Source organism: Bacteroides sp., from assembly GCF_030151085.1.
Taxonomy (GTDB): domain Bacteria; phylum Bacteroidota; class Bacteroidia; order Bacteroidales; family Bacteroidaceae; genus Bacteroides.
Genome location: NZ_JASLER010000046.1, coordinates 1 through 49,116 on the forward strand (window position 1 = coordinate 1; position 49,116 = coordinate 49,116).

Consider the following 49,116-nt stretch of genomic DNA (forward strand, 5'->3'; position numbering starts at 1 on the left):
CACGCAGGTGGTTTCAATCTCCGTTTCTTCAAAGAAAGGACGCAGGTAGTTTTTCAGGCTCTCGGCACGTTGGGTAGCCAACTTTTCGTTTTGCTCAAAGCTGCCTTCGGGGGAGCTGTAACCGGTGATTTCGATGCTACAGATACTTATCAATGGATCGTTAAGGGTTCGTGTGATATAGCTGTGCAGACTATTGATTTCATTGATATTGTTCGAAAAGTCGTAGAGGACGAAAGATTTGTTTAAGGGATAACTAAGATGTCCCTCAAGTTGCGTTGATTGCTGTGCAAATGCAATACCAGAACAATGTAGCATTGCCCATACTAAAATAACACTACTATTCAATAGTAGTTTATTGAGTTTACCCATGATGTTTTTTGTTCGTTTGCTATTAACTATCCTACACTTATCAATATCAATTGATGTTTATAAAATAGTTTTTGCAAAAGTATGGAAAGTTTAACGATATAAAAGATTGGATTCGTAGCCTATATATCACTGTAATATAGCCGATATATCACTATTATGTAGCCAACATGTCACATATCAGCATTTAATCGGTCACTGTAGCATTGAAAGAAATTGTAATTGAGAGCTTTAGATATACGCAAAAGTAAATCGGTGTCAATACTTTCACGCTTGAATATCTTATAAATATTCGTTCTGTCGCAATACAATTTCCTGCCAAGCCAAGCGGCGGATCGCTCTTGCCGCTGTAATTCTTCTTCGATTAAATGTCCGATGTGAATCATAGTGCTGTATAAAAAAAGGCGGAACCATTCGACCTATTCTGCTCCTAGGTACCGCCAAGCACCACGTATGTAAATAAGTACGAACAGTCCACGCCCAACAGCGTGAACCTTCACTTACTTATCCTCACATACATCAATTGGCGGTTTCAGAAGCAGAGAATAAGAGCTAAAGCTCAATATCTTAATAAGTATAAGAATGGAAACGCTTTCCCTATTGTTTATTAATTATATTCATTTAGTAAAATACAGCATGTTACAACTCTTGACGCATTATATTTATAATAAGACAAGGCGCATATTCTACTTCGTATTTAAATTGTTTTTATATGTTTATATATTAGAGTAACGTACAAATATACATCTAAAAATCAGAAAAACAATAATATTCTCAAAACAGGAGTCTTTACTACTCCTCTTATAGCGCTTTCCAGAACTTCTGAAAATCTCTGTATCTGCCATAGCATACCAGCTGGTCATCAGCTTGTATCTTGGCATTGTCCGGCAACTCATTCTTTACCTCATGCTCTAGAACAGAGATACCTACACAGTTCTTCAATAGTTCAGCACGTTTCAAGGCAATCAGTTTCAAACCGAATTCCTGATCCAGATTCAGTTCATTGACAAAGTAGCCCACAAACTTATCCGGAACTGTAAATTTGATTATATAATAGCTGGAATCAACCCGGAAAGTTTCTATATTGCTACCGAACTCCAAAAGGTGAACCAACCCACGCGCCGCATCTTCTTCGGGCGTAAGAATACGTTCTAATTCAAAAGCCTCAAGCACCGAACGATGCACAGCATCAATAGCGCGAGCATAAATGTGTTCCACCTTCTTCTGCTTCAGCAAAGCCACCACACGAATAGATGCACCGAAGTTTTCGCCGATAGCTACTACTACTACATCAACGGAATTCAGAGGAAGAACAGACAGAGCCTGATCGTCCGTAGCATCAATAACAAAGGCAGTAGCAACCTTATCTTTTAATCCGTCTACACGAGCAGCACTCACATCGGCACCTATCACTTCATGCCCCAGTGCCGATAATTCTTCAGCAAGTGCATGACCGTAATTTCCTAAACCGATAATAATATATTTCATATTTTATTCTTTTTGTATACCTACACAGCATAAGCTACCACAAAGATAGTTAGTTTATAATAATCTCACCACTTGGATACTGATATTTCGTCAGTTTCTTCTGTTTGATAATACCAAGCATTAATGTTATCAAGCCTACGCGTCCTATAAACATCAATGAAGAAACCAACAGCTTACTGCTATCATGCAATAACGTGGTAGCATTCAAGCTGGAACCTACCGTGCTCAATGCCGATACACATTCAAAAGTGATGGTCATAATCGTCATTTTAGGCTCTATAATACTAATGACAAAAATATATAGGAACAATACGCCGAAAGACATCACTACCGTAGCATTCGCACGGCGGATTGAGTCGTGTGACAATTCGCGTCCAAATACTTCCACCCGTTCCGTACCACGTACAACGGCCACCAAATTGAGCACCACTACAGCAAATGCATTAACTTTCACACCACCGGCGGTAGATTGGGCAGCACCTCCTACCCACATCAAGAACAAGTAAATCAACAACGATTGTACACTCAGACCTGCCAGATTCACACTGGAGAAACCTGCCGTACGGGGGCATGTAGCATTAAAAAATGCTTGTGTCCACTTATCGGCAACCGGCATTCCTGCAAAAGAAGCGTTCCACTCAAATATGGCAATACCTATCGTACCAAACAGCAAAAGCAAGAATGTTACAATCAGTACAATGCGGGTATTCAAGTTATATAAATGATAAAAACTCCGTCTCCCCCAATTCCAGGTACGCAGAAACTTCCATAGTCGCTTTATGTAAAAGAGGACTATATCTTTAAAATTCACAAGAATCGGAAAACCGATACCTCCCAGGATAATCAGCAGAGAAATATAAATATAGAACGGATTATGTCCGGTCATCACCAACGGGTTACCCAAGTTTCCGGGCAAAGTAGAGAATCCGGCATTACAAAAAGCAGATATAGCATGGAAAGCAGAAAAAGCAAGTTCTTCCTGAAAATCCATACCCATAGTCCCATGTATATCGCTCCAAATAGCTAGCATCCCCGCTCCTTCTATCGCCAACGTGAATACAAGGATATATACCAAAGTGGAGAGCAACGAGTTCAAAGAATTAGAGCTAACCATATCACGCACCACCAACTGATTATACAACGATGTATTTCCCATAAAGAACATCGCAAAGAAACTGGTCAAGGTCATGACTCCTAAACCTCCAATCTGAATCAGAAGGATAATCACTACAAATCCTGCCGGAGTAAAAGTAGAAGCCACATCTACCGAAGTGAGCCCTGTGACACACACCGCACTCGTTGAAATAAACAGCGAATCAACCCATGAAATACCATCTACAGTACATCGTGGAAGCATCAGTAATCCCGTACCTATAAGTATAATGAATAAAAAACTTACCGCCAGTATTAACGAAGGATTTGTTCGCCTTCCCAACATTCGTACCAATCCATTGGAAAGATTCAAGAAAGAGAACAATAACAATAAAATCATGTGATAGCTCTTTCCATGCAGAAAAGTCCAGAATTGTAATACTGCTCCCTCCTCATCCGGACGATGGAAAATGAGAGGAATTATAGTTAGATAAAGTAAGGCAGTCAATACCCAGGTCAGTTTGCTGAATTTACGCCGGGTGTCTTTATATTCCAGTAAAAGGCGTAAGGTTACATCGGTTAGAAAGACGATCCACACCCCACGATACAGATGATGAAGTTGTTGTACTTCCACCTCCGAAATAGTAAATCCATGTTCATAGACTACACCAACAATCAAAAGTATAGAAGCCAAATAAGTTATAGAAGTCATCACCCCTAATATCATCTTTGTATAGGGATGAATCCATTTATTTTGATATAAAAGAAATTTATGATAGATTTTCATGAAGTCATAGTTTAACGAAACTTGGCAAACTTAGACAATTCTGCCTTCATATACAAAAAACAAAGAGAAAAAGAAATTGATTTAAAAATAATGGCTACATTTGGGCTTTGAATTATTAATTATTTTAACCACTATGAGCAACAAAACTAAAAGATTCATTCTTCCGGAAGAGGAGATTCCACAGTATTGGTACAACATACAGGCAGATATGGTAAACAAACCAATGCCACCGCTTCATCCCGGTACCAAACAACCATTGAAAGCAGAAGACCTGTATCCTATATTTGCCGAAGAACTTTGTCGTCAGGAATTAAACCAGACCGATGCCTGGATTGAAATCCCGGAGGAAGTACGCGAAATGTATAAATACTACCGCAGTACTCCCCTAGTACGTGCGTATGGATTGGAAAAAGCACTGGGAACCCCGGCGCATATCTACTTCAAGAATGAGAGTGTCAGTCCGATGGGTTCGCACAAGCTGAACTCAGCTATTCCGCAAGCTTATTACTGCAAAAAGGAAGGTGTAACCAATGTTACTACCGAAACCGGTGCCGGACAATGGGGTGCTTCCCTCGCATACGCTGCACGTTTATTCGGACTGGAAGCAGCCGTTTATCAGGTAAAAATCAGCTATGAGCAGAAGCCTTACCGCCGTAGTATTATGCAGACTTTCGGTGCGCAGGTTACTCCATCTCCTTCCATGTCAACCCGTGCCGGAAAAGATATTCTGACTGCTCATCCCAACCATCAAGGTTCATTGGGTACAGCTATTTCCGAGGCTATCGAATTAGCACAAAACACTCCTAATTGTAAATATACACTTGGTTCAGTATTGAGCCACGTTACCCTGCACCAAACGGTTATCGGTCTGGAAGCTGAAAAGCAAATGGCTATGACAGGTGAATATCCTGATATGGTAATCGGCTGTTTTGGCGGTGGTTCTAACTTCGGTGGTATCTCGTTCCCATTCATGCGCCACAATATCCTCGAAGGCAAGAAAACCCGCTTTATTGCTGCCGAACCGGCTTCTTGTCCGAAATTGACTCGTGGTAAATTCCAATATGACTTTGGTGATGAAGCTGGTTATACTCCCTTGTTGCCGATGTTTACCTTAGGGCACAATTTTGCTCCTGCCAATATTCATGCAGGCGGATTGCGTTATCATGGGGCAGGTGTCATCGTTTCCCAATTGTTGAAAGACGGATTGATGGAAGCTATGGACATCAAGCAACTCGAATCTTTTGAAGCAGGTTGCCTGTTTGCACAAGTGGAAGGTATCATTCCTGCACCGGAGTCTTGCCACGCTATTGCAGCTGCCGTCCGCGAAGCAAACAAATGCAAGGAAACCGGTGAAGAAAAAGTAATCTTGTTCAATCTATCCGGTCATGGTTTGATCGATATGACATCCTACGATAAATACCTCTCCGGCGATTTAGTAAATTACGAACTTACCGATGAAGATATTCAAAAGAATCTGGATGAAATAGGTCAGTTGGGTTAATAGATATTCGCCATACTGACAAGCGGTTCATAGAGTTTCTCTATATCCTGCGAATCCATTTCAATTTGTACTTGGTCCCCTGGAATCAGACGTGTTCCTTTGGGGACCAAATTCTTTCCATCACGGTGTACATTAATAATGATGCAGCGCTCGGGAAGTAAAAGTTCATCGACCATTTTTCCATCCAGATAAGAATCCGTCATTATTTCCACAGAGAGCGTATAGCGCTTTTCTTCTTTAAAGTCGGGGGCATGTATCATATCTTCATACAGAGCAACATTAAACGGACGCATTTGGAGAAGCTCTGTAAAATAATATGTCAGCCCACCCACAACGACCGAAGGATAAAACACTTCGAAGTGTCCTGTGATTTCCGTAATCAACACAATGGCAGTAAGTGGTGTACGCTCGATGGCTACCAAGAAAGCGGACATGCAAACCAGCATCACATAACTTATGTTCTCGTAACTGATAATGCCATAATGCACTCCTATCAATCCGATAACCCGCCCCAGCAAACCGCCTGTAACCAATGTAGGAATAAAGTTGCCACCCGGTAATCCCGACGAAATCGAAAAGACTGAGAATCCAAAATGCAGAAATAGCATAGCTACCACCCACATAAGATCTGTGCTTCCATTTTGCGCCTGCCCCAACAGAAATTGCTCACCCCCACCGGTCAGGTTAACCTGCATCAGTGAAATGGAATAAGCTACCAACAACAAATATAGCAATTTAATGTATACAGGAGTGGTTGCCTTACTATACGCACGCTTAAAAGATATCAGTATGGACGAATAAAACTTTCCACAAACAGAAATGATAACTGCCAGAATGAGAAAATATTTCATCTGGACAAAAAACGTGATTATCGGCTCGGTAACTTCTATCAGATGATAAGGATTAACAGGAAAGACCAAACTAGCCACAGCTCCCGCTACAACCCCTGCCAATAAAGTAGTAATAGCTGTTTTGGGAGCGTCAAAACGTTCTATAGATTCTATAACGATAAGCGAAGAAGCCAAAGGCGCAGAGAAAGCGGCCGCAAGCCCTGCTCCTGCCCCTGCAGCCAGCAATTGTTTCTGTTCACCTTTCAAAACACGCGTCCACCGTGCAACCAGACTGCCCACGTATGACCCGATTTGTACCGAAGGTCCTTCACGTCCTAGTGACAATCCGGTAAAGACCGCAAGAATACCTCCTACGAACTTGGATATCAATTCAATAAAAGAATGATTGTAAGTGATGCGCCCGTTAATGGCGCCACGTGTCTGGGGAATACCTCCACCACTGATTAGAGGCATCTTCTTTACCATCCATGCCACGAAAATCAAGATTCCCCAAAACAAAAGAAATAAGAGAATGTGCCAGTACCACGCCGGACGAGAAGCAAAAAACTCTTCGCGCACATGCAGCAAATAGTAGAGAAGGTAATGATAGGGCACAGCAACCAATCCTGTCAGCAACCCAACAATCATACTGACAAAATATAGCCGGGCATCTACGAGTTTCAGTTTCCATATATGCCAGTCGCGGACTGTCTTCCAACCCTTAATTTTTGCCCAAAGATTTTTTGCTTTATCCCATAACTCCATAATAAAACAACTCCCATTACTTGCGTTTTACAACAACAAGAAACAGGAGTTGTTTTACACAGAAGCATTATTTACCAAAATCTGTTCTTTGCAGGATTATATTCAAATCCTACAGTCTTCAATTTTCGTACAATGTCTTCTTTTTCTACATTCATATCCTCGCACAAAGCATCGAGCGAAGGATAAAAATCGCGTAGTTTCATGTTGATGAAGCTGTATAGCATCATCGGCTCTTCGGGTAATTTCATCGTTATAATCTTTTTAAATTAAACTAATACCGGGCGCAAAATTACAATAAAAAATGAAAAGAATGCATATTTATGGCTTGAATATGTGCTTTGTTTACGCAAACGATTGTATAGCGGGGTTTAGGGGTTCTCCGTCTTTTCTATCTTCAATGCCACTTTTTCTATAATTTTGCTAAGTTCTGCTTCCAGTGGTATAACGTTGAAATCTTCCCAGAAACTTTCATCGTACTTGAAGTCGGTATCGGCAAGTATGGTATGAGTGGGTAGTCTTTCGGAACGGGGAAAACGGGTTACGTTTTTATCATCAATCCTACAGGTTACCATTTCAAACCAAGTATGCAAAACCGGATTGCTAGCCAGAACGCGCTTTCTCTTCATTTTGAAATAGATATCTCCACGAATATGATGAATATAGTAGGTTCCGTTCCATGGCTTATAAGAAACGGTATAGTTTATTTTTTGTGTAGTCAATCTGATCTTATGCGCCTGGCGGAGGACAAAAAGCCGGGTTGCCGATTTTACATATTTAGGATGGACTTCAAATCGTGCCTGCAATAATGCACTATTTTCGGAATCGATATAAAGTTCACCCCGAAATAACGGTTCTTTCACGCCTTGTTTCTGCTCGAAATAAACGACATTCGCGGTCCGGTTATCTACAGAAACAATATCACCGGATGTATAAGTATACAGTTCACCACTGGTATCAAGTTGCAGAAAATCCGGGATATCTTTTATAATATCCAATTGCAGGCAAGCCTCAACTCCCGACCTGAATTTGGCTATCAGGCTGTCTGTTTTCTCACGGTTATTGATCCTGCTCATTTTAAGTAACTTCACCTGATCGTTGGCATCAGGTTCCATAGCCGAGTTTTTATAAACCTTGAATACAGCTTCAGTCAGGCTTTGAAATTTATTCTTCAGTTGAACGCCTTCTCTATAGAAAGTAGTCAGAAAAACGGGAACAGAGGAATAATTCTTATTTCTATATTCCATCATTTCACGAATCAACTTCTTGGGTTCTACTAGACGGATAAGTACCTCTTGCAGAGGTATTACTCTGGGTTCAAGACTGAGGGTATTGTTACGCCCTTCCAATGCAGATGCTTCAATGCTTTGACCTACGTATCCCAAGTGGGAGAATGCAAGTACGGCATTCTTCAAAGAATCGGGCAGATGTAACCTAAACTCTCCGTTTTGATTCGTAATGTTGCCAAGGGATGTACCTTGTACTATGACCGATGCGTTGGCAATAGGTTCCGCTGTTTCCTTATCCAGTAGATTACCGATTATAGTAGAATACACCGGCTGGGAAGGTGCGGTTGCCCAGCCCCTAGCCAATGTTTTCTCTCCAGTGCGCGTTATTAATATATGATTACCTAATACCTTTAAATCTAAATTCCTGTTACCGGTTATTTCAAAAATAGCCTGCCGCACTGTACAGCTCTTTTTCCTGATATTTACTTCAGAATCGTTGTTTATCAAATTACTGTCATAAATAAACAGATAACCGGATTGCTCTGATACCTTTCCCAATAAAGAGTAAACAGTTCCCCTTGTCCTGGGCAACTGAATGATGCGTTCCAGCACATCCCCTCCATCTGCTTTCACATTGCCGACAATGAGAAGCAACTGGAATAGAAGTATGTAGAAACGGCTTAGTCTCATAAAAACCTCCTTACGTTTTCAGATTCATCATTCAGATAATATCAGCTTATTACCCTCCCGGGCACATTTCAGATTGAAAGTCCAGCAAATAAGTTCGGCTACCGATTCCGGCGAGTTATCGGAGAATTCAACGGTTAACCGCTTTTTGCCTAAGGCCGGAGAAAGCGTCTCAATCTGTCGACCGGACGATTCCATATTCACTACCCGTAACACATCTTCCAGACATTCATCCTTGAAACGTATATTTTTAGTATAGCGGTCGAAATGACCGGAATACTTTGTTGTACTAATTTGCAGCCCATCATTTTGTAAGATGACGGTTTCGCCGGCTCCGACATACAAAGTTTGATTTCCTTGTTTCAGGGATACTTTCACTTTACCCCTCAATACGGACAAACTAAAAGGATTCTTCTCATTGCTACGGACATCAAAAGCTGTTCCCAACACTTCCACCCGCACTTTCTCCGTATCGATCAGGAAAGTTTGTTCCGGCCTTTTAGCGACATCAAAGAAGGCTTCACCTTGCAGATTCACTTCCCGTCGGTCGGTATCAAAATGTTCCGGATATTGTAATGTGCTTGCTTGTGCCAAATACACGACGGAACCATCTTCGAGGGTTTTAACCAAAGTTGCCGCCTCCTGATTTTCCTGGGTTACGAAGTTACGGGTATCTACATCCGGTGGCGACGTCCTCCAAAGTGTGAGAGCAAAAACGACTCCCACTATCATAGCGGCAGCGACCGCACCCCACCCAAGAATGTATCTACGTGGCTTACGCTTCTTGGTTTCGGCCAGCAGATTATCTTTCTCAAAACGGGCATATAGTCGTTCCCACACTTCGTCTGTCTTTGTTTTCTTTTTAATTTCCATTATCTTGATTGAATATAATTATCTATTTCAACTCGCAAAGTACGGAGTACTTTTGTCATTTCCGCTTCCACTGTTTTCACGGATAAGGAAAGTGCCAAAGCTATTTCTGCATATTTCATGCCTTGCATGCGATGCATAATGAAGATACGCCGCCTACGGTCGGGCAACTTGTTGAGAGCCTGCTGAACAAGTGTCTGAAGTTCTTTGTACTCCATCTGCCAATGCGGGTCTATAGAGGCTTCCGATTCTTTGGCTGTCTGTACAGATGTCTGGTAGCGCTCCTTCACCTCTTGATGCTCACAATATTGGATGGCTTCATTCCGTACTGCCCGGTACAAATAGCTTTTGACGGATTGCAATATCTGTAGTTGTTCCCTATTTTTCCATAAGGTATAAAATAGCTCTTCAACAATCTCTTCGGCCGACTCCGTATCTCCTGTAATACCCGCGGCATACCAGCAAAGAGGGGAATAATAACGGCGGAAGACTTCTTCAAACGCCTTTATATCGCCCTCTTTAATTTTAGCAAGTATCATTAGCTCGTTCAGCATACTCTACAGGTTTTAGGATTGCTCCAAATATATAAAAACTATCTGAGAGTTAGCGTGATTGCTTCTTCAATTTATCGACTGCATGCTCTAACGACTCGGTAGGCTCAATGATATTGTAGCTCTTCCAGAAATCTTCATTCCAATATTCGTCTACCAAGTCATAAAAGACCTGTTTCTGTTTGAAGGCATTCTTATTGGATATATTGGAGAATGCATGCTCCTTCCGGTCGGTTACCACCATTTCGGAGTAAGCGGTATAGCTGGATGAAAACAGTTTCTTTTTCCAGTCGCACTTAAAGCGGATCACATTTTGGATATAATTCAGATAGGTCTTTGAATCCTGCTGCTTGTAAGTAACCAGGTAGGACACTTCCTGCGGGCGAAATCTCAATCCGAGAGGTTTCTTATGCAGGATAGCTTCCACAGCTTTCACCCGGTTTGCCATATCCAAAGAGAAATCGGCACGAGTGAAAGTCAGTCTTTCACGGTCAATATAAAGTTTGCCGATAAACAGGGCATACATCAGGTTGACCCGAGGACGGAAGCTTATGACGTATTGCATACGGTTGTCTAGGTTTACAGGCTCTTCCATACGGAATTCATAGTAATTCAGATTATCCATGCTCAGCAATGCATCGCCATTTTTCACAATGTCCAAGTAAAGAGACAGGTTCGGACCACCTACTACTTTTACTGCTAATGTATCACCACCCTTTTGACTCAGGAGGCGACGACCTTTCTGCAACTGTACCTTATCTTGTTCAGTATCGCGCCTATCGTAAGAGGTTTTGTACACATCCATAACGGCTTCTGATACACTAATGTAACGACGACGTTTCTGCACGGTTTCACGATAAAAGGCAGTCAGCATATTCTCACTGGAGGCATAGTTTACGGGGATTTTCTTAATAGCTTCTTCTACGATAGTACGCGGATTATTGCCATAGATTACAATTTCATTGAGAAGATTGGGAGCGGGAATCATCCAGATCGTTAAATCTTCGCGTTTGCCAAGCTCATCAAGAGATAAATGGGTGTTGAGGTAACCGATGTGGGAGACTTCTACCCCCCGAAAAGCTTCGGCTTCGGTTACTTTCAGTGAAAATGTACCATCGGCGTTAGTAACTGTACCGATATTGGTGCCGACAATGGATACATTCACGTTTTCCAATTTCTTCCGGCTATCCTTGTTTTTTACGATACCGGTTATGATGAGGTCGTTCACAGCAGCATCCTGTGCCTGCAACGGGGTGATATCTAAACATAAGAATGTGAATAAACACCCAAGCGTAAATCCTATCAAGTTTTTCATAAGGCATGGTTTTTAAAGGGTTTCTATTATTAAGAGCGGTAAGGAAAAGAAAACCCTATGAAATCGGGAAGAAAAATGGAAAAAATAATTCAAAAACCACCCAAGAACATAATGTAAAATTTTATCACATTTCGATCAAGATGCTCAAAAATGTAAAACTCATATCCGACCACGCAAAAACACTCCTCAGAAGCACTTCTCGACGGGGTTATCTCACATAACGACAGAGGTCACCTCACATAACGACAGAGACTACCTCATATAACGACAGAGGCAGCCTCACATAACGACAGAGGGTGCCTCTGTCAAGGTAGCAAATCCTACAATCCGAAATCGTTGTGATATTTCAAACAGATTATATAATTCATAACCTAACAGAAAGGAATTAGCGTCCTACTTCTTAGTTGCAGTTTTCGCTTGTCCTTGCTTCTTTCTTCTCCAAAAGTCGCCATTAGCTTTGCTACCCCGATAGGCTTTATTTTCTTTGGCCTTCTCTTTTATCTCTTCGGTTTTCGTAGCCTGCGCTTGTGAACCGGCTTGGGTGACAAAAGGATGATTTTTAATAACGGGGATCTGGAGACCGATGAGTTTCTGAATATCTTTCAGATAAGGAAGTTCTTCGGATTCACAGAAAGAAATGGCTATTCCTTCATGTCCGGCACGTCCTGTACGCCCGATACGGTGAACGTATGTTTCGGGAATATTGGGAAGTTCGTAGTTGATAACATGCGAAAGCTGGTCGACATCAATACCGCGGGCAGCAATGTCTGTAGCTATGAGTACACGCAATGCATGAGCCTTGAAAGCGGTCAAAGCACGTTGGCGGGCATTCTGTGACTTATTGCCATGGATGGCCTCGGCCGGAATACCGTTCTTATTGAGTATTTTCGTAATCTTATCAGCTCCATGCTTGGTACGGGTAAAAATAAGTACCGACTCAATATCCGGCGCCTTCAGCAAATGCAACAGTAAATCTTTCTTTTCGGCCTTCTCTACAAAGTAAACAGATTGCTGGATGGTTTCTACAGTCGATGAAGCCGGAGTTACTTCTACTTTACGGGGTTTGAAAAGTATGGTATTGGCCAGTTTCTCTATTTCGGGAGGCATGGTGGCGGAGAATAAGAGCGTTTGGCGCTTCTCCGGGATAAGTTTCAATACACGTTTTATGTCGTGTACAAAGCCCATATCAAGCATTCGGTCAGCCTCATCGAGAACGAAATATTCCAGGCCTTTCAGAGAGATAAATCCCTGCGCCTGCAAGTCGAGTAATCGTCCGGGGGTGGCAATCAATATCTGCACGCCATGCGTCAAAGCATCGACTTGCGGTTTTTGAGGCACTCCTCCAAAGATAACCGTATGTTTCAGACCCGTATAACGACCATACTCCTCGAAGTTCTCGCCAATTTGAATGGCAAGTTCACGAGTGGGGGTAAGTATCAATGCACGGATACCTTTTCTTTTATCCGATTTATAAAGTCTTTGAAGTATAGGAATGGAAAACGCTGCGGTCTTTCCTGTTCCGGTTTGTGCACATCCCAATAAATCATTTCCTTGTAACAGTATCGGGATTGCCTGTTCCTGGATGGTAGTAGGTATTTCGTAATTTACCTGATCAAGAGCCTTCAATATAGGCTCAATAAGTTCTAATTCTTTAAATGTCATTCAATAATTATTCATAACCGCTGTTAGTACGTCTAACTCTGGAAGGCACAAAGGTACAGCTTCTTTTCAAGCCACACAAATATTTTAAGAAGAAGTAGTAAGTAGTCAAGTAGTAAGTAGTTAAGTAGAAATGATTCGTCTGATGTATTCTACTTAACTACTTACTACTTGACTACTTAACTACTTAATCACTTCTCTAATTGAACTGGCGGGGACTTCTTTGACTCAAAATAACGTAGATTATCACCGGTGCCCCGATTACCGGAGTAACCGCATTCAGCGGAATGATACCTGCCTCGCCGGGCAACACACATATCAAATTGCAGAGTAACGCTACGGCACCGCCACTCAGGATAGTTACAGGTAACAGGGAGTTATGATTGGCAGTCCCCAGTATCATGCGTGCTACATGAGGCACAGCCAGACCGATAAAGGATACGGGTCCACAAAATGCGGTTGTCACTGCCGTCAGAAGTCCAGTAACTACCAAGAGCCAATTGCGCACGCGGCGAATATTCACTCCCAGGTTTTCGGCATACCGATCGCCCAGCAACAAGGCATTCAAAGGTTTTATTAATAGTAACGAACTGAATAGACCTAATACCGTAACCAGTGCAAAAGCCGGCATCTGCTGCAAAGAAACACCGCCAAAGTTGCCCATGCCCCATATCATATACGATTGTACTCCTTCTGCCGTAGCAAAGAAATTCAGCAACGAAATAGCCGAAGAAGCGATATAGCCTATCATGATCCCCGTTATCAGCAGCATTATATTGCTTTTTATCAAAGTTGAGAAGAATAGAATAAGTGCCATAATCAACATAGCACCGATAAATGCACCTGCCAGTACCGAGAAGAAGCCGGACAAGCTGAAAGTACCTGCCGTAATGCTACCGCCGAACAGCAACATTACAAATGCCACTCCTAAACTAGCACCCGAATTAATACCCAAAATAGAAGGACCGGCTAGTGGATTCTTGAAAGCAGTCTGCAACATCAATCCACAAACAGCCAATGCGCCGCCACAAAGTAATGCAGTCAAGGCTTGGGGAAGGCGGGATTCTAATAATATAAAGTTCCAGCTAGCCTTCTCCCCTTCTCCACCCAGAAGAATACGAAATACATCCACCAGTGGAATCGATACCGATCCAACCAGCAAATTAGCAGCAAAGAGTAGCAGAATAACTACTCCTAAGCCTATTCCATATTTCCATCCTTTACTCATTCAGCCTGCAAAAATAGCGTAAACCTCCCAAATCTCCTATTTCAGGATGAAGTATCTGTATCAAATCCGACAACAGATAATCGGGACGGAAGGGCGTTTCTTCATAGAAAGGCACTTTAGCTGTATTGCAGCCATATATATTCTTTGTTTTGAAAGCCTTCAAACCGGTATAGCCGATATAATCAGCCTGCAAATCGGAATAAGTCATATCACGGTCACGATTGTACTTGATAGTCCACACATCGGCATCGCCAGCCTTATCGAAGACTGTTTCGAAAGCCAAAGGCACGGAACCGCTATGTGTATCGTCGGAAAAGACATAGCGCCCACAAGCATCATTAAAGAGGCGACCGATAGTGCTACGTCCTCCCGGGACATACCATGCAGAACCACTTTTCAATTCGCTAAGTACCGACAAAGATACTGACGAAAGCGTAGCACGCATTTTGAGCTGCTGATAACAGCTATCTACTTCGGTAAAAAGGCTATCGGCCTCGGGAGCAGTACCAAAGAGGAGACCATAGAAGCGCATCCACTCAGCACGTCCTAAAGCGGAAGTTTCCATATAGTCGGCACACTCAATAATAGGGATATTCAGTTTTTCTACACGACCGTATCCTCCACTGTTTTCGAAAGGAGAAAGTAGGACGGCATCGGGATGCAGGTCGATTATCTTCTCCATATCGGGATTCATAGCGTCGCCACAATCAACGATTGCGCCTTTGTTGCAAGCTTCATGTATGGACGGCAGTTTAATATATTTCAAGTCGCAGACACCGGCAATACTGCTGAAAGCTCCGAGTTTATCTATCAGACCGCAGTGCACAGAAGAGTAGATTACGGATTTAGTAAGCGGTGTGCGTACAATAGTACCTTCGGGAAGAGATTCGGGAAGGGCTTTCTCTTTGGGAACTAATATATAGGTATGCAATGTCTTCAGAGTGTCCCAAGGATTGCGCAGAGTGGCAATGGTATAATCGGGATAGGCTACCAAAGTGAGATTGTCGGCATAACGCAAAGGAATGGTATCACCTTCACCTAAAGAAGAAACAACCTTGCCTCTTCCCCCACATGAGGAAAGAAGTAAGGCTGCAATTATACAGATAAAGAGAGTATATCTTTTCATCGATATTAATTAAAGAAGATTGCAGTATTCGGATTCATACCTCCCGCATCAAACTTCTCTACAAAAGTACCGTCTTTCTTGAAACGATAGATTGTACCGTTCGTTGTATATTCAGAAGTACCAATATAGAAATCACCGTTATTATCATTTACTTCCAACATATGCAATGTAATTGATGCAAGTTCAGCAGGAGCATTCTTCAGGAAAGAAGTATTGCTTATCTGTCCGGTCTTGATGTTGTAAGTGAAGTAAGTGTTGACTGTTTTATACGGTTTCACCGTCCAATCAGTTATCGAGTTTACCAAGTATAGTACGCCATCTTTGGCAGCCATATATGTAGCATTACCTATCTTGGTCACTTTATTATTATTAGCGGGGTCAATCATCTGTAGTACATAACCCTCTACCGAAGAGTAATCATTGGAAATGAGGAACACCTTGCCGTCCTCTTCAAGCATCTCCGTATAAGGGTTAGTAGCTACCGTTAGCGTTTCTTTCAAGGTAAATGTATGCAGGTCAATGACCTTTACCTCTGTATGATAATTATAGTCGGGAGTACAACTATTTGCCACGTAAAGCATATCTTTACAGATAGCTACACCTTCCAAATTATCACCAAGTCCGGTCAGTTTAGCCTCTACCGTTAATGTACTTGCATTGATCTTAGCTACAACTCCTCCCCAGAAAGAAGCATAGATATATCCGTCTTCAGCATCTATATAGCGAATGCCCGCACTCAGGTCATTGTCATTTACAAATGAAACACGCTTCAATTCTACACCTGCTGCATTCAGTTTAACCAAATAATTGGATTTATATACAGCTACATAAATTTCATCCTCATACTCTATCATGCTCTGACCGGTATCACCCAACTTAGCATTGTTCTGAGTCTTAAAGATATCGCTGATAAAGTCTGCATCTCCATTTGGTGCGTAGAAGGCTATACCTGCATTGTTCGCTTGATAAGAACCTTCGTTCAAAATAAAGACACGTGCCTGGGGCAAGGTTACCTTCGAACCGCTGTCGTCCCACGAATTGTCATCGTCATCACTACAAGATGCCAAAGATGCACCCAAAGCAAGCATGCACAGCATGCCGAATAATAAACTTCTTACTTTCATCATTTTGTTGTTTTATACTAGATTATTAAAACTTAAAGGTACCCGTCAGCCGCCACGAACGTCCCGGCATAGGATAATATTTTATCACGTCATATTGCTCATCAGTAACATTAACCATTTCTGCTTGTACAGACAAACGGCATTTTCCTAAAATAAACTCACGGGAAAGTGTCATAGTATGCTCCATATACCCTTCTATCTCATTCTCCGGAATATTTTGTGATAAATAATACCGTTTCCCCACCCCTACTACAGAGTAACCTACATTTAGCCATGGCATTTCTATCACAGCCGATGCATTCCCACTATGAAGAGGCGTATAAGGTAATTGATCCTTATAATTCTTCGCCTCAGGATCGGTCAAGTCTATAGCCTTCTGCCACGTATATCCACCCGACATTATCAATTTGAATCCCTTGGTCAACGAAATGGCGGTAGCTAAAGTAGCATCCACCCCTGCCGCATGAACCTTACCGTAGTTCGCCATCTTCCATGCGTATGTGGTAGGAAAAGCTACAATCTTGTCCGTCACATCATTATAGTAACCATCCAAAGTAACAGAGAGATAATCCAAGAACAGCAAACCGGATTTACTCCATGTAATCCCTACATTGTACTCATCCGCCTTTTCGGGACGCAAATTACGGTTTCCCATTCTATAATAATAAAGATCGTTGAAAGTAGGCAGGCGGAACGTACTCTTATACATCAGTCGCAGAAAAAGTAACTCCTCCTGCCAGGGTTGCAAACTAATAGAAAGAGAAGGAGCCAAACGACGGAAATTATCGGGAGCCGTCCCCTGCTCTACATGTTCAGAAGTAGCCGTATGTACCAATGAAGCGGTGGTCGTAATCCATCCTTGACGATAACGGGCATTCAGAGCACTGATAGAAGTATATCTCGTTGGAAAAGGGCATTCCGGCAGGCTATTGCGAAGTTTGTTTATCACTCCGTCCTGTGCCAACGAAAGAGTCAAAGTCTCCATAGGACGATAGAGCACAGTAGCCGACATGTAATATTCGTCCTGCCGATGATGCTCCTGATAATATCCGTTGGTATATTCTTTACCTTCATCCTTGTACTTATTCCATCCATGATTAAATTTTGCCTGTGCCTGCACACTCCACTGAGTAGAGAAATTCTTTTTATATCGTGCTTGCACAAATGTATTCTCATCCCAAAGTGTCTCGTCAGAAAGAGGATTATAAAGAGTTACCGCTCCCGGTAACCCGCGCCGGGAATAGAAATAATAACCTTTCACATCCAAGTCACCACCATCTTTAAACGTATGATAGAGGGTAGCCTCTCCCTGCCAGGAATAGATATTCGAATTATTACGCTTCTCTTCCGTCACATACTTTCCATTAACCAGTGTAAAGGGATAGTTGCCATCAGCACGCATATAGTTAGCATTTATGGCAAAGCGTGTACGGTTACTTAGTTTCTGCCACCAACGAAACGAAGGAGTAACATAACCAAACGACCCTCCCCGTATGCGTGCCTGAAACTGCGCATCGCGTCCATCCTCAAAATGAGGTTTTTCTGTTTCTATACTTAGCACACCTGCCGATGCATACAAACGAGCGGACTGCAACATATTTTCCGTCTGACCTATAGCTAAAGAAAGCATCGATACATTGTCGAGTGAGAAGCGTCCTATATCAATTTGTCCCGCCTGACAGTTACTTACCGCCACACCATCGTAGCTGACAGCCGTATGGGCTGCCCCCATATTGCGAATCGAAACCGTTTTTAATCCTCCAATACCACCATAATCCTTCACATTGGCTCCGGCAAACCGGCGCACGGCATCCGCCATATTCTGTATACCCAACTGACTGATATCTTGTTGAGACAGGGTCTGTATAGGTACTGCCGAAGTTACCTTGTTGGGTAACCGTCGTGCCGTCACAGTCACTTTCTCTATTTGGTGCACTTTTTCCGTAATCGTATCTTTCCTCACTTCCTGAGCCGAAAGCTTGGATACTACTATGCCAAAGAGTACGATACCGATGAGCAGTACCTTCATTCTTACAATCATTAAATAACTAAAGATTAATCCTTATATCCTAACTTGCGCACTATCCGCTTTCCTCGAACGAACAATTTTTCGACTTTGTTTTGCAGGTCTTCTGACTCGTCTCCAGTACATCGCCTTCCCATTTTCATCAAGAAATAGTGGCATAAGTAATGATGTACCCAATATGAAACTCACAGCAGCGGGACTGTTCGGGACTTTCACCCGATTCCCTTTTCATCCAATCCTCCGAATAGAGGATGCGGAACAAAACGTTGGCAAAGATAGGAATATATTGCTTAAAAATAAATATCAGATTATACAATATCTCAAAAAATACAGTATCTTGCCAGCCAGTTCAATAATAAACAAGCTATTATCTCACAAAATGAAACCATTATTTCAAGAATTACCCTTTCCTATAAGTAACCATATACAATATTATGTCGAAGATTTGCCTCACTTTATTGTACCTTGGCATTTCCATCCGGCTATAGAAATTATGTATATTACCAAAGGAACAGGTACCCGGTTTGTAGGAGATCATATAGAACGATATGTAGAAGGAGATGTCTGTATGATAGGCCCTCAGCTACCTCATGAATGGAGAAATGATGAAATATATTTCGATAAAAAAGCAGGTTTACGTTCCACATGTATATGTTTATTCTTTAAAAGCGAAATCTTTGAGACAAACCTGATTCGTTTGCCGGAGATGTCAAATATACGTAACCTCATAGAGCTTTCGCGCCGAGGACTCAAATTTACAGGAGAAAGCAAGACGTTATTAGGCAAATTAATAACAGATGCATCTACAGAAACTGGTATTAAAAAGATAATTGATTTATTCAATCTTCTGGAAATGATGGCAACCACCGAGGAATATGAAGTACTTGCCAGCGTTGGTTATACAGAATCTGTAAATTCAGAAGACTTTGAGCGCTTCAGTAAAGTTTATAAATACTTGGTTCTGAAATTTAATACCCCAATCAAGTTAGAAGAAGTATCAGCTCTTGTAGGACTAACCCCAACCGCTTTTTGCCGCTATTTCAAAAAGCGAACTAAGAAAACATTCGTTGAATATCTTAATGATATGCGCATTGGATATGCGAAAAAGCTATTAATAGAAGGAAAAGCAAAAATATCTACTGTCAGTTTGGAAGCAGGATTCAATAATTTATCCAACTTCATTGATCAATTTAAAAAATCTACCGGCTTACTTCCTTCTGAATATCAAAAGAAATATGGAGTAAAAGACAAAACAGATCTATAGTGAACTAAACTCTAAAATACAATCCCTATTCATATTTATGATCTATTTTTAATCACAAGATTGTCCATAAGAGCAAGATACCATAATTATCTGTTAAAATCAAAAAACCTCCGTCAACTGATATGCCCTATATTTGCAGTATCTAAAAATAGATCATTCATAATACTATATACAAAAAAAACATGGACAGACGAAATTTTTTGAAACAATCAGCCACTGTTACATTAGGAAGTCTTGTATCGTCATCACTTCTCAATGCTTCTACATTAACAGAAAGTAAACAAATACTCAAAACGAACTCTTCTAAAACAGCTCCACGGGCTATTACCATGTGGGATTTCTCCTGGTTGGAACGCCGTTGGCCGGGAGCTGGTTATGAAAACTGGGATATCGCTCTCAACGAACTTGTAGAGAGAGGTTATAATGCCATCAGACTGGATGCTTATCCACACCTACTCGCAGCCGATCCTAAGAAAAAATGGTTATTGAAAGAAGTGTGGAACCAGCAGACTTGGGGTAGTCCGGATATGAATGAAGTACAAATACAACCTTATCTGAATGAATTCCTGTTTAAATGTAGCGAACGCGACATTAAAGTGGGGCTTTCTTCTTGGTTTAGACAAGATGTGGATGATACACGAATGAAACTTACCTCTCCTGATAAGATGGCTGACTGCTGGATCACTACCTTGAAAGCCATTGAAAAGGAAGGACTTATGGATACAGTTCTATATGTGGATTTATGCAATGAATTTCCAGGTGATGCATGGGCGCCCTACTTCCCCTATCAATATCCCAATAAAGGATGGGGGGAATGGTATAAAAAGGAATCCTTGGACTGGATGGAGCAGACTGTGAAAATAATGAAGAAACACTATCCTGATATTCCATTCATGTTCTCATTCGATTCTGACGATTTACGGTATTATGAAGATGTAGATTCTTCTTTCCTCGACTTCTATGAACCACATATCTGGATGGCTCAGCGTAATGGTGGAGAATTTGATAGAACAGTGGGGTATGATTATGGACGCTTTACTCCTGAAGGATATAAAAACCTTGCTCGCAATGGTGAAAGAGTGTACAGAGAAAAACAAGAATATTGGCAAAGCTTGTTAGTAAACAGGATTCACCAAATGGGTGATATTGCTCGTAGACTTAAACGTCCACTAATGACCACAGAGTGTTGGGCAGTTGTAGACTACAAAGACTGGCCATTGATGAAATGGGATTGGGTAAAAGAGTTATGTGCACTTGGCGCTACCACTGCCGCCGAAACCGGTATGTGGGTAGCTGTAGCCACCAGTAATTTCTGTGGACCACAATTCGTAGGTATGTGGAGGGATGTGAAATGGCACCAACAGCTAACATCAATTATACGCTCCGCAAAAATAGATGAATCATTAATAAAAGACAATGAAATAGCAGCAAAGCTGATAAAAAGACTCTAACTCCCCTTCGAACACACAAAATCAATTATATGGAAATGCTGTAGATTTACCTCTACAGCATTTCTACTTTCTACAATGACAAATGAGAATATTTTGGAAATATCTTCGTTTTAATCGTCATTTTCCTAACTTTGTAATCTAAACCAAAATATCAACCTACCATGAAATATAAATTATTAGTTCTTGACGTAGATGGTACCCTAGTCAACAATGAGAGAGAAATCAGCAAACGTACCCTAGCCACCCTACTGAAAGTGCAACAAATGGGAATACGCATCGTATTGGCATCCGGCAGACCAACCTACGGATTAATGTCATTAGCCAAAGCACTCGAACTAGGCAACTACGGTGGTTTTATTATTTCTTATAACGGCTGCCAAATAATTAATGCCAATAATGGAGAAATCTTATTTGAACGACGTATCAATCCCGAGATGCTACCCTATTTGGAAAAGAAAGCTCACAAAAACAGCTTTGATATATTTACTTACCATGATGATACAATCATTACAGACAGCCCGGAGAATGAATATATCAGAAACGAAGCCCAGTTAAACGACCTCAATATCATTGTAGAAGACGAATTCTCAACCGCAATAGATTTTGCACCTTGCAAGTGTGTACTTGTAGGTGATGACGAAAAAGCCTTGATAAGTTTGGAAGAACACTGGAAAAAACGACTAGATGGTACCTTGGACGCATTCCGTTCCGAACCTTATTTTCTGGAAGTAGTACCTTACGGCGTTAACAAAGCAAATACCTTAGGTGTTTTGTTGGAACAACTGGGCGTTACGCGTGAAGAAATAATTGCCATTGGCGACGGTGTTTGCGATGTAACCATGCTTCAGCTAGCCGGTATGGGTATAGCAATGGGACATTCGCAAGACTCTGTGAAAGTTTGTGCTGACTATGTAACAACCTCCAACGAAGAAGATGGTGTAGCTCAAGCCGTAGAGAAATTAATATTGGCTGAGGTACGTGCTGCAGAAATCCCACTCGAACAATTGAATGAACGTGCACGCTACGCATTAATGGGAAATCTAGGCATTCAATATACGTATGCCTCCGAAGATCGTGTGGAAGCAACCATGCCCGTCGATCAACGTACCCGCCAGCCTTTCGGTATTCTGCATGGAGGTGCAACCCTGGCATTGGCAGAAACGGTTGCCGGACTCGGTTCCATGCTCATCTGCCAACCAGATGAAATAATCGTAGGAATGCAAGTCAGCGGAAATCACATTTCCTCAGCTCACGAAGGAGATACAGTACGTGCAGTAGGCACCATCGTACATAAAGGACGCTCTTCTCATATATGGAATGTAGATGTGTTCACTTCAACCAACAAACTGGTATCTTCCGTACGAGTTGTTAATAGTGTACTAAAGAAAGGATAATTTAAGCAATCGTATGAACCGAACAATACAAATCGAAAAAGAGAGCTGCATCAAGTGTGGCAAATGTGCGCAAGTATGTCCTTCCGGCATAATGGTTAGGGATGAAAGAAGCAAAGAAATCAATCTGATCCATCCCGAACATTGCATCGGTTGCGGACATTGTGTCGATGTATGTCCCACTCATTCAGTGATCCACAGTGACTTCCCCGCAGAGCATGTTCACTCCATTGACTACTCGCAGATGCCTAGTCCCGAACAAGTAATGTTACTCATCAAGTCGCGTCGCTCGAACCGTACCATTACCTCCAAGCCTGTTCCTCAAGAACTATTGGAGCAAATTGTTGAAGCTGCCCGATACGCTCCCACCGGCACAAATGCCCGACAAGTATCATACACACTCATCACAGATCCCGATAAGTTACTCCAAGTCAGCGACTACACCATCGGTGTATTCAATTCACTTGCTAAAGTGTTGCTGAATCCTATAGTAAAGCTTCTTCTAAAGCCATTCATGCAAGATACGTACAAGTACGTCCCCATGTTCGAAAGTCTAAAACAAGAACATGCCGAAGGAAAAGACCCCATTCTGCGCAAAGCAACGGCACTGCTGATAATCCATACGCCCAAATCCAATCGCTTTGGTTGTGAAGAAGCCAATCTGGCTTATCAGAATGCTTCATTAATGGCGGAATCTTTAGGCATCAGCCAAGTATACATGGGTTTTGTACTTACTGCCATCAAGCAAGATAATAAAAATACATTTAATAATATCGTAGGAATTGAAGGAAGGGTACAAGCCATAATGGCTTTGGGTATGCCTGCTTTCAAATATCCAAACTATGTGGACAGACTTTAATCTAAGGATAAAAGACATTATGATTCCATCAGCATCCTCGTTATCTCCACATCCAAATCAGCACCTTCGGGCAAACTAAGTTTAGTACGAAGCCGATAGCGATTCTGCAACACACTGGGACGGCTAATGCCGAGCGTGCGAGCTACCTCCTCATTGGTCTGCTTCAAGACGATGAGCATACAAAGCAATTCGTCCGTGCGCGTGGCACGGGGACAAACCGTGCGCAAGTGATGCAGCACCGTGGGATAGAGAGCCGAGAAAGAATCGCGGAAGGTCTCTTCTTCCTCTTTGGTAAGCAGACGAGGTTGCAGATTGAGCATCACCTGATCCAAATGGCAAGTATTTTCGTGCGTCTCCTGTACTTCCGCCAGTTGGCGCAGCAATTCTTCGTTATGATTATTCAGTTCCTGACGCGAGGTGATGAGTTGTTGCAGGCGCTCACTTTGTTCACGAAGATGAGCTTCCGCCACTTCCTTCTCCCGCTCTTTGAGGCGCAGATGGAGTTTCAAAGCCTTCTGCCTCATCCAGAACCAGCCACCGACACACAGCCCGACAACAAGCAGTGACAACCCGATGGTCACAAAAAAACGCAGACGGTTGTTCTTCAACTCCACCTCAGCAGACAGAAGTAGGTTCTCCTGCTCCTTCCGGCGGGTATCGAAGCGGATATTCGCCATAGCGATGGAACGTATATTCTTCATCTTCTGCATCGAGTCCTGCAACTGGGCGTAATAGGGATAACGAGCCATGAAGCGGTCTTTCTGCCCCACTTCCCGGTAGGCTTTCATCAGGTAGTTGTAGGTGACGATTTCATCCTCTATCGATTCTGCCTCCTGATAGGTATGCGCAGCTTGTTCCAGCAGGGGGATAGCGGCGGCAGCTTTTTCATTAGCATACAGCACCTTGCCTATGCCGGCCTTTACATCATCTTTTATCCACACCGCAATCTGGGCTGTATCGGCAACAACGCATAAAGCAAAGGCAACGCCTTGTAAGCCGAATCCGGTATCTCCGAATAAACATCAGCCAGAACGATATCGCTGCCTACTACCGCATCTTTGAGTTCCATAGCGGCAGAAGCCTCGCACCCTTTGCGGATATAATAAACGGCGGAATCCGTCCTGTGAAGGGCGTTCAATATATCGGCATGCTTACGGTAGATATCACCCAATGCCGCTCCTTTGTTCCGATGTCCGATGGCAATGGCTTTAGCGTTGGATTCGAGCGCTTTGTCGTAGAATTCCAGAAGGTGATATGTCCATGCCAGTTGATTATAAGCAAGGGACATGGCAGCGTCCTCACCCTGTTTCTGGTAGTAGGCGATGGCTTCCTCGTTGACACGCAAAGCATCTTCATAACGTAACTCCGTGCGATATGCCGATGCCAACATACTCATCATACGTCCCGTATATGGGTACGGAACACCCGTTGCCCGATACACATCCAGCCCTTTTTCAAGCAGAAGGATTCGGTCTTTATGAGTTCGTGTGAAACCCACGGCAGCGGCAACCAGTTCGCAGTTCCTCATTACCCGGATTGGCTCCGGGGGACCGGGCAACCGGAAGAAGCTGTCTACCAATGCCTCCGTATGCTCTGCATCGCCAAGCCGGGAGGCGACAAAAAGACGAATTGGCATAGATGTCACTGCGATACCCATCGAGAAGGGAATGAGGAGGAATCACAGCTACAAGGCTGTCGTAGAAATGCAGGCAGCGCGCGATATGCTTCCCAGTCTTTACAGAGGAGAAATAGGTGGACATAGCTTCGCGAATCATTGCATGTATGGAGTTGTCCGAGCTCTGCTGCGGCAGTTGGGGGAAGAAAGAGGACTCGATAATTCCGAATGTTTTGTTGCTGTCACCATCCTTCAAGGCAGTTTGGGCTTGTTTTAATACCTGTGCCAGCGGAGTATAACGGGAATCGTTATGGGCAGGATTATTCCGACAGGAAGCAAGCAGACAAATGGTGAGTAATATAAGAAATAGACGTGCAGCTCTCATGTGTATTAAATTTTAAGATACAAATCTACAGTAAATATCCGAGCAATCCATACTTTAGATTGAAGAAATCCGTTGAAACTTTCCCATTAAGAATAATGATATGAGACAAAAAATAGGAATCAATAACTGATGAAAAATGAAGGTCAAGATATGGAAAAAGGCGTGTAACTCCTTACGAATTACACGCCTTTTATTCTATTTCGGTATTATTTTATTGCTATTTTTACCTTACTTCACTTCTTCAAAATCAGCATCTTGTACATTATCTCCATGCTTGCTGTTATCCTGAGCACCACCTTGTTGTCCGGCATTCATATCAGGACCAGCCTGTGCACCACCTTGAGCACCGCTCTGAGCATACATTTCAGCGCTGGCAGCTTGGAATGCAGTATTCAGTTCTGCCATAGCAGAATCAATAGTTGCTAAATCCTGAGCCTTGTGAGCATCTTTAAGTTTCTGTAAAGCTGCTTCAATAGGAGCCTTCTTGTCAGCAGGCAACTTATCACCTAATTCTTTCAACTGATTTTCAGTAGTGAAGATCATTGAGTCAGCTTGGTTCAACTTATCAATCTTTTCACGTTCTTTCTTGTCAGCGTCTGCATTAGCTTCTGCCTCAGCTTTCATCTTTTCAATTTCTTCTTTACTTAAACCACTGGAAGCCTCGATGCGGATAGCCTGTTCCTTACCGGTAGCCTTATCTTTAGCAGATACCTTCAAGATACCATTAGCATCGATATCGAATGTAACCTCAATCTGAGGAACACCACGACGAGCCGGAGCTATACCTGTCAAGTTGAACTGACCGATTGATTTGTTCTGAGCAGCCATCGGACGTTCACCCTGCAATACGTGGATGGTAACTTCTGTCTGGTTATCGGCAGCAGTAGAGAATGTTTCGCTCTTCTTACAAGGAATAGTCGTGTTAGCATCAATCAACTTCGTCATTACACTACCCATAGTTTCGATACCCATAGACAGCGGAGTAACATCCAACAATACAACACCCTTGATTTCATCGGTCAAAACAGCACCCTGAACAGCAGCACCTACAGCTACTACTTCATCCGGATTAACACCCTTAGAAGGAACTTTACCGAAGAGGTCTTCAACCAACTTCTGTACAGCCGGAATACGAGAAGAACCACCTACAAGGATAACTTCATCAATATCAGCGTTGCTCAAACCTGCATCGCTCATTGCTTTCTTACAAGGTTCAAGACAAGCCTGAATCAAGTTATGAGCCAAAGCTTCAAATTTAGCACGAGTCAAAGTCTTAACCAAGTGCTTGGGTACACCACCTACAGGCATGATATATGGCAGGTTGATTTCAGTACTAGTAGAAGAAGACAACTCAATCTTAGCTTTTTCAGCAGCCTCTTTCAAACGTTGCATAGCCATCGGGTCTTGAGTCAAGTCAGCACCTTCGTCGTTCTTAAATTCCTGAACTAACCAGTCAATAATCACCTGGTCGAAATCATCACCACCCAAGTGAGTATCACCATTGGTTGACAACACTTCGAATACACCACCACCGAATTCGAGGATAGAGATATCGAATGTACCACCACCAAGGTCGAATACAGCAACTTTCATATCTTTATGAGCCTTATCGATACCGTATGCAAGAGCAGCGGCAGTCGGCTCGTTCACAATACGTTTTACTTCAAGACCGGCAATCTGACCAGCTTCTTTAGTAGCCTGACGTTGAGAATCAGAGAAGTAAGCCGGAACAGTAATAACAGCTTCTGTCACTTCATGTCCCAAATAGTCTTCAGCAGTCTTTTTCATTTTCTGCAAAATCATTGCAGAGATTTCCTGTGGAGTATAAAGGCGTCCGTCGATGTCAACACGCGGAGTATTGTTGTCACCTTTTACAACCTTATAAGGCATGCGACCAACTTCTTTTTGAACCTGATCCCAGTTTTCACCCATGAAACGTTTGATAGAAGATACGGTGCGGGTGGGGTTAGTAACAGCTTGACGTTTTGCAGGGTCACCTACTTTACGTTCGCCACCATCTACAAACGCTACTACAGAAGGAGTAGTACGTTTACCTTCACTGTTTGCAATTACTACAGGTTCGTTACCTTCAAATACAGCAACACAAGAGTTTGTTGTTCCTAAGTCAATACCAATAATTTTTCCCATGATCGTTATTATTTTATTTGTTATAAGTCCATTTTGGTGTCTACCTCATCAGTAGACGCCAATAGAAAGACAAACGTTATGCCAAATTGTTCAGAGCAGTTACAGTTTTTTGTTTATGACAGTTTGCCTGTCAGTTTGGCAGAATTAAGATTACTTTGTCTGCTTTTAATTACCATTTGTTAATTCCTATCCCGTTCAAAAGCTCTACTTTTGCCAACCAAAAAGAAAGGATTCAGGGATAGGAAGGAATGAGTCTGACAAATAGGCTTTTTGATCTTTCTTTTTAGCAAGTTCGACTTTTCTTTTTCGAAAAAAAGGGTGTATGACACCCGGATGTCAAACATACCAACACCCGGGTGTCGGATATGCTGAGACCCGGGTGTCAAACAAGTAAAATTAGTAAGTTTAAAGATTAGATTTATGGAAAAGTTGAGAGACAGTATTGATTTTAAGAACACAGATATTGCTACATTGTTTCGCAAGTTGTTACTACCTACCGTATTGGGAATGATATTCTCTGCATTATTTGTGATTACCGACGGTATCTTTGTAGGCAAAGGCATTGGCAGCGATGCTCTTGCAGCCGTCAATATAGTTGCACCACTTTGGCTGTTTTCAACAGGCATCGGATTGATGTTTGGAGTTGGAGCATCCGTAGTGGCATCTATTCATTTGTCACATGGTAAAGTGAAAGTGGCACGTATCAATATAACCCAATCCATCGTTATATCTTCTTTGTTATTAATAGGTACCTCTACCCTATTCTGCACATTTGCTCCTCAAATAGTAAGTTTGCTCGGTGGTTCGGAACGACTCATGCCATTCGCAGTGGAATATATGCGTTGGTTTGTACCTTTCTCCGCTTTCACAGCATTACTCAATTCTGGCATGTTCTTCCTCCGATTGGACGGCTCGCCTAACTATGCCATGATGTGCAATGTAGTAGCCGCTATTCTAAACATCATATTGGATTACCTGTTCATCTTTCCCTTTGGTTGGGGAATGTTCGGTGCTGCAGTGGCAAGTGCCATCGGCACAACGGTAGGCGCATTAATGATTATCTTCTATTTAATGCGTCGCCGGTGTGCACTACGGCTCTATCCGGTAAAATTGAGCAAAAAGAGTATGTTACTTACTTGCCGTAACGTAGGTTATATGTGCCGTTTAGGGTCTTCGGCTTTCCTGTGTGAAATAGCTATTGCCTGTATGATGTTTGTAGGTAATATAGTATTCATTCATTATTTAAAGGAAGACGGTGTAGCAGCATTCAGCATCGCTTGTTACTTCTTTCCTATTATATTTATGGTATACAATGCCATTGCCCAGTCGGCACAGCCTATAATCAGCTATAACTACGGCTTGCAAGAAAGCCTTCGGGTTCGTCAAACCTACCGGTTAGCACTAAAGACAGCCATTACTTGCGGCGCATGTTTCGCATTAGTCACAATGTTTTGCAGTCCGCAGATTGTAGGCATGTTTATCGACCGTAGTTATCCAGCTTACGAAATAGCAGTAGAAGGTTTGCCCTATTATGCTACCGGCTTTATCTTCTTTGCCGTCAACGTTGTTTCAATAGGATATTTCCAAAGTGTAGAGCGTGCCAAGTATGCTACTATCATCACCTTGTTGCGTGGTTTTATCCTATTGACTGCATGTTTCTTCGGGCTACCATTGCTATTGGGGAATCGTGGTATATGGCTTGCCACTCCCCTCGCCGAACTGCTAACGACTATCTTTATATTCGTGATTTACATTATCCGAAAAAGAGAGAGCAAAGAAAATTGCATATCTTTGCAGCATGGAAACCATGATCAAGAAATTCTGCAAAAAGTATAAACTAACGGAGAAAAGCTTATTTGAACTTCTGTCTAATATGGCAGAAGTCAGCTTTTCCAAAGGTCAACTCATTATCAAGGAAGGAGAACGCAACTCTAATTTTTACCTTATAAAAAAGGGTATCTGGCGTGCCTATTACCTTACTGATGGAACTGAGAACTCTCTCTGGTTTGTCGGTCCGGGAGAAGCAGCTTTTTCTTCATGGGGGTATGTAGATGGAGATTCTTCTCAGCTCAATATCGAGTCTGTAAATGACAGTACGGCATACTGCATATCTAAGGCAGAATTGGAAAAACTATTCTCACATTCCATAGAAATGGCAAACTTTGGCAGGAAGATATTTGAATGCGAAATCCTATCGGTAGATAATGCTTCAGTGGCTTATGGTACTCCTCCAACTGCCAGGGAGCGCTATCTTACTTTGATGGAAGAAAATCCGGAATTATTGCAAGATGTTCCACTGAAATATTTGGCATCTTATCTCTATATTACGCCACAATCTTTGAGCAGAATAAGGGCGGAATTAAAGAACACAAGGAAGCGTCGGTAGTAAACATAAAAAAAGGCTCTCGTAGATATCCACGAGAGCCTTTTCTTATAGTAATGATTATAAATTCTTCACCAATACCAATACCAGATTATTGTCTGTATCATAGAAGCCAATGCCTCCACCTGCTAACTGACCAAATGACTGTACAGAATTTAATGCTTTCAAAACACGTCCTTCTACTTCCATATCGGGGCATGCCATCATCGTACTGATAACTTGAGGGAATGAAATTGCTGTAGCATTATTACCATCTACCTCAAATGCTCCATTGATAATATTGCATCCGGCATTTCCATGCAATCTCTTTTCAGAAACATTGAATTCTATAAATGGTTGGTTTTCCATACCACTGGGAATTACTTCTCCACCAGCCTCGCTAACCATCCATTTTCCATCTAGAACAGTTAACTTAACTTCCGGTTCCTTCTTTTGTAACACTACAAGAGGACGGCTGGATGTTCCGCACAATGCCATATTTTCTTTTCCCAATTTCTTGTATTTCTTTACCTGACCTAAAGCCGCCAAAACATTATTTTCCACAGTCATATCCGGACAAGCCATACGAGTACTACCCAAAGCGCCAAGATTGATTGTACCGGGCTTAGCATTTACATCAAATGAACCCATCATACGGTTGCATCCACTATTGCCATAGACTTTTCCAGTCTTTGTATCAAAACCGATAAAAGGAAATTCTTGTCCCGGAGCAGGAACTACAGCTGTACCGTTTACTTCGATTATATTCCACTCGCCACTAATTGAAGAAAGAGTAGCGGCATTCTTTGTTGAACCACAAGATGACAGACTTATCAATGCACCTGCCATGCACAGAGAAACAAATACTTTTTTCATTGTTATTCGTTGTTTAAGTTATTTTTTTTCGAGTGCAAATATACATGAAAAAATTGAGTTGAAACATTTACTATAAAGGATTTCACGACAGATTACATGGATTAACAGAGATTATCAATTGTCAATTGATATACAAATTACCTGACTATTGGGCAAATCAGGAATATACATCTGATTACCAACGACTGAAATATCAGCCGGTCCCACCATTTCTTTTCCTACAACCAGAAGAGTCATTTTACGAGTTTCCATATCTATACTATGAATAGCCGGAGACCAATCAGTAACGTACATCGATTTTCCATCTTCCGATAATGCGATGCCATCATATTGTCCGGGAGTAGTGATGAACTTTTCCGGTACCGGATTAGTAATATCTGGTATCACATAGACCACATTGGCTTCTGTTGTATTGCCATCAGCCGGATAAGAAGCTACATACATGGCAGCATTATCTATAATCAAACCATTAGGACCTGCAATATCCACCCACTTAACGGGAACTGCCTGTTCCAACTTATCCAAATTACTAATGTCAATGCTATAAACACGTCCTGTATTTGTCACAGAAACATATAACGTATTACCCTGTGCAACCAAATCATTAACAAATAAGTCCTCTTCTGGAAAATGAATAATTTGGGGAGTCGTAGTCAACGAGTCAAGATTATAGACTACTACCTTATTTACATCGCAAACAAATAGATATTTATCTCTGGTATACATACCCTTCGGAGCCGATAGCGTACCATCAGCCGGAATCAGGATTTCAGATTTTCCATCTTCATAATAGGCAATATATCCTTTGCCTTCATTGTTTAGCGGATTCAGTTGGTCAGTACCAAAACTACCTATCAAGATTCCTCCTTCATAGGGATAAGTAGCTTCGCAGAAACGAAGGTTTTCATTGATTACCACAGGAGCGGCACTTTCCTGCTTAGTCTCACTTTTTTTGTTCTGGCAAGAGATTGTAACGACAATTATCAGCAAGATACCCAGAAAAGAAGCGAAAAAAGATAATTTACTTTTCATAATACAATAGTGTTTAGTTCAACTTTATTTTTGATAATACAAAAGTACAAACGAAACATCCTTAAAGGCTTATCTATTCAGTTCAAGTTTTTGCCTGTTTAGCTCTGAATGCAGTCGGCGTCAACTGATATTGTTCTTTAAAGAGTCGGCTAAAATGAGGAGTACTGACAAACCCGCAAGCTTCGGAGATTTCTTCCATAGTTTTATCAGTAGTCTCAAGCAAGAATGCAGCACGTTCCAATTTTTTCTTTCGAATCCAAGAACGCGGAGGCTCGCCATAATGAGAAGTGAACTCGCGTTTATAACTCGAAAGACTTCTACCGGAAAACATTGCCAATTCTTTGATAGTCGCCGATGAGTAAAGATGATTATCGAGTACAGAAGCGATGGAAGGATTCTCACTTTTGGAAGCATCCACCAGAAAAGTTATGATAAGTTGCCGATAAGGGCTATCCAATAAGAGGTATATGAGTTCGGAGAATTTGAGTCGGACAAGTTCACACATATAAGGATTATCTCCTTTGCTATAAGCTTCTAATGAAAGAAATAGTCTCTCAATATTCTGGTTTGGCGAGATTATCTTTACCGCATTATTACTTTGGGTATGTTCAGTGGTCAACAAGCTACTGTCTATTCGCTCTAATATGTCCTGGGCGGCTTTCTTAGTAAAAAACAGCATAACGCTTCGAAAGCCATTTTCACCAGTCAAATATTCGGACATGACATATTCTCCCCGAGGTATCAGAAACAGTTCGCCAGGATTAATCTGAAAGCCAGACTGAGCTATCTTGATCTGCTTTATGCCGGAAAGAATATAGACCAATGCATTATGAGTAAGAAACACATCAAAATTCTCCGTCGTAGTAAGCGAGGTATATTGCAACAAGCGTACAGTCTTGTCTGTTCCGGCCTTGGTAGCAGACATCACATTGTCGGGAATAAAGAGACGTTTCGCAGCCATAAATATTCAAAAATACATTTCATGCAAATATATGGAAAATACGTTTTATACGAAGTATTTAGCATGATTTTAATGTTAATCTAAGAATTATCTCTTATATTTGCTCTCCGTATTTTATGAACCTATAATATAATAATGTAAGTAGAAGAAATGGGTAAAGTTCTTATTATTGGTGCAGGCGGTGTAGGTACCGTTGTTGCGCACAAAGTGGCTCAAAATCCTGATGTGTTTACAGAAATCATGATTGCCAGCCGTACCAAATCCAAATGTGACGCTGTTGTAAAAGCAATTGGTAACCCAAACATCAAAACCGCCCAAGTAGATGCAGATAGCGTGGACGAGCTGGTGGCACTCTTCAATAGTTTCAAACCTGAAATCGTCATAAACGTAGCTCTGCCTTATCAAGATCTTACCATTATGGAAGCTTGTTTGAAGTCGGGCGTTAATTATCTGGATACTGCTAATTATGAGCCCAAAGATGTGGCTCACTTTGAATATAGCTGGCAATGGGCATACAAAAAACGTTTTGAAGATGCCGGGCTAACTGCTATTCTAGGTTGTGGTTTCGACCCGGGTGTTAGTGGCATTTATACTGCTTATGCCGCCAAACATTATTTTGACGAAATTCAATATCTGGATATCGTGGACTGTAATGCCGGTAATCACCACAAGGCATTTGCTACCAACTTTAATCCGGAAATCAATATCCGCGAGATTACGCAAAACGGACGCTATTATGAAAATGGCGAATGGGTAACAACCGAACCATTGGAAATTCATAAAGATCTGACCTATCCTAACATCGGTCCGCGTGATTCCTACCTGCTTTTCCACGAAGAGTTGGAGTCATTGGTTAAGAACTTCCCCACCATCAAGCGTGCTCGTTTCTGGATGACTTTCGGTCAGGAGTATCTGACTCACTTGCGTGTTATCCAAAATATCGGTATGGCTCGTATCGACGAAGTAGAATACAATGGTATGAAGATTGTTCCGTTGCAATTCCTGAAGGCTGTACTTCCTAATCCGCAGGATTTAGGAGAGAACTACGAAGGAGAAACTTCTATCGGTTGTCGCATCCGTGGCTTGAAAGACGGTAAAGAACGCACTTACTATGTATATAATAACTGTAGCCACCAGGAAGCCTACAAAGAAACAGGTATGCAAGGAGTAAGTTATACTACCGGCGTTCCTGCTATGATTGGTGCCATGATGTTCCTTCAAGGTGTATGGAAGAAACCGGGTGTATGGAATGTAGAAGAGTTCAACCCCGATCCTTTCATGGAACAACTCAACAAGCAAGGTTTGCCTTGGCATGAAGTGATTGACGGAAACCTAGAACTATAAAACATTAACCATCATGACTATTGGAGATAAAGCCCCCGAAGTATTGGGTATCAATGAGAAAGGCGAAGAAATTCGCCTTAGCGACTATAAAGGAAAGAAAATAGTACTTTACTTCTATCCGAAAGATTCTACATCCGGTTGTACGGCACAAGCCTGCAATCTGCGTGATAATTATTCCGATCTGCGAAAAGCTGGCTATGAAGTCATAGGAGTCAGTGTAGATAACGAGAAGTCGCATAAAAAATTTATTGAAAAGAATAACTTGCCTTTTACCTTGGTTGCAGATACTGATAAAAAGTTGGTAGAGCAGTTTGGTGTATGGGGTGAGAAAAGTATGTACGGACGTAAATATATGGGAACTTTCCGCACCACATTTATCATTAATGAAGAAGGTGTGATTGAACGTATCATCACACCGAAGGAAGTGAAAACCAGCGACCACGCCGCACAAATCTTATAATAGTGATTAACGATTAGTGATTTAAGTGATCACTATCGCAAGTCACTAATCACTAATCGTTAATCACTAATTATATAATTTATAACTAAAATAATATGGCAAAAAAAGAAGAACTTAATTTTGAGAATGAAGGTGGTGGCGCAGCTCCCAGCGAAAAGCTGAAAGCCCTGCAAGCCGCCATGGACAAAATAGAGAAGAGCTTTGGTAAAGGTTCTATCATGAAAATGGGGAACGAAAACGTCGAGCAGATTGAAGTTATCCCCAGCGGTTCTATCGGACTTAACGTTGCTCTTGGCGTAGGTGGCTATCCTCGCGGACGTATCATTGAAATCTTTGGTCCTGAATCTTCCGGTAAAACCACTTTGGCAATCCATGCGATAGCTGAAGCACAAAAAGCAGGTGGTATCGCTGCATTTATTGATGCAGAACATGCCTTCGACCGCTTCTATGCTTCTAAACTAGGCGTTGATGTAGATAATCTATATATCTCGCAACCGGATAACGGTGAACAGGCATTAGAAATTGCAGAACAATTAATCCGTTCCTCTGCTATCGACATTATTGTAATTGACTCTGTTGCTGCCTTGACTCCAAAAGCCGAAATTGAAGGTGATATGGGTGAAAATAAAGTAGGTTTGCAGGCTCGACTCATGTCACAAGCTTTGCGTAAGCTGACGGGTACTGTTAGTAAGACACGCACTACCTGTATCTTCATCAATCAGTTGCGTGAGAAGATCGGTGTAATGTTCGGTAATCCTGAAACAACTACCGGTGGTAATGCTCTGAAATTCTATGCATCCGTTCGTATTGATATTCGTCCGGGACAGGCTATAAAGAACGGTGAGGAAGTACTTGGTAAGCAAACAAAAGTAAAGGTAGTGAAGAACAAGGTAGCTCCTCCTTTCCGCAGAGCAGAATTCGATGTTATGTTCGGCCAAGGAATCTCTCGTGCAGGTGAAATCATCGATTTAGGTGCAGACTTGGGCATCGTTAAGAAAAGTGGATCTTGGTTTAGCTATAATGACACTAAAATTGCACAAGGACGCGATGCTGCTAAACAAGTTATTCTCGATAATCCTGAATTGGCAGAAGAACTGGAAGGACTCATTTTTGCAGAATTGAGGAAAGATAAGTAAGCTATCTGCTTATTAGATTATAAAAATTATGAAAGCGCTCCCTAATATAACTTTGGGAGCGTTTTTCTTTTTAGTTAAAGCTTCCTTTCAAAAAAGGCAATTCACACCTTTTTAAGAATTATACTTATTTAAATCCAAGGTTTTTGAATACATTTGCATCCTCAATGAAAAATAGAATGAACTATTTTGCTGCAAACAATTGAATATATGGAAAATGACTTGCTTTCACTTGCTCCTGAATATGTACCGTTAGGACTAGTCTTATATAATGAAGAAGGTTATTTAAAATATGCCAACAGCATCGCATTAAACATGTTTGGCGTCACAATGAAGGAAGTATATGATATTAATATCTTCAATGACCCCAATATCGGAACGGAAGATAAAGCACTACTAAAGCAAGGATTAGACGTTTCCTTCGAAACTGATTATGATTTTGATCTTTGCGGTGAAAACTTTTTTGATACTTCCATCAGAGGAAGTCGAAAATATTTTGTCACAAAAGTCAATCTTATGAAAGGGCCGAATGGAGAATTAAAAGGATATATATTGACTTGTGAAGACGTTACCGAAAAGAAAGCTCAAGAAAGAAAAATAAAATCCACACAAAAAGAATTGGCATTGGCGCTTAAAGCCGGTAAATTGATCTCATGGAACTACAATATTGAAGATAATACATTCCATAAGTTCGATATTCACGTTGAAAATATTAAGAAAATTCCATTTGAGTCTATCCTTAAAACCATTCATATGGATGATAGAAATAAATTCCTCGAATTAGTAAATTCTATTATAGCCAAACAAACTCTTCCCGATAACAGCATTGTATTAAGGGTTATGCATAAAGAAAATGAGGAATTTTGCTACAATCATTTCACCTTCAGTCCACGAGAAAACGATGAAGGAAAAGTAATATCAATCACTTTTATAGAAAGGGACATCACCAAAGACGTTCAGTATCAGCAGGAACTAATTATGGCAAAGAATAAAGCAGAAGAAGCTGACAAGTTAAAATCGACCTTCCTCGCTAACATGAGCCATGAGATCCGCACTCCGCTCAATGCCATTGTAGGATTTTCCGCACTTCTTTCCGAAGTTGAAAATGAAGAAGAAAAGAATGAATATAAGCAATTGATTGAAACAAATAGCGATATTCTTTTAAGGCTTATTGGAGATATTCTGGATTTATCAAAAATAGAAGTCGGTTCCATTGATATAAACAGACAGGATTTGGACTTATGCTCACTCTGTGATGAATTATTCCGTTCATTCCAACAGCGCATTAAAAACCCCAAAGTAACTTTGAAACTTGTCAACCCTTACAAAAGGTGTGTGGCAAATTTCGACAAATACCGTTTCACCCAGATTTTCACCAACTTTGTTACCAATGCCATTAAGTATACTCCCGAAGGTGAAATTACTATGGGGTATGAATGCCAACCGGGACAAGTGAGACTTTATGTAAAAGACACTGGCATTGGTATCCCCGATGAAAAGAAAAATCGAATATTTGGCAGATTTGAGAAATTAGATACCTTTGCGCAAGGTACAGGATTGGGACTTTCAATTTGTAAGGCGATAGCCAATGCTACGAAAGGAGAAGTTGGCTTTGAATCCAAAGAAAATGAAGGGTCCGAGTTCTGGTATATTGGAATTACGGATGTGGAATTTATTGAAAAGTCGCAAGATATTGAAGTTGAAGAAAAAGCAGAAAGCATAGCACAACGTCCGGCAAACTGCCCGGTCAACATAAAAGATCTCAATATTCTTATTGCAGAAGATAATGATAGTAACTTCCTGCTTATTCAGAAAATCCTTAGACACTGTCATTTGACACGTGCTATCAATGGAGTAGAAGCAGTAAAGAAAGCGAAAGATCATACTTTCGACATTGTTTTTATGGATATCAGGATGCCCGAAATGAATGGTTTGGAAGCAACTGCCAAAATTAGGGAATTCAACAATACCCTCCCTATCATCGCTCTAACTGCCAATGCGTTTTATACGGATAAAGAGGCTGCATTGGCTGCAGGTTGCAATTACTTCACAACCAAACCTGTAAAAAAACAAGAGATCATCAACATACTTGAAAAGTATTGTAGACAAAATCAGCGAAACACTCCTATAGGATAAGGTTTCGCTGAAATAGGCTTTTTAAGGAAAGCTTTTTGCACTTATCAACAGGATTTGTGCTATTCTAGGTTTTCTAAACGCTCTTCCAGCAATTCCATGCTTTTCTCAAAACTTTTCCAAGTTTCAGTATCCATCTGTTTTTTCAGATACTCGCTATCCTTTAATTTGCTCAAATCTTTCAAACTGCTTAACCCTTTTAAACTTTCCAGGTTCTTCAGACTTTCCAGACCTTTCAGTCCCTCTAAACCTTGCAAACCCTCCATTTTTTTCAAATTATCCCAAATATTAGCATCCGCCAAATTATAGCTACCATCAAAAATATGATGCATATTACCGCCTGTATTCATTCCAGTATTCTGATATAACATGAGTTTCTTTATATCATCCGACGTCATATCCCCTTCCATATATACAAATTTCAGAGATGCAGCTCCATCCATCACCATAATCAATTCTTTTATTTTATTTCCCTTACGATTCACATAAACCTCAGAACCGGATACAGTACCTTTTTGCTTCATGAGTAATTCATATTTAGAGGACTGAACCAAGGATCGAATATCTTTAAGCATCTCTGCTTTTACTTTATCTTCCTTAGTCGAAAACACTTGAACAGAATTCAAACGATCTGCAACCTTACCTATATAAAGGTCTTTCATAAACAAATTCGGATTCAACTCCATCATTGCTTTAGAAATATAAACAGACGATACCCCTTTCATATCATTATACTTGTTGAACAAATTCTTTTGCGCCTGACAAAGCAGGGGTGACAAAAATAGTAAACATGCCAAAATAAATTTCATTGTTTTCATAACCGCTTATCTTTTAATTTCATTTCTTATTTCCTGATGTATTTTTTTCATATCGGATTGAGTTTCTTTCACTTCATTCAACCCACTATTCAAATTATAAGAAATTTCTAATAATGTTGCCTGCAACATTCGATAGGCTTCTTCCGGATCTGAAAATGTATCTTGAGGGGTAGGCGGACACACATCATCTTCCAACTTATCGACTCCATATCCAATACCAATAAGCAGCAATACGGTAGCAGCAATGCCTCCAATCCAGCGCCAATTACGTTTAGCTTTGTTAGGACGGAAAAAGCGCTGTTCTTCTTCGGCCTTTTCATCAATCAGCAGGCTTAGTTTATCCTCCAACCCAGAAGGAACTTCCACATCTCTATCCGCAGTTTGATAAAGACTAAGAAAAATATCTTTATCCTTCAGCAGATGCTCAGGTACTTCCGTTATTCTGAAATAATCTCTCAACGCTTCTTCCTGGCTTTCATTAGTATCGCCATCATAAAATTTAGCGAGCAATTTTTCTATTTCTTCAACTTCCATAGTTACACCATTTATTAAATTCCTCACGTATTTTTTTTCTTGCCCGGGATAAAAGTACTCGTACATTAGTGGCATTCAGCCCTGTAGCTTGCTCTATTTCCTCAAAAGAATACCCTTTGACATCACGTAATGTTACAATTCGTCGTTGCTGTTCAGGCAGTTGAGCAATGATTGCCCTTACTTGTCGTGCTTCATCTCGCACTTCAAAATTATCAGCCTGCGACATATTGTACACTTCATTTATCTCTAGACTTTGCCTGTTCAATGTGTACTTTCCCGAACGTAGCAAATCAAAACACATATTCTTAACTAAAGTCACGCTGAAAGCTTCCGGATTACTGATAATAGTCAGTCCTTCCCGCTTGTCCCACATTTTAAGATAAGCTTCCTGCACTAAATCTTCGGCATCAGCAGCATTCTCCAATAGCCTATAGGCTATGCAGTATAACTTACGATGATATGGCAGAAACTCCCTTTTAAAATTTTCAGCGTCCATGGGCTTTCAAATAAATGCTCGATTTGTGTTTATAACCTATAGACGTAACTCAGAAAGACTTTGTTACACGGTAAGGAAAAAAATAGATAATAAAAAGCAGTATTGACTACTATAACACATGAAATTCATTTCAATGCGTCAGAAATTCTTTTCTTAAGATTCAATTTCATAATATCTTCCGTTTTCAAATCCAACTCAACAAGGATTTTTGCAACAGATATTTGGTACTCCGGGGTTTCTGTATCACAATTTATCTGTTCTTTATGAATGGAATATAACAAGGCAAAATCATAATCCAATGCCAATGACACACTATACATCGTATCTGTATCAATGCTTTTCCGCCTCAACATATAGTCTACACTTTGAGGCTTAACATTCAGTCTACGTGCAAGTTCCGCCTTTGTGATCTGCCGTTCGGCCATCACATTCTTAATGACTTCACCAATATATACATTACTTTTCTCCATTGGTATGAAGGTACAAATTAATCAATCAGTCTGAAATACTATAGAACAATAATTCATCTGACAAATACAATATTTTATTCATAATTTATTTGTTTTATCAAATATTTTATGATAACTTTGCCGCATACTCACATAAATAAACAAATAATATCTGCTATTATGACACTACTACTTTTCATACTCATAGCCATCCCTATTAGCATCTTAGGTATCCTAATATGGATTTATTATGATTATCGAAAGTATAAAAGACAAAATAATTTGATTATTTTCCTATTTCTTCTATTTCCGGTAAGCTTGTCTGCCCAATATGTAGACAATGATTGCAGTGTTTCTTTCAAGTGGTATGAAAATCAAAAAGGGAAATTAGAATATAGTAAAAACGATATAGTATACCAATTTATACCCAATAGTACAAATTGGAAAATTATCATAAAAAATACCACGACAGAAGATGCTCGGGTTAACTGGGCAAATACACAATTGATTATAAATGGACGGGCTACGGAAATTAATGTTGATTCGTATACTCCCGAAACCTCTTATTTATCAATAATGAAGGGACAAACAGAAGCAGAACGAATCATTACTGTTGCCGCCTCTGAAACAAACAAAGCCGGTTTGAAAATATACGATAAAAAGAGTATCAAAAAAGGTAATAAAGCAGCTGTTACCATTATTTTACCTGTCTCTATTGGTAATCAACCACAATTTTTCAATACATTCGATTTTATCATAAAATAAGCATACTAAACATGGCTTTTCAACAGATAAAAGAACAACTGGACAAAACACATACTTGGTATATCATATTAACTGGTCCGTGCGCTGAACTGAAAACTAAAGCAAGATTAGAAGATATTGGCATGATAACATATCTTCCTCTTGCTTCAGTGAAGCGCCAATGGGGCGGTAAGACAAAAAGAATACGCATCCCTGCAATAGCGAGATGCGTATTCATATATGCTTCAGATGAAGAATTGCAAATCTTGCAAAATGGTTTCTCCGTCTTTCGTGTAAAAGAGCTGTTCAATACGTATCAGAACCAGTAAATATAAACCAACGTACTTACACTAATCACTACCCATAACAATATGCCCTGAATAAGTGGCTTGATACCTACTGCTTTCAGCACATCCCGCGATAAAGACGCACCAATAAAGAATAAAGTTATGGTCAACGTTTTGCGAGCAAAATTATTGATATTGGCACCAATGAGAGTACCGGTTTCTGTGGTATCCAGCACGTAAGTATTGAAAACCATTGCCAGTACAAAGAAGAAGATAAACCATGGAATACTGATTTTCTGTCCTTTACTTTTGAATATGAAAGAAGTAGCAAACGCCAAAGGTATGATCCACAAAGCTCGTGTCAGTTTGATAGTAGTTGCTACCTTCAGAGCTTCCTCACCGTATGCAGCACCAGCACCTACTACTGAACTTGTATCATGGATGGCAATAGCAGCCCATGTACCAAATTCATGTTGACTCATATTCAGTGCATGCCCAATCATTGGAAAGATAAACAGTGCGATAGCATTCAGAATAAAGATTGTCCCCAGCGCAACAGACATCTCACTATCTTTTGCTTTTAAAACCGGTCCGACTGCTGCAATAGCACTACCCCCACAGATTGCTGTACCGGAACTTATCAAATATGAAGTATCACGATCTACTTTCAATAACTTACGACCGATAAACCAACCGATAATCAAAGTACCCACAACTGAAATAATGGTAAACTCCATACCTTCTTTTCCGGAAGCCAACGAAGCTTCCACATTCATACCAAAACCTAATCCCACTACAGAATATTGCAACAGATATTTGGAGACCTTTTTATTAAACTTAGGATGTGCTTGTCCACACAGTAAAGCAAATGCCAAACCTAGAAACAATGCTACCGGTGGAGTAACCCATGCAGAAATAGCATGCATACCGGGAATATAATCTAATAATAAGAAGATGGAAATAACGACGAGAAGAGAGACATAAATAGTTTTGTTTTTACTTTGAAGAAAAGACACCTCATTGCCTTTCTCTACCACTTGATTTGAAGCCATACTTTTTTGTTTTATATATTATTCGTATTAATATCTTTCATTTTTTCGGGTGCAAAGGTAGGCTTCTTTTCCCATACATACCAATTGTTTCTTTTTATAAGCTATAACTTTTGATTATGATGAGCAGCAAATTGCATAAACACTTGTGCAAGACCGCTTTCTTGCCCCTGAGGCTGGGCAAAACTAAAATCACGAAGCATGGACATACCCTTTATTTCTACCACACGCAAATGTCCGGCATATAGTTCACGTGAGATAGAGCGTATTGAAACAACACCTAAACAGTCAGTATGTTCCAAAAATAGTTTTATACTCTCGGTACTACCAAGATACATCAACACTTGTAACGAAGATAACTTTATATTATGTTGTAGCAAAGCTCTTTCAAAGACATCCAATGTACCCGAACCTCTTTCGCGAAGCACTAAAGGCAGATTTCTCAATTCATCCGGCGTAATTTCATCCCCAACAGATAACTTACTGCCGGTTCTGATTACAGTAACCAGTTCGTCCTCAAGAAATGTAGTATATTTCAGATTAGGCAAACGAAAGACCCCTTCTACTAATCCTAAATCAATACGGTGTTCTTGCAAAGCAATTTCTATCTCGCGGGAGTTACCATTCATTAGCGACAAACTGACTTGTGGAAATTTGCTAATGAAACTGGCAAGCATGGGAGGCAGCACATATTGGGCAATTGTTGTACTAGCACCTAGTTTCAATTCGCCTGTGTACTCATTATGCAATAAGTGCATTTCATATTCCAACCGTTTATAATCTTCCAATATCCGTTCACAATGCTCAAGTAGCAACTTTCCCGATTCTGTCAGGTAGATTTTACTTCCTTGACGGTCGAACAAACGCGTTTGGTAGGTCGTTTCAAGTTCCTGTATATGTTTTGTAATGGCAGGCTGGCTAACAAACAAATCTTGTGATGCTTTTGTAAAGCTCAGATTCTTCGCTACAGACTGGAAAACTTTTAAACGGAAATCACTCATATTCTTATTACAATTCGTCAGATTTAATCCCGAAAGCTTGCGCCAAAGAATAAAGAATAAGATCCCAACGGGCAAGTACAGGTTGCAATGGTTCTTCCATCACAAAGTAGACTGCTCTGGCACATTGCTCTTCACTCTTTCCCGCAAAGAATTCACGCAAACCATCTTCTACCCTATCTCCATACAAAGGATGGAAAGGCACTAGCATCAAGCGTTTTACATCAGCAGAGTCTAATGCAAGGTTCATCAAATCGAGGTACAATGCCTCACAAGAAGTAATTTGGGCAGGGGTGACACAGGAAAAAGCAAACTCACCAAGCGATGTGCGACATGCCATACCATTCAAACCGTCCAAATTAGCAGGTTCGCAACCATCCAGTTCGTGAGTGGCCTCATCATGCAACAATATAACTTGTATTTCATTATCACTCCCGCGCAATCCGGCATCCAATGACAAATAGCTCAACCATGCAGGCAAGTCTATACTAGGTAACTCACGTCCCAATCTTTCGCCTAGAACTTTTTTTGCATGATACGCTATCTTATTCAAAAACACGACATCAATCAATATCACATTTTCTGAGAATTCTACTTTATCTTCCATTATTTATTTCTGTTTATTATTGAATGTGTAAAGATAAGAAAAGTTTCACGGTTCATTAGACAAACAAAGAAATTTCATTCACCACATGTTTGCTTTAATAATATAGTGGTATGTTTTAGTTCTTTTCCTTACTACTGATAATATCCTGCATAGGCAATATTTATTCTTTCCACCATGGTGAAAAGAATAAACATCAGCATACATATATCTTAAAACAGACTACGCAGCAGACTAAAAGTCTCTATCCATCCGCTTATCGGTCATTTTGGCTTTATCTTACTAATTTTAACTGAAAATTTGTCCGAAATATGCCATTGGCAAATCTTTTGCGCCTTTTCAAACGTTATGGAACTAATTAAAAATAGAAAGGAGAACAAAATATGAACTTTAACAATTTTACCATTAAAGCGCAAGAAGCAGTACAGGAGGCTGTAAATGCCGTACAAAGCCGTGGTCAACAAGCCATTGAACCCGTACACCTGCTTCAAAGCGTAATGAAGGTTGGTGAGAACATTACGAACTTCGTCTTTCAGAAGCTAGGTATGAACAACCAGCAAATAGCTCTTATATTAGACAAACAGATTGAATCTTTACCCAAAGTTTCGGGTGGAGAACCTTATCTGAGCCGGGAAGCCAATGAAGTATTGCAGAAAGCTACGCAATACTCCAAGGAAATGGGCGACGAGTTCGTGTCACTGGAACCCGTTTTACTGGCATTGCTGAATGTAAAGAGTACCGCCTCTACTATTCTGAAGGATGCCGGAATGACGGAAAAAGAATTACGCGGGGCGATCAACGAACTTCGCAAAGGTGAAAAAGTTACTTCACAATCCAGCGAAGACACCTATCAATCACTGGAGAAGTATGCAATAAACCTGAATGAGGCAGCGCGTAGCGGTAAACTGGATCCTGTTATCGGGCGTGATGAAGAAATTCGCCGGGTATTGCAAATCCTGAGCCGCCGTACCAAGAATAATCCTATATTAATAGGTGAACCCGGTACTGGTAAAACAGCCATCGTAGAAGGATTGGCACATCGTATCCTGCGTGGTGATGTTCCTGATAATCTAAAGAACAAACAGGTTTATTCACTGGACATGGGTGCATTAGTTGCCGGCGCTAAATACAAAGGCGAATTTGAAGAACGCTTGAAAGCTGTTGTCAATGAGGTCAAGAAGTCTGAAGGAGATATCATTCTCTTCATCGACGAAATTCACACCTTGGTAGGTGCAGGCAAAGGCGAAGGTGCTATGGATGCAGCAAATATCTTAAAACCGGCTTTAGCACGTGGTGAACTGAGAAGTATCGGTGCTACTACTTTGGATGAATATCAGAAGTATTTCGAAAAAGATAAAGCATTAGAACGCCGTTTCCAGATTGTAATGGTAAATGAGCCTGATACTCTTAGCACTATTTCTATCTTGCGTGGCCTGAAAGAGCGTTATGAGAATCATCACCATGTTCGAATTAAAGATGATGCTATCATAGCTGCTGTAGAATTGAGCAACCGTTACATCACCGACCGCTTCCTCCCTGACAAGGCTATCGACCTTATGGATGAAGCTGCTGCCAAACTTCGTATGGAAGTAGATTCTGTTCCGGAAGAATTAGACGAAATTACTCGTAAAATCAAGCAGTTGGAGATTGAACGTGAAGCAATTAAACGCGAAAATGATAAACCCAAGTTGGAGCAAATCGGTAAAGAACTTGCCGAACTGAAAGAACAAGAGAAGTCTTACAAAGCTAAATGGGAAAGTGAGAAGACTTTAGTCAACAAAATCCAACAGAATAAGATTGAGATTGAAAACTTGAAGTTCGAAGCCGAAAAAGCTGAGCGCGAAGGTGATTATGGCAGAGTAGCTGAAATTCGCTATGGCAAACTTCAGGAGCTAAATCAAGAGATTGAAGAAATCCAGCAGAAACTACACAAGATGCAAGGTGACAAGGCCATGATTAAGGAAGAGGTAGACGCCGAAGATATTGCTGATGTTGTATCTCGCTGGACTGGAATACCGGTCAACAAAATGCTACAAAGTGAAAAGGAAAAGTTGCTACATCTAGAAGATGAGTTACACCAACGTGTAATTGGGCAGGATGAAGCTATCGAAGCTGTTTCCGATGCAGTTCGCCGTAGTCGTGCCGGACTACAAGATCCGAAGCGTCCTATTGGTTCATTCCTCTTCCTGGGTACAACCGGCGTAGGTAAAACTGAACTTGCCAAAGCTTTGGCTGAATTCCTCTTTGATGATGAAACAATGATGACCCGTATAGATATGAGTGAGTATCAGGAGAAGCATAGCGTTTCTCGCTTGGTAGGAGCTCCTCCGGGATATGTTGGTTACGATGAAGGTGGGCAGTTGACAGAAGCTGTACGACGCAAACCCTACTCAGTTGTATTGTTCGATGAAATTGAAAAGGCACATCCGGATGTATTCAACATCCTATTGCAAGTGCTGGACGATGGACGTCTGACAGACAACAAAGGTCGTATGGTAAACTTCAAGAATACTATCATCATCATGACTTCCAACATGGGCAGTGCCTATATCCAAAGTCAAATGGAGAAATTAAACAGCTCTAACAAGGAAGAAGTGATAGAAGAAACTAAGAAGGAAGTGATGAACATGCTAAAGAAAACCATCCGTCCTGAATTCTTGAATCGTATCGACGAAACCATCATGTTCTTGCCATTGACCGAAAAAGAAATCAAGCAAATTGTAGTTCTTCAAATCAAGAGCGTACAAAAAATGCTTTTAAACAATGGCGTGGATTTAGTATTGACTGATGAAGCTATAGATTTTCTAGCCAATACCGGATATGATCCTGAATTTGGTGCCCGCCCTGTAAAACGTGCCATCCAGCACTATTTACTGAATGACTTGTCAAAGAAGTTGTTAGCACAAGAAGTAGACCGTAGCAGACCCATTATTGTAGATGCCAACGCTGCCAACGACGGATTGATATTCAAGAATTAAATTCGCTTATCACAAAACTTTAATATCGTGTTTGCATGAAGTTAATATCGTGCTTACACGATATTAATATTTTGTAATGCAAAGTATTAATATATTGTTTCAATAGAATTATAAAACAAAAAAGGTATGTTCAGGATAATCCGAACATACCTTTTTGTTATCTGGAAATAAAATTATTCAGCTTTTTCTTCAGTTGCAGCTTCAGGAGTTTCAGCTTCTTCAAAATCTACCATATTAGTTGCCACTAACAGGTTATACCAAGTAATAAGTTTCTTAATATCAGAAGGGTAAACACGGTCACGATCAAATGTCGGTAACACTTCTGCCAGATATGCACGAAGGTCATCTGCAGTAGCTTTCTTCAAATCCATTGCAACAGCTGCACCATTCTCTTTTTTCTTCATGGAAATCAATACTTCCTGCAAAGGTACATCTTCAGTATCTGTATACATAGCAATATCACCCAAGGAAATTATTTTCTCATTACCGTATGCAGGGAAACGCTTCTTGTCAGCAAGTGATTCTACGATCAACATATTCTTTCCCTGAGAAACAAGCTTATACAATCCCGGTTTACCGGAAATAGACAAAATAGTCTTCAACATAGTATATTCAGTTTTGATTATTAGTATTTATTTTTTCGGGGAACAAAGGTAATCAATATTTTTAGATAGCGAAGTGATTAATGCCAAAAGCTGCGGAATTAAAGGAGTTTCACCGTCATTTACAATTACAAAATCAACTTGTTTACGCTTTTCTTCATCACTCATCTGGCTCCGAATACGTTTTTCTATCAGTTCGCGTGATGAAGTGTCCCGTTTCACAGCACGTTCTACACGTACTTCCTCCGACGCATAAACCATAACCACCACATCCACTTCACCGACAAAACCAGCTTCGATCAGTATGGCCGACTCAATACCTACCATTGGAAAAGCAGAATGATCCCTCACCCATTGCCTGAAATCTTCTCTCACGCGCGGATGAATAATACCATTTACTTGTATGGCGTGTTCGGGACTACCGAAAAGATAAGATGCTAGCAATGGTTTATTCAAAATCCCATCAGCATAAACATCCTTCCCAAGCAATGCGATCAATTCTTTGCGAATAAAAGAGTCAGTAGCCATTAGCCGTTTGGTTTCTTCATCCGATGTATACACAGGAATTCCCATTACCCCCATTAAGCGGCACACAACACTTTTCCCGCTGCCAATACCTCCGGTAATACCGATCTTAATTGCCATAATTCGGAGAAACTTGTTCAATCAGGAAATCTACTTGTTCCGGATTGAAACGCACGTGACTAACACCTTTCGGTATATTCTTCAATTTTACAGTATATTTATCAGACCCTAAGTGCAATAATTCTTCATACGAAACATTAATATGAAAATCATCCGCACCTATCTGACGGAATCGGCTTAAACCAACCTGAAAAGTAACTTGTACCTTAGAGGGGAATGCACGCAGCACCTTATCCGCTGGAAAATTCACTCCACGCAAAGGAACCTCTACTGTTTTTTCCGTATAAATATCCACTGGAAGCATCATCTCTACAGAAGCAGGTACAAACTTAACACCTTTCCGACTGGCTAGAGTAACCTGCTGCTTCAATGTATCTGAGATATCTTCCAATTTTAGCTTCTGAGTATAAGCAACTTTTATGGTATCGAGAGCCTTTTCAGAAGCATATACCAATACAGAATCAGGAGTGAAAATTGTATCGGAAAGATAATATTCTCTTCCAGCACTAACTGTACCTTGCAATCTTACAGGTACGAGTTTAGATTCTCCCGTCGAATAATAATATTCCAATGTATCAGGTTTCATTGACAGCAAACGGGTAGAGCCATTCAGTTGACTCAAAATTTTCCGTTCAAACTGTGGGGCATAAACACTAACGTGATTGTTCGTTCCTTTATAGTCATTAAAATCGAGAGTGATAGGATAAAAACTCTTTCCCAACATATAATTAAGAAGTACAGTGCCTTTATCTTTTACTTTAATGTGAAGTTCAGAAGCTGGTTCGGAAGTTATTACCACATTATTGGGTACCCCCTTTAACTTCACAGGAATAGAAAATTCTGTTTCATAGTCATTG

General features: G+C 40.9%; 44 protein-coding genes, 1 pseudogene and 1 riboswitch. Of the genes and pseudogenes, 14 read left to right on the plus strand and 31 right to left on the minus strand.

The genetic code is table 11. The features are described 5' to 3' along the window. The 3 genes and pseudogenes from Q1W14_RS08475 to Q1W14_RS08490 form a co-directional block, all read right to left on the minus strand. A pseudogene (locus Q1W14_RS08475) lies at nucleotides 1-369 on the minus strand (hypothetical protein); the annotation flags it as partial. Between the two features lie 798 nt (nucleotides 370-1,167). Then, nucleotides 1,168-1,854 carry a TrkA family potassium uptake protein gene (locus Q1W14_RS08485; RefSeq protein WP_300700691.1) on the minus strand — a complete coding sequence of 229 codons (687 nt, stop codon included), beginning with the start codon at nucleotides 1,852-1,854 and terminating at the stop codon, nucleotides 1,168-1,170. Nucleotides 1,855-1,903: 49 nt separating this feature from the next. Then, nucleotides 1,904-3,733 carry a potassium transporter TrkG gene (locus Q1W14_RS08490; RefSeq protein ID WP_300700692.1) on the minus strand — a complete coding sequence of 610 codons (1,830 nt, stop codon included), beginning with the start codon at nucleotides 3,731-3,733 and terminating at the stop codon, nucleotides 1,904-1,906. 133 nt (nucleotides 3,734-3,866) lie between these two features. On the opposite strand from Q1W14_RS08490, the gene Q1W14_RS08495 reads away from it, so the two are divergent. Then, entirely contained in the window at nucleotides 3,867-5,234 is a 1,368-nt protein-coding gene (locus Q1W14_RS08495; RefSeq protein WP_300700695.1) for a TrpB-like pyridoxal phosphate-dependent enzyme, read from the plus strand. Here the strand turns inward: Q1W14_RS08495 and Q1W14_RS08500 are convergent. The 11 genes from Q1W14_RS08500 to Q1W14_RS08550 form a co-directional block, all read right to left on the minus strand. Next, nucleotides 5,231-6,829: a ClC family H(+)/Cl(-) exchange transporter gene (locus Q1W14_RS08500; RefSeq protein ID WP_300700697.1), complete on the minus strand. Its 1,599-nt coding sequence runs from the start codon at nucleotides 6,827-6,829 to the stop codon at nucleotides 5,231-5,233. The genes Q1W14_RS08495 and Q1W14_RS08500 overlap by 4 nt on opposite strands. 71 nt (nucleotides 6,830-6,900) lie before the next feature. Then, complete coding sequence (locus Q1W14_RS08505) at nucleotides 6,901-7,077, minus strand: DUF4250 domain-containing protein (protein ID WP_294591907.1); 177 nt, start codon at nucleotides 7,075-7,077, stop codon at nucleotides 6,901-6,903. A 120-nt stretch (nucleotides 7,078-7,197) separates the two neighbouring features. Beyond that, nucleotides 7,198-8,745 carry a carboxypeptidase-like regulatory domain-containing protein gene (locus tag Q1W14_RS08510; RefSeq protein ID WP_300700700.1) on the minus strand — a complete coding sequence of 516 codons (1,548 nt, stop codon included), beginning with the start codon at nucleotides 8,743-8,745 and terminating at the stop codon, nucleotides 7,198-7,200. A 27-nt stretch (nucleotides 8,746-8,772) separates the two neighbouring features. Next, nucleotides 8,773-9,618 (minus strand): FecR family protein, encoded by an 846-nt coding sequence (locus Q1W14_RS08515; RefSeq protein WP_300700795.1) that lies wholly within the window; start codon nucleotides 9,616-9,618, stop codon nucleotides 8,773-8,775. Further along, nucleotides 9,615-10,166, minus strand: coding sequence for an RNA polymerase sigma-70 factor (locus Q1W14_RS08520; protein ID WP_300700702.1), 552 nt, complete (start codon nucleotides 10,164-10,166; stop codon nucleotides 9,615-9,617). Before Q1W14_RS08520 ends, Q1W14_RS08515 begins: the two co-directional genes overlap by 4 nt. Nucleotides 10,167-10,215: 49 nt before the next feature. Next, nucleotides 10,216-11,478: a carboxypeptidase-like regulatory domain-containing protein gene (locus Q1W14_RS08525; protein ID WP_300700704.1), complete on the minus strand. Its 1,263-nt coding sequence runs from the start codon at nucleotides 11,476-11,478 to the stop codon at nucleotides 10,216-10,218. A 393-nt stretch (nucleotides 11,479-11,871) separates the two neighbouring features. After that, nucleotides 11,872-13,140: a DEAD/DEAH box helicase gene (locus Q1W14_RS08530; RefSeq protein ID WP_300700706.1), complete on the minus strand. Its 1,269-nt coding sequence runs from the start codon at nucleotides 13,138-13,140 to the stop codon at nucleotides 11,872-11,874. Between the two features lie 196 nt (nucleotides 13,141-13,336). Beyond that, nucleotides 13,337-14,365, minus strand: coding sequence for an iron ABC transporter permease (locus Q1W14_RS08535; protein WP_300700708.1), 1,029 nt, complete (start codon nucleotides 14,363-14,365; stop codon nucleotides 13,337-13,339). Beyond that, a complete protein-coding gene (locus Q1W14_RS08540; RefSeq protein WP_300700710.1) occupies nucleotides 14,358-15,491 on the minus strand; it encodes an ABC transporter substrate-binding protein in 1,134 nt (377 codons plus the stop codon). The genes Q1W14_RS08535 and Q1W14_RS08540 overlap by 8 nt, the downstream gene beginning before the upstream one ends. Before the next feature lie 5 nt (nucleotides 15,492-15,496). Further along, a complete protein-coding gene (locus Q1W14_RS08545; protein WP_300700797.1) occupies nucleotides 15,497-16,615 on the minus strand; it encodes a DUF5074 domain-containing protein in 1,119 nt (372 codons plus the stop codon). 25 nt (nucleotides 16,616-16,640) lie between these two features. Continuing rightward, on the minus strand, nucleotides 16,641-18,644 hold the full coding sequence (locus tag Q1W14_RS08550; RefSeq protein WP_300700712.1) for a TonB-dependent siderophore receptor: 2,004 nt from the start codon (nucleotides 18,642-18,644) through the stop codon (nucleotides 16,641-16,643). Nucleotides 18,645-18,719: 75 nt separating this feature from the next. Further along, nucleotides 18,720-18,920, minus strand: a riboswitch (cobalamin riboswitch). Between the two features lie 100 nt (nucleotides 18,921-19,020). Between Q1W14_RS08550 and Q1W14_RS08555 the strand changes: the two genes are divergently transcribed. From Q1W14_RS08555 to Q1W14_RS08570, 4 genes are all read left to right on the plus strand, one after another. Beyond that, nucleotides 19,021-19,905 (plus strand): AraC family transcriptional regulator, encoded by an 885-nt coding sequence (locus Q1W14_RS08555; protein ID WP_300700714.1) that lies wholly within the window; start codon nucleotides 19,021-19,023, stop codon nucleotides 19,903-19,905. Between the two features lie 182 nt (nucleotides 19,906-20,087). After that, entirely contained in the window at nucleotides 20,088-21,356 is a 1,269-nt protein-coding gene (locus tag Q1W14_RS08560; RefSeq protein ID WP_300700717.1) for a cellulase-like family protein, read from the plus strand. Between the two features lie 161 nt (nucleotides 21,357-21,517). Further along, nucleotides 21,518-22,750 (plus strand): Cof-type HAD-IIB family hydrolase, encoded by a 1,233-nt coding sequence (locus Q1W14_RS08565; protein WP_300700721.1) that lies wholly within the window; start codon nucleotides 21,518-21,520, stop codon nucleotides 22,748-22,750. Nucleotides 22,751-22,763: 13 nt separating this feature from the next. After that, on the plus strand, nucleotides 22,764-23,606 hold the full coding sequence (locus Q1W14_RS08570) for a nitroreductase family protein (RefSeq protein ID WP_300700724.1): 843 nt from the start codon (nucleotides 22,764-22,766) through the stop codon (nucleotides 23,604-23,606). A gap of 17 nt (nucleotides 23,607-23,623) precedes the next feature. On the opposite strand, the gene Q1W14_RS08575 is transcribed toward Q1W14_RS08570, so the two are convergent. The 4 genes from Q1W14_RS08575 to dnaK form a co-directional block, all read right to left on the minus strand. Beyond that, nucleotides 23,624-24,508 carry a hypothetical protein gene (locus Q1W14_RS08575; protein WP_300700727.1) on the minus strand — a complete coding sequence of 295 codons (885 nt, stop codon included), beginning with the start codon at nucleotides 24,506-24,508 and terminating at the stop codon, nucleotides 23,624-23,626. A gap of 29 nt (nucleotides 24,509-24,537) precedes the next feature. Beyond that, nucleotides 24,538-25,134 carry a tetratricopeptide repeat protein gene (locus Q1W14_RS08580; protein WP_300700730.1) on the minus strand — a complete coding sequence of 199 codons (597 nt, stop codon included), beginning with the start codon at nucleotides 25,132-25,134 and terminating at the stop codon, nucleotides 24,538-24,540. Next, nucleotides 25,082-25,606: a hypothetical protein gene (locus Q1W14_RS08585; RefSeq protein ID WP_300700732.1), complete on the minus strand. Its 525-nt coding sequence runs from the start codon at nucleotides 25,604-25,606 to the stop codon at nucleotides 25,082-25,084. The genes Q1W14_RS08580 and Q1W14_RS08585 overlap by 53 nt, the downstream gene beginning before the upstream one ends. Nucleotides 25,607-25,834: 228 nt before the next feature. Continuing rightward, the gene (gene dnaK / locus Q1W14_RS08590) at nucleotides 25,835-27,754 is read right to left on the minus strand and encodes a molecular chaperone DnaK (protein ID WP_300700735.1); all 1,920 of its coding nucleotides are present in this window, start codon (nucleotides 27,752-27,754) and stop codon (nucleotides 25,835-25,837) included. A 420-nt stretch (nucleotides 27,755-28,174) separates the two neighbouring features. Between dnaK and Q1W14_RS08595 the strand changes: the two genes are divergently transcribed. Beyond that, nucleotides 28,175-29,590 (plus strand): MATE family efflux transporter, encoded by a 1,416-nt coding sequence (locus tag Q1W14_RS08595; protein ID WP_300700739.1) that lies wholly within the window; start codon nucleotides 28,175-28,177, stop codon nucleotides 29,588-29,590. Continuing rightward, nucleotides 29,553-30,140, plus strand: coding sequence for a Crp/Fnr family transcriptional regulator (locus tag Q1W14_RS08600; protein ID WP_300700742.1), 588 nt, complete (start codon nucleotides 29,553-29,555; stop codon nucleotides 30,138-30,140). Before Q1W14_RS08595 ends, Q1W14_RS08600 begins: the two co-directional genes overlap by 38 nt. Before the next feature lie 57 nt (nucleotides 30,141-30,197). Here Q1W14_RS08600 and Q1W14_RS08605 read toward each other — a convergent pair whose 3' ends face one another. From Q1W14_RS08605 to Q1W14_RS08615, 3 genes are all read right to left on the minus strand, one after another. Further along, nucleotides 30,198-30,992 carry an META domain-containing protein gene (locus Q1W14_RS08605; protein WP_300700745.1) on the minus strand — a complete coding sequence of 265 codons (795 nt, stop codon included), beginning with the start codon at nucleotides 30,990-30,992 and terminating at the stop codon, nucleotides 30,198-30,200. Nucleotides 30,993-31,106: 114 nt separating this feature from the next. Further along, a complete protein-coding gene (locus Q1W14_RS08610; protein ID WP_300700748.1) occupies nucleotides 31,107-32,024 on the minus strand; it encodes a hypothetical protein in 918 nt (305 codons plus the stop codon). A gap of 82 nt (nucleotides 32,025-32,106) precedes the next feature. Further along, nucleotides 32,107-32,985 (minus strand): AraC family transcriptional regulator, encoded by an 879-nt coding sequence (locus Q1W14_RS08615; protein WP_300700751.1) that lies wholly within the window; start codon nucleotides 32,983-32,985, stop codon nucleotides 32,107-32,109. Nucleotides 32,986-33,135: 150 nt separating this feature from the next. Between Q1W14_RS08615 and Q1W14_RS08620 the strand changes: the two genes are divergently transcribed. The 4 genes from Q1W14_RS08620 (at nucleotide 33,136) to Q1W14_RS08635 (ending at nucleotide 38,058) form a co-directional block, all read left to right on the plus strand. Next, nucleotides 33,136-34,329 carry a saccharopine dehydrogenase family protein gene (locus Q1W14_RS08620; protein WP_300700753.1) on the plus strand — a complete coding sequence of 398 codons (1,194 nt, stop codon included), beginning with the start codon at nucleotides 33,136-33,138 and terminating at the stop codon, nucleotides 34,327-34,329. 13 nt (nucleotides 34,330-34,342) lie between these two features. Then, a complete protein-coding gene (gene bcp / locus Q1W14_RS08625; RefSeq protein WP_300700755.1) occupies nucleotides 34,343-34,789 on the plus strand; it encodes a thioredoxin-dependent thiol peroxidase in 447 nt (148 codons plus the stop codon). 95 nt (nucleotides 34,790-34,884) lie between these two features. Then, nucleotides 34,885-35,925, plus strand: a complete 1,041-nt coding sequence (gene recA / locus Q1W14_RS08630) for a recombinase RecA (protein ID WP_300700757.1) — start codon at nucleotides 34,885-34,887, stop codon at nucleotides 35,923-35,925. Nucleotides 35,926-36,132: 207 nt separating this feature from the next. Then, on the plus strand, nucleotides 36,133-38,058 hold the full coding sequence (locus Q1W14_RS08635; protein ID WP_300700759.1) for a PAS domain-containing hybrid sensor histidine kinase/response regulator: 1,926 nt from the start codon (nucleotides 36,133-36,135) through the stop codon (nucleotides 38,056-38,058). Nucleotides 38,059-38,117: 59 nt separating this feature from the next. Here the strand turns inward: Q1W14_RS08635 and Q1W14_RS08640 are convergent, their stop codons facing one another. The 4 genes from Q1W14_RS08640 to Q1W14_RS08655 form a co-directional block, all read right to left on the minus strand. After that, nucleotides 38,118-38,873 (minus strand): DUF4252 domain-containing protein, encoded by a 756-nt coding sequence (locus Q1W14_RS08640; RefSeq protein WP_300700761.1) that lies wholly within the window; start codon nucleotides 38,871-38,873, stop codon nucleotides 38,118-38,120. Nucleotides 38,874-38,879: 6 nt separating this feature from the next. Then, nucleotides 38,880-39,407, minus strand: a complete 528-nt coding sequence (locus Q1W14_RS08645) for a hypothetical protein (protein WP_300700763.1) — start codon at nucleotides 39,405-39,407, stop codon at nucleotides 38,880-38,882. After that, nucleotides 39,397-39,903: an RNA polymerase sigma factor gene (locus Q1W14_RS08650; RefSeq protein ID WP_300700766.1), complete on the minus strand. Its 507-nt coding sequence runs from the start codon at nucleotides 39,901-39,903 to the stop codon at nucleotides 39,397-39,399. Before Q1W14_RS08650 ends, Q1W14_RS08645 begins: the two co-directional genes overlap by 11 nt. A 125-nt stretch (nucleotides 39,904-40,028) precedes the next feature. Further along, the gene (locus Q1W14_RS08655; RefSeq protein ID WP_300700769.1) at nucleotides 40,029-40,373 is read right to left on the minus strand and encodes a helix-turn-helix domain-containing protein; all 345 of its coding nucleotides are present in this window, start codon (nucleotides 40,371-40,373) and stop codon (nucleotides 40,029-40,031) included. 159 nt (nucleotides 40,374-40,532) lie between these two features. Between Q1W14_RS08655 and Q1W14_RS08660 the strand changes: the two genes are divergently transcribed. Together Q1W14_RS08660 and Q1W14_RS08665 are read left to right on the plus strand one after the other, a co-directional pair. Next, complete coding sequence (locus tag Q1W14_RS08660) at nucleotides 40,533-41,117, plus strand: hypothetical protein (RefSeq protein WP_300700771.1); 585 nt, start codon at nucleotides 40,533-40,535, stop codon at nucleotides 41,115-41,117. An 11-nt stretch (nucleotides 41,118-41,128) separates the two neighbouring features. Continuing rightward, entirely contained in the window at nucleotides 41,129-41,425 is a 297-nt protein-coding gene (locus Q1W14_RS08665; RefSeq protein WP_300700774.1) for a UpxY family transcription antiterminator, read from the plus strand. Here Q1W14_RS08665 and Q1W14_RS08670 read toward each other — a convergent pair. From Q1W14_RS08670 to Q1W14_RS08680, 3 genes are all read right to left on the minus strand, one after another. Then, nucleotides 41,413-42,435, minus strand: coding sequence for a putative sulfate exporter family transporter (locus tag Q1W14_RS08670; protein WP_300700777.1), 1,023 nt, complete (start codon nucleotides 42,433-42,435; stop codon nucleotides 41,413-41,415). The two genes, Q1W14_RS08665 and Q1W14_RS08670, sit on opposite strands and share 13 nt — an antisense overlap. Nucleotides 42,436-42,536: 101 nt before the next feature. Beyond that, nucleotides 42,537-43,433 carry a LysR family transcriptional regulator gene (locus tag Q1W14_RS08675; RefSeq protein ID WP_300700779.1) on the minus strand — a complete coding sequence of 299 codons (897 nt, stop codon included), beginning with the start codon at nucleotides 43,431-43,433 and terminating at the stop codon, nucleotides 42,537-42,539. A gap of 7 nt (nucleotides 43,434-43,440) precedes the next feature. Beyond that, nucleotides 43,441-44,037 carry a DUF6621 family protein gene (locus Q1W14_RS08680; RefSeq protein WP_300700782.1) on the minus strand — a complete coding sequence of 199 codons (597 nt, stop codon included), beginning with the start codon at nucleotides 44,035-44,037 and terminating at the stop codon, nucleotides 43,441-43,443. A 380-nt stretch (nucleotides 44,038-44,417) separates the two neighbouring features. Between Q1W14_RS08680 and clpB the strand changes: the two genes are divergently transcribed. Next, complete coding sequence (clpB, locus tag Q1W14_RS08685; protein WP_300700784.1) at nucleotides 44,418-47,012, plus strand: ATP-dependent chaperone ClpB; 2,595 nt, start codon at nucleotides 44,418-44,420, stop codon at nucleotides 47,010-47,012. Nucleotides 47,013-47,185: 173 nt separating this feature from the next. Here the strand turns inward: clpB and Q1W14_RS08690 are convergent, their stop codons facing one another. From Q1W14_RS08690 to Q1W14_RS08700, 3 genes are all read right to left on the minus strand, one after another. Continuing rightward, nucleotides 47,186-47,617 (minus strand): DUF5606 domain-containing protein, encoded by a 432-nt coding sequence (locus Q1W14_RS08690; protein ID WP_300700787.1) that lies wholly within the window; start codon nucleotides 47,615-47,617, stop codon nucleotides 47,186-47,188. Nucleotides 47,618-47,644: 27 nt separating this feature from the next. Continuing rightward, nucleotides 47,645-48,259, minus strand: a complete 615-nt coding sequence (gene coaE / locus Q1W14_RS08695) for a dephospho-CoA kinase (RefSeq protein ID WP_300700789.1) — start codon at nucleotides 48,257-48,259, stop codon at nucleotides 47,645-47,647. After that, nucleotides 48,249-49,116, minus strand: an 868-nt coding sequence (locus tag Q1W14_RS08700) for a YbbR-like domain-containing protein (protein WP_300700792.1), incomplete at its 5' end; no start/stop codon positions are given. The genes Q1W14_RS08700 and coaE, both read right to left, overlap by 11 nt.

Bases quoted from the DNA above. Each gene is read 5' to 3' on its own strand.
- Q1W14_RS08530 (WP_300700706.1), bottom strand. From the start codon at position 13,140: ATGACATTTAAAGAATTAGAACTTATTGAGCCTATATTGAAGGCTCTT.
- Q1W14_RS08600 (WP_300700742.1), top strand. From the start codon at position 29,553: ATGGAAACCATGATCAAGAAATTCTGCAAAAAGTATAAACTAACGGAG.
- Q1W14_RS08555 (WP_300700714.1), top strand. From the start codon at position 19,021: ATGAAACCATTATTTCAAGAATTACCCTTTCCTATAAGTAACCATATA.
- Q1W14_RS08615 (WP_300700751.1), bottom strand. From the start codon at position 32,985: ATGGCTGCGAAACGTCTCTTTATTCCCGACAATGTGATGTCTGCTACC.
- Q1W14_RS08640 (WP_300700761.1), bottom strand. From the start codon at position 38,873: ATGAAAACAATGAAATTTATTTTGGCATGTTTACTATTTTTGTCACCC.
- Q1W14_RS08495 (WP_300700695.1), top strand. From the start codon at position 3,867: ATGAGCAACAAAACTAAAAGATTCATTCTTCCGGAAGAGGAGATTCCA.
- Q1W14_RS08510 (WP_300700700.1), bottom strand. From the start codon at position 8,745: ATGAGACTAAGCCGTTTCTACATACTTCTATTCCAGTTGCTTCTCATT.
- Q1W14_RS08520 (WP_300700702.1), bottom strand. From the start codon at position 10,166: ATGCTGAACGAGCTAATGATACTTGCTAAAATTAAAGAGGGCGATATA.
- Q1W14_RS08670 (WP_300700777.1), bottom strand. From the start codon at position 42,435: ATGGCTTCAAATCAAGTGGTAGAGAAAGGCAATGAGGTGTCTTTTCTT.
- Q1W14_RS08535 (WP_300700708.1), bottom strand. From the start codon at position 14,365: ATGAGTAAAGGATGGAAATATGGAATAGGCTTAGGAGTAGTTATTCTG.
- Q1W14_RS08690 (WP_300700787.1), bottom strand. From the start codon at position 47,617: ATGTTGAAGACTATTTTGTCTATTTCCGGTAAACCGGGATTGTATAAG.
- Q1W14_RS08580 (WP_300700730.1), bottom strand. From the start codon at position 25,134: ATGAGGAACTGCGAACTGGTTGCCGCTGCCGTGGGTTTCACACGAACT.
- recA (WP_300700757.1), top strand. From the start codon at position 34,885: ATGGCAAAAAAAGAAGAACTTAATTTTGAGAATGAAGGTGGTGGCGCA.
- Q1W14_RS08595 (WP_300700739.1), top strand. From the start codon at position 28,175: ATGGAAAAGTTGAGAGACAGTATTGATTTTAAGAACACAGATATTGCT.
- Q1W14_RS08660 (WP_300700771.1), top strand. From the start codon at position 40,533: ATGACACTACTACTTTTCATACTCATAGCCATCCCTATTAGCATCTTA.
- Q1W14_RS08675 (WP_300700779.1), bottom strand. From the start codon at position 43,433: ATGAGTGATTTCCGTTTAAAAGTTTTCCAGTCTGTAGCGAAGAATCTG.
- Q1W14_RS08665 (WP_300700774.1), top strand. From the start codon at position 41,129: ATGGCTTTTCAACAGATAAAAGAACAACTGGACAAAACACATACTTGG.
- Q1W14_RS08570 (WP_300700724.1), top strand. From the start codon at position 22,764: ATGAACCGAACAATACAAATCGAAAAAGAGAGCTGCATCAAGTGTGGC.
- Q1W14_RS08680 (WP_300700782.1), bottom strand. From the start codon at position 44,037: ATGGAAGATAAAGTAGAATTCTCAGAAAATGTGATATTGATTGATGTC.
- Q1W14_RS08490 (WP_300700692.1), bottom strand. From the start codon at position 3,733: ATGAAAATCTATCATAAATTTCTTTTATATCAAAATAAATGGATTCAT.
- Q1W14_RS08525 (WP_300700704.1), bottom strand. From the start codon at position 11,478: ATGAAAAACTTGATAGGATTTACGCTTGGGTGTTTATTCACATTCTTA.
- Q1W14_RS08540 (WP_300700710.1), bottom strand. From the start codon at position 15,491: ATGAAAAGATATACTCTCTTTATCTGTATAATTGCAGCCTTACTTCTT.
- Q1W14_RS08585 (WP_300700732.1), bottom strand. From the start codon at position 25,606: ATGAGAGCTGCACGTCTATTTCTTATATTACTCACCATTTGTCTGCTT.
- Q1W14_RS08545 (WP_300700797.1), bottom strand. From the start codon at position 16,615: ATGAAAGTAAGAAGTTTATTATTCGGCATGCTGTGCATGCTTGCTTTG.
- bcp (WP_300700755.1), top strand. From the start codon at position 34,343: ATGACTATTGGAGATAAAGCCCCCGAAGTATTGGGTATCAATGAGAAA.
- Q1W14_RS08620 (WP_300700753.1), top strand. From the start codon at position 33,136: ATGGGTAAAGTTCTTATTATTGGTGCAGGCGGTGTAGGTACCGTTGTT.
- Q1W14_RS08485 (WP_300700691.1), bottom strand. From the start codon at position 1,854: ATGAAATATATTATTATCGGTTTAGGAAATTACGGTCATGCACTTGCT.
- clpB (WP_300700784.1), top strand. From the start codon at position 44,418: ATGAACTTTAACAATTTTACCATTAAAGCGCAAGAAGCAGTACAGGAG.
- Q1W14_RS08650 (WP_300700766.1), bottom strand. From the start codon at position 39,903: ATGGACGCTGAAAATTTTAAAAGGGAGTTTCTGCCATATCATCGTAAG.
- Q1W14_RS08610 (WP_300700748.1), bottom strand. From the start codon at position 32,024: ATGAAAAGTAAATTATCTTTTTTCGCTTCTTTTCTGGGTATCTTGCTG.
- Q1W14_RS08655 (WP_300700769.1), bottom strand. From the start codon at position 40,373: ATGGAGAAAAGTAATGTATATATTGGTGAAGTCATTAAGAATGTGATG.
- coaE (WP_300700789.1), bottom strand. From the start codon at position 48,259: ATGGCAATTAAGATCGGTATTACCGGAGGTATTGGCAGCGGGAAAAGT.
- Q1W14_RS08645 (WP_300700763.1), bottom strand. From the start codon at position 39,407: ATGGAAGTTGAAGAAATAGAAAAATTGCTCGCTAAATTTTATGATGGC.
- Q1W14_RS08635 (WP_300700759.1), top strand. From the start codon at position 36,133: ATGGAAAATGACTTGCTTTCACTTGCTCCTGAATATGTACCGTTAGGA.
- Q1W14_RS08505 (WP_294591907.1), bottom strand. From the start codon at position 7,077: ATGAAATTACCCGAAGAGCCGATGATGCTATACAGCTTCATCAACATG.
- Q1W14_RS08500 (WP_300700697.1), bottom strand. From the start codon at position 6,829: ATGGAGTTATGGGATAAAGCAAAAAATCTTTGGGCAAAAATTAAGGGT.
- Q1W14_RS08550 (WP_300700712.1), bottom strand. From the start codon at position 18,644: ATGAAGGTACTGCTCATCGGTATCGTACTCTTTGGCATAGTAGTATCC.
- Q1W14_RS08560 (WP_300700717.1), top strand. From the start codon at position 20,088: ATGGACAGACGAAATTTTTTGAAACAATCAGCCACTGTTACATTAGGA.
- dnaK (WP_300700735.1), bottom strand. From the start codon at position 27,754: ATGGGAAAAATTATTGGTATTGACTTAGGAACAACAAACTCTTGTGTT.
- Q1W14_RS08565 (WP_300700721.1), top strand. From the start codon at position 21,518: ATGAAATATAAATTATTAGTTCTTGACGTAGATGGTACCCTAGTCAAC.
- Q1W14_RS08605 (WP_300700745.1), bottom strand. From the start codon at position 30,992: ATGAAAAAAGTATTTGTTTCTCTGTGCATGGCAGGTGCATTGATAAGT.